Raw genomic sequence first — 56,506 nt, forward strand, 5'->3', positions numbered from 1 at the left:
TGGTCATCGCGCATGGTCATGACCACGGCCCTCTCTTGGGTAGTTAAATGTTTATAGCTGTTCGACATGCCGACACCTTACAGGACAAAGGTGTTGCACTTGGTTCTTGAGAACGCCAAGCGTTTAATCGAACACTTGATTGCCTTCTCCAATTGTCCGCATGGCGGCTATATGGTCTATGGCATCGCCGACGCTGGAGCCGCACTGACGGGAGTTGAGCAAACTCAAGTTGAAGAAACCATCTTGCAGCTGACCAATCTGGGCCGAGATGCAGTTGAGCCGCCTCTTATCCTTGACCATGCAGTAGTCGAATACGACGCCATTCCTTTGTTATTCATTTATATCCGCGAACAAGCAGACAAACCCGCACATCGTAGGGGAAAGAGTATTGAAGAAACATGGATAAGATCGGGTGGCACAAGCCGTAAGGCATCTCGATCAGAAGTTGGTGCACTCATGCTCAACAGCCATGCACCGCGCTGGGAGGAATTACGAACGACATCCCTGCTTTCTGCTAGTGAAGTCATCGAACATCTTGACCTAGCCACCATTTCCAAACTCTTGCAGCGCCCTATTCCTGACGACAGCTTTGAGCTGATGCGCTGGCTGGAAGAGGAAAATATGGTTATTCCCGATGGCAGTGGCTACTATATTACGCATTTCGGTGGTATCTCAGCAGCACGTGAGTTGGAACACTTCACGCACCTCAGTCGTAAACGTATTCGAGTCATCCGTTATAGCGGCACCAATAAAGTCGATACCATTGACGAAGTTCGCGGTAACAAAGGCTATGCGGTGGGTTTCGAAGGCTTGATCGGCTACCTACTGCGCGTCTTGCCACATTCGGAAGTGATCCAGCAATCCCTGCGGGAGCAAGTTAGCCTCTACCCTGAAATTGCACTACGCGAATTAATCGCGAATGCCTTGATCCACCAAGATTTTAACGTCACGGGTGCCGGGCCTACCATAGAAATCTACGACGATCGCATTACCTTCACCAATCCGGGAGCACTGCTTCCAAGCAAGCGCCTTGACCGCCTGATCGGTACGACACCCGAGTCACGCAATGAATTGCTGGCATCTAAATTTCGCCAATATCGAATCTGCGAGGAAAGGGGTACGGGATTCCAAAAAGTGGTTTCGGCCGTCGAGTTGTTCGGCATGCCACCCGTCGTCTTCACGCCACTGGAAAACGGTTTCCAAGTCACCTTGTACGCGCCAAGACAGTTCGCCGACATGGCGCAAGCCGAACGGGTGGAAGCTTGCTATCAACATGCCGTTCTGCAGTATTTTTCCAGTCAAACATTGACCAACACCACCTTGCGTACGCGCTTCAAGGTCAGCGAGCGCCAGCGTAATCAAATCACCAACTTGATCGCCGATGCCGTCGCGGCAGGACGCATCAAACGCAAAGACAGCACCAGCGGCAATAAATTCGCGGAATACGTTCCATACTGGACCTGAACCGAGACTAATCCACGCAGCGTCCCACCGTCGCCCCCGGCAACAGCACCGGTTGCCAGATTTCCTGCAGCCGTTCCGGCGGCGTGCCGGCCAGCAGGGATTGCAGCATTTCGACCATCTTGGCGCCGGCGCGGCGCAGGTCGGGCTGGGCTATGGTGGTGACGTTGATGCCGATCAAGGTATCTTCCACATTGCCCCAGACGATGACGGAGATTTCCTTGCCGATCTCGATGCCCGCATCCATCAGCGCGCGCACCACGCCCACGCCGGAGAGGTGATTGTCGACGATGACGGCCGTGGGACGGGGCGAACAAGCCAGCAATTGCTGCATGGCCTGGTAGCCGCTGCGGCGATCAAAAGTATTGTCGAGCAGATATTGGGGGTCCAGCGGCAAGCCCGCTTGCGCCATGCAGCGGATAAAACTTTCCTTGCGCTCGTAGGCAAAATGCAGCTCCAGCGGCGCGCTCAGCAGGGCGATGCGCTGGTGGCCATGCGCCGCCAGGAACGACACAGCCAGGTCAATGCCCGTATCGTTGTCGTAGTCAAAGTACGCGTAGGGCGCATCGATGCGCGTGCGGCCATTCGCGACAAAAGGAAAGCCCACCTTCGTCAGGTAGGCGATGCGCTCGTCGACGACCTTGGTGCGGCCCACCACCAGACCATCGACCTGACGCCCGCGCACCATGGTTTCATATGACGGCTGTTCGTTCTGCGGCGACACGGGGGCGATGATCAAACTCATCTTCGACGCTTCGACGGCGTCCGACATGCCATTGACCACGGAAAGAAAGACGCTGTCGCCCAGGTCGCTGGGCAGCAGGGGATAGATCATGCCCAGCACATTGGTGCGGCCGACGGCCAGGCTGCGCGCCAGCGGATTGGGCCGGTAACCGACTTTCTTGGCGGCGGCCAGGACGATTTCACGGGTGCGGGAATTGACTTCCGGATAGCCGTTCAACGCCCTGCTGACTGTCGTTTTCGACATGCCGAGGGCAATTGCGAGGCTCTTGAGATTCATGTTAACTACCTGTCTGTATGGCAAAAGAAACCAACTCTGACCGTCAATTATAGCCCAGAGCGCCAAACAGGCCGCGTATCACCGTGCGCAAACCCAGTAAAAAAACAACAACATATTGACTATTTAAAAAGCAACGTTTCAAATGTGAGCACTTCCTGCCTTTCCGCAGCGCGGCATCGGTGGTGGCAGACAAACCAGAGCTAAAAGCAACAGCGGGTACTCACTTTTTGAAGTGCTGCGCCAGCCTCCACATGCCGGCTCGGTAACGCAGGGAGCGCACGATAAAATTATCAAGAAAACATAATTGACTGGAAGTGTGCGAGAATTTGTCCTACTCTTGATTCAGGTAAAGCACCGCTTGGCATATTGCGCCTGACGCAGCGCATCGGCCGGGCTCCCTCCCTTTCCTGCACGCCTGGACATACTTTCAAAGGTGAACAATGTGCTCACGCTAACGTCCGTCAACAACTTGCAAGCCTCGCTGGCTACGGCGCAACGCCGGGTCGAGCAAGGCCAGAACCAGGTACAGCGCGACAGTGAACAGCTGGCGCAAAGCCGCCAATCGCTGGCGCGGGAACAGGAATCGCTGAACCAGACCCAACGCAGCAGCCAGCAAGCCCAGGCCGATGCCCCCACCGCCATCAAGGCGCCGCAGCTGGACCAGGCGATCAAGGTGGCCGTGCCGCAGCAAGCGGTCCCCGCCGCGCCAAAAAGCACGCCCCAGCTGAACAGCTATGGCCAGACCCTGGGACGCCTGATCGACGTCACGGCGTAAATTACCGAATCATTTCTTCTTCCAGCATCGCCAACCACCATTTTTCACCCTTCTTCGGCCGTGTCAGGTCGACCGCCTCGCCCATTTGCGGCGTGGCCAGGTTCACGCCCTGCTTGGCCGCCAGTCCCGTGATGCGCTCAAACGGTTCATGCCAGGCATGTAACCCCAGGTCAAAGGTGCCGTTGTGCACGGGCATCAGCCACTTGCCGCGCAAGTCCAGGTGGGCTTGCAAGGTCTGCTCCGGCTGCATGTGCACGTCCGGCCACAGCTGGTCATACGCGCCCGTCTCGATCATGGTCACGTCGAACGGCCCGTACTTGTCGCCGATCTGCTTGAAACCGTCGAAATAGCCGGAGTCGCCGCTGAAAAACACGCGTACCTCGGGCGCGTCGATGACCCACGAAGCCCACAGGGTTTGATTGCCATTAAACAAGCCGCGTCCCGAAAAATGTTGCGACGGTGTCGCGACGAGTTTCACGCCAGCAATTGTCGTGCCCTGCCACCAGTCGAACTGCTGCACCTTGTCTTTCGGCACGCCCCATTCGAGCAAAGTGTCGCCCACGCCCAGCGGCGCGACGAAGTGTTCCGTCTTGGCTGCCAGTTGCAGCACGGCAGCATGGTCGAGGTGGTCGTAATGGTCATGCGACAGGATCACGGCCTTAATCGGCGGCAAGTCGGCGATGCTGATGGGCGGCTGATGGAAACGTTTTGGCCCTGCCCACTGCACCGGCGAGGCACGTTCGGCAAACACGGGGTCGGTGAGGAAGAATTCATTGTTCAGCTTCAACAGCAGGGTCGAATGGCCGAGGCGAAACAGGCTGTTGTCGGGCGCGGCCAGCAGTTGCGCCCGGGTCAAGGCGTGCACGGGCACGGCAGCGGCAGGCACCGTGCTGTCCGGCTTGTCAAAGAAAAATGTCCACATCAACTTGAGCGTTGCTGCCGTGCCCAGCTTGTGCATCTGCACGGGATTGCGGAACTTGCCTTCGTGGCGTTGTGGTGACAAGGTTGAGGAAGAAGCGGGCGCGGCAGGTGCGGCGCGCAGGGTGCAAGAACTCATGATGATCAGGACTCCCAAGAATAAGATGCGGTGCAAGTGCATATGCGGCCCGGTAAATAAAATGCAAGGAATAAATTACACTACACAGTGTAGTTCCGATTTCTGGCAAAGTAAACCAGGAGGTGTAAAATATTGTTTTCAAAGGAGATTTTCAGCCATGGCCGCACCGCAACGCCTCACCGACCGCAAGCGCGTCGCCATCGTCGATGCCGCCATCGCCGAATTCCGCGAGCACGGTTTTGATGCGACCAGCATGGACAAGATCGCCGCCACGGCAGCCGTTTCCAAGCGTACCGTGTACAACCATTTCCCCAGCAAGGACGAGTTATTCGCGGAAATCCTGCAGCGCATGTGGGAAAACAGCATGGCCCAGCCTGCCGTGCCCTATGTGGCCGACCAGCCACTGCGCCCGCAAGTGCTGGCCCTGGTCGAGCAGAAAATGGCCTTGCTGTGCGACGCGGCCTTCATCGACCTGGCGCGCGTGATCTTTGGCGAAACCATCCACTCGCCCGAGCGGGCACAAGCCATGGTGGCGCGCCTGAATGAAAAAGAAACGGGCCTGAATATCTGGATCCGCGCGGCGCAGCAAGATGGGCGCATCAAGGCGGGCGAGACGCTGGAAGTGGCGCACCTGCTGATGTCGCCTTTAAAAACCTTTGCCTTCTGGCCGCAAATCACCCTCGGTGAGCCTCTGCTGGGCCCGGCGCGCCGACGCGAAGTGACGGAACTGGCCGTCGATATTTTCCTGTGCTACTACGGCGTGGCAAAACAGACGGCATAAACGGGCGGCAAATGGGCAGACAGCGTCTGCCAATGCTCGCCCTCGTCGCTGGAATACCAGGCGCCACCCGTCGTCGACGCCAAGCATAAACTGCGCCCATCATCGGCCAGTGCCAGCCCGTGGCGATACACGAGGTCGTAGCAATGCTGCTGCGGCAAGCCCGCACGCAACACCTCAAACGTTTTTCCGCCATCGCGCGTGCGCGTCACAGCCAGCGCACCATCGATGGGAATGCGCAGCACGTCCGCCTGCGCCGGCACGAACCAGGCCGTGTCGCCATCGCGCGGATGCACGGCCACGGCAAAGCCGAAATGCGACAGCGGCGCCGTCGTCACTTCCTGCCAGTGCCAGCCAGCATCGCGCGAACGCCAGATGCCGTTATGGTGCTGGCACCACAGCGCGTCCGGCGTGCCGGCGCTGCGCACGATGCGGTGCGGATCTTGCACGGCTTCGTTTTCATCGAGCTCGGGCGGCATGTAGTCGGCGCGCATGCCCGTCGCGCTCAAAGCCCAGCTGGCGCCGCCGTCGAGCGTTTGCCAGACGCCGCCGCAGGACACGCCGACCAGCACTTTATGGCTGTCGCGCGGGTCGACGCAAATGCTGTGGATGCCGGGCACGTCGTAGCCGCCGCCAAACCACTGCGCCCGCTGCGGCACATGCCACAAGGATTCCACCAGCTGCCAACTGCCGCCACGGTCGCTTGAGCGGAACAGGCCGCCAGGCAAGGTGCCCGCCCACAGCACGCCGGGCTGGTCCGCGCCGCCGGCCGCCAGCGACCAGATCTGCCGCAAGGTCCAGTCCACGCTATCGGTGCTGTCTTCCGGCTTGGCGGGATAGGCGGGCACGGCGACTTCCTGCCATGTGGAACTGCCCGCGTCGAGGCGGTGCAGCTTGGCGCCGAAATGCCCCAGGTTCAGGGCCGCGTACAGGGTGCCGTCGCGGCCATCGTGCAGCAGCATGGAGACGGGGTCGCCAGCAAACTGCACCAGCGCCAGCTGCCAGGCGCCGGCCGCATCGACATCGAACTGGAACAAGCCCTTGCGGGTACCGAGATACGCGCGCTGCGGGATTGCTGTCATGGCGTCAACCTCCGGAAAGTGCCTGCAAGATATACACCTGGCTGTCGGGCTGCAAGGCGTCGTCCAGCACGCGCCGCTCACGGCAACGGGCGCCATCGATGAAGATCACCACGTTGGGGCGCAAGGCGCCCTGCTCGTCAAGCACATAGCCGCGCAGGCGCGGCTGCCGGGCAAACGCGGCAGCGAGGGCGGCGCGCAGACGTGGTGCATCGACGTCCACCGTGGGGACGTCGAGGTAGCGTGCCAGTTGTTGCGTAAAATGCAGATGCGCCATGCTGCCCTTCGACGTCGTCGGCCTCGACTCATTCTAGTCCGCTTTGCGGCCAATACAATTAAAATAGCGGCAAGCACACAAGGAGGCCAGGCATGACGATTACCCCGGAAGAACTAGCGGTGCTGATGCAGGAAGTGGAGGTGGCCGACCCCATCGATTTTGCCGACCTGCCCTTCGACGAGCAGGAATTGCGCGGGCTGATCGCCAACCACCTGTGCGAGATGGCCGACGCGATGGAAAGTTTCAGCCCGGAAGACCGCAACCTGGCCCTGCTGGCCGTGGCGGCCAAGCTGGTGCTGGAAAACCTGGTCTTGCACGTGCAGTTGCTGCGCCGCCACGGCTTGCCCGTCAGCGACGGCGTGGACGCGCTGCTGCAGCGGCTCAAGGGCGGCAAGCCCTGACAGCCGGCCGCGGCAGCGCCCCTATTTACTGCAAGTTGATGGCCGTCACCCGCGACATGCCGTTGCCGTTGTCGCTCACCGAACGGATGTAGAGCACGCCATTGCGCGACAAGGCCAGCTTGCCGGCGAGGCGGAAAGACCAGACGGTTTTTTGACTGGCCAGGTCCAGCGCGTACGTACCCTTCTGGCCAGCAATAAACAGCAGCTTGTTGGTGACGATCAGGTCGCCTCCAAAGCGCTCTTCCTTGACCGCCGACAGGGGCCAGCTCCACAGTACGGCACCCGTCGCCAGACTGCGCGCTTCGAGCGACGCCGTGGCGTGATTGCCCACATACAGCACACCCTGCGCCACCACGGGCTGCGTGGTGAACTGGCCATTGACGCTCCAGCGCACCTGGCGGCTATCCGTGTCGACCAGGGTCAGGCTGTTGTCAACGGAAAAACCAGTGGCAAGACGCTGGTTCAACAGCAGTACGCTGTGCGCATCGGCCAGCACGGGTGCCTGATACAGGCTGGACCGCCTCAAGCCGGTCACCACTTGTCCCGGAACGGCCACGCTCCATTGTTGCGCGCCATCGGCACGATTGAACGCGCGCAAGGTACCCGCCGTATTGCTGTACACCGTGCTGGCATTCACGGCCGGGGTCCACTCGTCGACATTGCCCAAGCTCGATAATCCCAGGCTGGCGGACCACAGATTGCGCCCCGTCGTCGACTCCGCGCTGATCACGTCGTTATTGCCGCCGACATAGACGCTTGCGCCAGCCAGCGTAGGAGCGGTCAGCGGTGAGCTCGCCGTCAGGATGCCGTTCGTCTGCGGCTGCGTGGCAGTGGCCAATTTGACGCCGCTCACGGCGTCAAACGTGTGGACGCTGGCCAAGCCCGCCATCGCCAGGCGCGTGCCCGACACGCCAGGCGCGCTCAGTGCGTTATCGAGCGTCTGCGGCGTGCGCCACTGCTCACTGCTGTCGTGCTCCGACAGGGCCGTCAAGGTATTGGTATAGATGATACTCTTCGCATCCTGGCTATCGGCTGCAGATTGCTCAAGCGAGAAATACACGAGACCATTCGCGGCCACTGGCGGACTCATGCGATAAGTTTTTTCTCCGCCAGCGTATTCCCACGTCCAGCGGCGCGAAAATTTGCCCGCATCGAGATCGACGGGCACCAGGCCCGTGTGTGCCGCATTGCCATTCGTACCCTCCCAATCTCCCGCACCGGACAGCGCGGCCAGACGCGACAGATTGCCCTTCAAGGGCGCCACCGTTACCTTGTAGGGCATGCTTTCGGGCAAATTGTTGTACTTGAGCGCGATCAGGTTCAGCGGCGAAAGCGTGATCTTGCCTGCATAGCTGCCCGGAGGCAAACCTGGCACGGGCTTGAAGGTGAAACGCCAACTGTTCTCCGACAGTTTCTGCTGATCCGACAGCTGGAAAACCGTCACGCCATTCGAGGCCGTCGCTCCCCACAGAGGCCGCTCGCCAAGGTCGCTGCTGACCACCACATGGACATCCGTACAATTTTCCCCTGGCGCCATGTCGCAAGTGCTGCTCACTTCAGACAGTTGCAGCACGCGGCGGTCTTCCGGCCCGAAGAGTCCGCCCCCACCGCCGCAACCGGCGATGAATGGCAAGGCCAGCATCAGGGCAGGCAATGCGGCGGCACGGTACGATCCTTGCATCGTTATAGTCATGTCTCTTCCATGTTCGGGCTTTCCCATCCGCCACCATGGCAAGATTCAAAACCCATCAAATCTTTTAACATGAAAAGATGCAAAAAATATCACACATTCTCACCAGCGCAAGGCAAGGTCAAGTGCGGCGCACGGCCCGCGCCTGCACGGTGAGATCGCTTTCGGCCACGGCCACGCAAGGCAGGATGTAGCCATCGAGCCGCTCATCAGGGCTGATGCCGGGCCAGTCCACCGTGTAGCGTATTTTTCCTTCGGGCATGTGGCAGATGCACGTGCGGCAAGTGCCATTGCGGCAGGAGCTGAGCAGACGGATGCCGGCCAGTTCGGCAGCGGCCAGCACGGTAGTGCCGGCCGCTGCCGTGAATTGCCAGCCTTGCGGAAGGATGGTGATGGTAAAGGGCGCGTTCATGCGCCCAGTTTAACAGTCCGCCAGCGTGGTCCAGCGACCGCCATCCGCATGGCTGCGCAGCACGGCTTCCGCAAAGGCCAGGCCCGCCACGCCATCGGTGACAGTCGGCAACCAACTGGCTTCCCTGGGCACGGGCAAGCCCGCCTGCAAGGCGCGAATGCGCAAAGCCGCATCCAGGTACAGCTGGGCGAACGCTTCCAGATAACCTTCCGGATGGCCGGCCGGCACGCGCGTGGCATGGCGCGCGGCCGCGCTGTCGACCCGGCCCGGACGCAGCAGCTGCCGGTTGCCGCCCTGCGGCGTGATCCACAGCGCGCTCGGTTGTTCCTGATCAAAATCCAGCTGCGCCTTGCTGCCGAACAAACGCAGGCGCACCGTGTTTTCGCAACCCGTCGCCACCTGGCTGGCCCACAGCGTACCTTTTGCGCCGTTGGCGTAGCGCAACATCACCTGCACGTGGTCGTCCAGCGTGCGCTTGGGAACAAAGGTCGACAGTTCCGCCAGCACGGCGTACGGCGTCAATCCGCTGACGAACTGCGCCAGATGATAGGCGTGCAGCCCCACATCGAGCAGGGTGCCGCCAGGGCCGGCCTTGTGCGGGTCGTTATGCCAGTTGCCCTCGTTCATGCCGCCAGCCGCGATGGCGTCGGCCAGCCAGTCCTGCGAATATTCCACCTGCACGAGGCGCAGCTCGCCGATCTCGCCCGCCTCGACCATGGCTTTCGCATGGCGCAGCAGCGGATAACCGCTGTAGGTATGCGTGAGCGCAAACAGCAGATTCTGACGTTGCGCCAGCGCTGCCAGCGCCTGCCCCTCCGCCAGCGAGATGCCCAGCGGCTTGTCGCAAATCACGTGTATGCCCGCTTCCAGGAACGCCGTGGCGACGGGCGCATGTAAATGGTTGGGCGTGACGATGGCCACGGCCTCGATGCCGTCCGCGCGCGCGGCCTCCATCTGCGCCATGGCGCGGTAATCGCTGTAACAGCGTTCGGGCGCCAGGTGCAGCGCGGCACCGCTGTCGCGTGCACGCTCCGGGTCGGACGACAGGGCGCCCGCCACCAGTTCATACTGGTCGTCGATGCGCGAAGCGATGCGGTGCACGGCGCCGATGAACGCGCCCTGTCCGCCCCCTACCATGCCCAGCCGTAAGCGTCGCTGCATGTCGTCTCCTTATTTCAAGCCAAGCAAGTGATGAATTTGATCCTGGTCAACCGCACTGCCGGCGAAATCGTCGAACGCGTGCCCGGCCACGTGGATGATGTGCTCGCGGATGAAGCGCGCCCCTTCGGCCGCGCCATCCTCGGGATGCTTCAAACAGCATTCCCACTCCAGCACGGCCCAGCCGGGAAAGTCGTATTGCGCCATCTTCGAGAAAATCGCCTTGAAGTCGATCTGTCCGTCGCCCAGCGAGCGGAAGCGCCCGGCCCGGTCTTGCCAGTCGGCATAGCCGCCATACACGCCCTGGCGTCCGTTGGGCCGGAATTCCGCGTCCTTGACGTGGAAAGCCTTGATGCGCGCATGATAAATGTCAATGAAGGCCAGGTAATCGAGCTGCTGCAGCACGAAGTGGCTGGGGTCGTACAAAATGGAGGCACGCGGGTGATCGTTGACGGCGGCAAGAAAGCGCTCGAACGTCACGCCATCGTGCAAGTCCTCGCCCGGATGCAATTCATAGCAGAGGTCCACGCCGGCCACGTCAAACGCATCGAGGATGGGCAGCCAGCGCTTGGCCAGTTCCGCGAATGCCGTCTCCACCAGGCCGGCGGGACGCTGCGGCCACGGGTACAGATACGGCCAGGCCAGCGCGCCGGAAAACGTCACGTGCGCCTTCAGGCCCAGGCGCTGCGAGGCGGTTGCCGCCCACAGCAATTGCTGCGTGGCCCAGGCCGTGCGGGCCGCGCTGTCGCCACGCACCTGCTCGGGTGCAAAACCGTCGAACAGCGCGTCGTAGGCGGGATGCACGGCGATCAGCTGGCCCTGCAAATGCGTCGACAGTTCCGTCACCTGCAAGCCGTGGCGCGCCAGCAAGGCTTTCACGTCGTCGCAGTACTGCTGACTGGCCGCCGCTTGTTCCAGATCAAACAAGCGCGGCGCCGTGGGCAGCTGCAAGCCCTTGTAACCCAGGCCGGCGGCCCATTGCGCCAGGTGCTCTAGCGAGTCGAACGGCGGCTCATCGCCGAGAAACTGGGCCAGGAAAATGGCCGGGCCCTGGATGGTTTTCATGGGTAGTCCTTATCAACCCCAAGAGCAAAATCCGGGGTCAGACCCGGCGGGTCTGACCCCAGCACTTGCTGTTGGGTACATTGCGAAAATTAAAAAGGCGAGTTCGGAAAGTAGAACTGCTTGGCGTTCTCGCGCGTGATCAGCACCGATGGGATGATGGTGTTGGCCGGCAATTTATCACCTTTCAGGCGCGCTTCCGTCGTCAGCTTGATGGCGTCGTACATGAATTTCGGCGAATACGAGACGTCGGCCACGATCAGCGGATCGGAACCATCCATGATCTTTTTCACCGCGCCCTTCGCGCCCGCGCCGCCGAACACTTGCTTGATGTCCGTGCGCTTGGCTTGCGCGATAGCTTTTTGCACGCCGATGGCCATGTCGTCATCGGCGGCCCAGACGGCGTCGATGTGCTTGAAGCGCGTCAGATAATCCTGCATGACCTTGAAGGCATCGTCGCGATTCCAGTTGCCATACTTGGCGTCCAGCACCTTGATCTCGGGATGGCCTTTCATGACGGCACTGAACGCATCGTAGCGCTCGTTGTCCAGGGTGGTCGGCATGCCGCGCAGCACGACGATATTGCCCTTGCCATTCAGGCTCTTCGCCAGATATTCGGCCGGCAGCTTGCCAAACGCCGTATTGTCGCCGGCAATATACGCATCCTGCGACTGCGTATTCGTCAAGCCACGGTCCACCACGGTCACGTAGACGCCCTTGTTTTTCACTTGCGCCACGGGCTGCGTCAGGGACGCCGATTCGATGGGGAAGATCACCAGGGTGTTGATCTTGTTCACCGTCAACATGTCCTGCAACTGATTCGCCTGCTCTGGCGCCGTGGCGGCCGTCTTGACGATGATTTTCAGGCCCGGATGGGCTTTTTCCAGCTCCGCCTTGGCCTGGTTCGCCCACCACACGATGCCGGACGTAAAACTGTGCGTGGCCGTCGGAATGGCTACGCCCACCACCAGCTTATTTTCCACATTCGCGGCGGCCTGCGCACTCGGCAGCGCCCACGCCTGCATCACCAGCACTGCCATCCCTGCTACCCGTATAAAGCTCTTCATGCTGCTCTCCTCCAAGGTTGTGGGCGCCCGTTGGCCGCCCTTTCAGAACGCCGCTGTTTTTTTATTTGCGGCCTCGCTGCAGGAAGGCGACGGCGATGATCACCACGCCTTGCACTGCGGCATTCAGGTAGACACTGATGATGCTGGTCAAATTCAGGATATTGCTGATCACGGACAAGAGGATGGCGCCGATCACGGTGCCGACGATGCGCCCTTCTCCCCCCTTCAGGGCCGTGCCGCCCACGACAACGGCGGCGATCGCTTCGAGTTCCCACAGCAAGCCCGTGGTCGGCGTGGCCGAACCCAGGCGCGGCACGTACAGCACCGTGGCGATGCCCACGCACACGCCCAGCAACATGTAGGTGGCGATCTTGACCTTGTCGACATGGATGGCCGCATAGCGCGCCACTTGCTCGTTGGAACCAATCGCCTGCACATGGCGGCCAAACGTCGTGCGGTTGAGGATGATGGCGCCGGCCGCCGCAACGATCAGAAAAATCCAGATCGGTATTGGCGCGCCCAGCACGCTGGTGTAATACACGGGGCTGTACAGCTCGGACAGGGTCGCGTCCAGGGTCAGGGCGCCGCCGTCGGCCAGGTAGGTCAATACGGCGCGGAAGATGCCCAAGGTGCCCAGGGTGACGATGAACGGTTCGATATTGCCCTTGCTGATGAGCAAGCCGTGCATCAGCCCAAAGCCGGCGCCCAGGATCAATGCCATGGCGATGCCCAGCACCAGCATGGTGATCGGCGCCAGGTCGCCGCCTGCACCTTGCGCCAGCGCATTCATGAAATAAATCATGCAGCCGGCGATCAGGGCCGCCATGGAACCGACGGACAGGTCGATGCCGCCCGAGATAATCACGAAGGTCATGCCGACGGCGATGATGCCGATGAAGGCCGTGCGCGTGAACACGTTCATCAGATTGTCCAGGGTGGCGAAATCGCCATTGAGCAAGGTGCCCGCGATGCATAGGGCCAGCAGGCCAAGCACGGGGCCTAAGCCCTTGATGCGCGCGCCAAAGCTGGCAACGGCGGCGGCAAGCGGGGATACGGTGGTGTCAGTGCGTGCCGGTTGCATGGGCAATCAACTCCTCTTCGGTCAGGTGGTCAGCAGACAGGGTGGCTTGCAAGGTACCGGCGCGCATCACCGCGACGCGGTGGCACAAGCCGATCAATTCGATCAGTTCGGACGAGATCACGATCACGGCGCGCCCTTCGGCGGCCAGGCGGTGTATCAAAAAATAAATGTCGCGCTTGGCGCCCACGTCCACGCCACGGCTCGGCTCGTCGAGCACGACGACACGTGGATCCGAATGCAGGTATTTCGCCAGCGCCAGCTTTTGCTGGTTGCCGCCGGACAGCATGCGCGCGCGGCTGTCCAGGTCGCCCGTGCGGATATTGAAGTCAAGCACCGCCTTGGCCAGCGCCCCCTTTTCCGCTTTCAAGTTCAGCCAGGGCTGCGCATAGCGCTCCATCGTCATCATGGTGAGGTTTTCCCGCAAACCCAGATTCACGTGCAAGCCCTTGCCCTTGCGGTCTTCGCTCAGGTATGTCATGCCGTGCTGCATGGCTTCACGCGGCGTGCGGATGTCCACCGGCTGGCCATTGAGATGAATCACACCCGCGCTGCGCGGACGCAAGCCCAGCAAGGCTTCGAACGATTCCGTGCGCCCCGCGCCCACCAGGCCCGCAAAGCCCAGCACTTCACCGGCGCGCACCTCGAACGACAGGTCTTTCGACCAGCCGGGCACGCACAAACCCTCCACTTTCAGGAGCACGGGCGCGTCTGCGGCCAGCGCCGCTTTCGCGGGAAACATGTCAGACAGTTCGCGCCCCACCATCAGGTTCGCCATCTGCTGGCGCGTGAGGCTGGCCGTCGGCTCGCGCGTGACGAAACGCCCGTCGCGCATGACGATGACCTCATCCGTGTTGCGCTCGACTTCATCGAGCTTGTGCGAGATATACAAAATGGTGACGCCATCCGCTTTCAGCTGCGCCATGACGGCGAACAGGCGCTGGGTTTCCGACGACGTCAGGGTGGCGGTCGGCTCGTCCATGATCAAAAAGCGGGCACGGCGCGACAGGGCCTTGGCGATTTCCACAAGCTGCTTTTCAGCCACGATGAGGTCGCGGATTGTCGTGTCGGGCGAGACCTCCAGGCCCACCTGTTTCAAATAGCGCGACGCCTCTGCGCGCATGGCGGCCTCGTCGAGCAGCCAGCCGCGCGTCTTTTCGTGGCCCAGAAACATGTTCTGCGCCACCGTCAAGTGTTCAGCCAGGTTGAATTCCTGGTGGATCAGCACGATGCCGGCGCTCTCCGCCGCGCGCGAACTGGTGAAATGCCGGGGCTGGCCATCGATCAGCAGTTGCCCCTCGCTCACGCTCTCGTAGCCAGCGAGGATTTTCATCAGGGTCGACTTGCCGGCGCCGTTTTCGCCCAGCAAGCCATACACGCGCCCGGGCGACAAGGTAAAACTGACGCCATGCAAGACGCGCACGGGGCCGAAATCCTTGCAGACCCCCTCGAAACCGACGGCAACGCTCACTATGCACTCCCTCGCAGAATTAATCGGTGTTGCAGCAGCACGCCAGGCACACTGGCCGCCGGGTTGGCCAGGCGCTGCAGCAATAATCGCGCCGCCGTCTCGCCCAGCTCGCGCATCGGCTGCGCGATGGTGGTCAGGCCGGGAGCTATCTGCGCCGCGATGGCGATATCGTCGAAGCCGATGACGGCCACGTCTTCCGGCACGCGCTTGTTCAACTGGCGCAGTGCGCTCAGCACGCCTATGGCCAGGGTGTCGGAGACGGCAAAGATGGCCGTGGGCGCATCCGGTCCCGCCATCATCCGCAAAGTGGCGGCCGTGCCCGCTTCATAGTCGAGGCTTTGCACCGTATGCACCCATTGCGGCTGCACGGGCAGGCCGGCCCCCGCCAGGGTATCCAGATAGCCTTGCTGGCGTTGCCGCGCGTACAGATAGCGTTCATCCGAATTGATCAAGCCGATACGCGTATGGCCACGCGACAGCAGATGCGCGACGGCGTCGGAGGCGGCGCGGTGATTGTCGATGCCGACATAGGGCACGGCCACGGCGGGATCGAATTCGCAGCACGCCACCCATGGCAGGCTGACGGACTCATGCGACAGGGCATGCTGCACCGTGTCCGGGTCGAGGCAGATGGCGCCGTCGGCGCGGTGCATGCGCAGCAAGTCGAAGTACGAGCGTTCGCGGCCCGCGTCGGCGCCCGTGTCGCACAGCAGCACAAAGTAACCGTGTTCGCGCGCCACCGTGTCGATGCCGCGCACGATCTGCGCATAGAATGGGTTGCCCACGTCGGGCACCATGGTCAGCAGCATGCGGCTCTCGGCCGTGCGCAGGCTGCGCGCCAGGTGGTTCATGCGGTAGCCCAGCGCCGCCACGGACGCCAGCACCTTGTCGCGCGTGGGCGCCCGCACGCCTGCCTGCTCGTTCATCACGCGCGAGACGGTGGCCACCGACACGCCCGCATGCGCGGCGACGGCGCTGATGGAGACGGTTTCTGTCGGCAAAGGAGAAGGAACGGCTGGCTGCATGGGGTTTTCATATAAATGTAATCGATTACATTTATAAGCCAGCCGCGCGCCCGATGCAAACACTATCGATGCTGCGCTGCGCAAAAGAGGCAGGAAAGTGGCACAAAAGGGGCCCTGCACGGGCCCGCCGCAAGCGGCTATTTCTGTGGCGGCGAGGTATTCTGCTGCACGGCAAAACGCCGTGCAGCAGATCAGGGAGAACTTATTTCATCAGCGCACAAAACGTCTCGGGATTGCCGTCAAGAATGACGCCGCTGGGCCAGCGGTGGTTGCGCTGCTGGGCGCGCAGCAAGGATGCGGCCAGGGCCGAATCGCCATCGACGGCATACACGAAGACGGGCATGTTCAGACTGGCCGCGTCGCCCAGCAAATTCGGATTGGCGTCCAGGCTGCGCGCATCCACGTGCACGCCCGTGGGCATGCCAATCTGCTGCTGCACGCGCTGCAGCCACGGCTTGTCCAGCTTGGGCGGACGGGCATTTTTCGCGATATAGCGGCTGACCCGGTTGGCGCCGGCCGCCTGCGCATGGCGCGCGTCAAACACCAGCAAACCCAGATAACCCTGCGGATCGGCGCGGCGCGCGCACGCCAGGTTGTTCGGCACGCCCGAGGTCAAGAACCAGTTGCCATGCTTGATGTTCGCGCGCAACTGCCCCACCAGGGTGGCGATGGGCGCGCATGACGACACGACATCCTTGATTTCCGCATTCAGGGTTTTGGCCGGGAACGCCGTGGCCAGGTCGGCGACATCGCTGACGAACGGCGGCGTTTCCGGCGTGGCCACGCCACGGTTCTTCATGCTGGCGGCGCGCCAGTCGTCGGCCGTCAACTGCTTGACGGTGCGCGGCGATCCCGTGTCGACGACTCTCCCCGTCAGCAAATCGTGGTGCACCACCCAGCTGCCGTCGCCCAGCAGCTGCAAATCCGTCTCGACGCCGTCCCAAGTGCCGAAATACGTGTTGCGCAGCGCGCTCAGCGAGTTTTCCGGCGCATTGCCGGCGCCACGGTGGGCGTGCACCTTCATGCCCAGGCAGTCGGCCTGGACAGCCGTGCTGGCCATGCTGAGCAGCACGGCCAGCGCGGCCGCCTTATTTTTGTTGCGCGTGATAGCCATAATGAATTCCCTGCAAAACATGGATGCGGATCGCTTCGTTGACGGGGTAGCTGTAGCCCTGCCCCACCGCCACGACGTGCGTGATATTGGCCAGGATGGCCTTGCCGGCGAGATTCCAGCGCGTGCTGTCGGGCTCGCCCTGGCGCGTCCAGTCCAGCATTTGCCGGAACAGCTCGCTGCGCGTGACGTTGTTGTCGAGCACCGACAAGATACCCCAGGTACCCGCAAAGGCCGTCGCCAGCACGCCCGTGGCGATCCAGGCGGAACGGCGGCTCAGCTGTCCATCGGCGCCCGCCTGCTCGCCACGGCGCATGGCCAGCAGCAATAATACGACGGTGGCAATCAAATACAGCAATTTGGAAAAGTGACCGATGGCGCCCAGCAGCGAGAAGAACAGGGCCACGGGCGGCACGATGGCGGCGCGCGCCGCTTCCTTGCCCTCATGGAAGAACCTGCCACCCTGCTCGAAATCCGCGCGGCTGGCGCGGTATTCCACCAGTTTTTCCGCCGTCTGGCGATCCAGGAACTGCTCGAACAGGCGCCCGAACTCGGCGGGACTGGCATACGATGCCTGCACCGTGGCGCCAGCCGGCAGTTTCAAGGCTTCGCGCAATTGCGCCTGCACGCCGGGGCGCGCGACAAAGGCGGCAAACGGCAAGCCCGGCGGGATGCGCTCGCCGCGCACGGTAACGCCCTTGCTGGCAGCCTCGGCCGCATAGCGGCGCTTGACGGCGGCGCGGAAGCCCCGCTCGTCGTCGGTACGCCAGTTGGCGGGCACGGGCACTTTCTTGCGCACATTATTGACGACGGCCGCCTGGCGCCGCATCGGCACCGAATGCGGCTGCCAGCCACGGCGCGACAGGCTGCTCACATATTCCTGCCACGAGGATTGCTGCTTGGCCAGCAAACCGGCATCGCTGTCGGGGATGATGCCCGCATACAATTCCCACTTGCCGGCCAGCTCGCGCATGGCTTCCGGATATTTGTCATAGTAGCCGGACGGGCCGCCTGCCACCTGGCGCACGTTGGCGCGCACCAGCTGCTCCTTGGCCGGCCCCATGCGCTCGTCAAGATGGCGCACCGACACGGCCAGGAAGGGGAACAGGGCCAGGAAAGACTTGCCTTCCGGCTTGGCGAACAGGGTGGGATCGTCGACCAGGCCCTGCAGCTGCAAGCTGCCGCCTACCAGCGAGCGCTGCAGCAAGGTGGTGTTGAAGGCCATGCGGCGAAATTCCGCGTCGCGCGTGTTGACCAGCACATTCACCGTGGTTTTCAGCACGCCGAAGACGACGCCGGCCGTGACCAGGCAGCAAACGAGGATTTTTACCCAGCCAGGGCCGCTGCCATTGTTCTTCAGGCGGCGGCGCCACATCAGCTGCAGCACCACCAGCGCGGCAGCGATGCCGGACAGGCTGCGGCCATAGAATTCCACCCCTTCCACGTCTTCCGGCTTGACATTGCCGCCCACCACATCGAGCAAGCGGGCATTGAAGCCCAGCTCGAAGCACAGGTACATCATCGTCAGAACGATCAGGATCAGGGTCTGCCGGATTTGCAGACTGCGCAAACTCGCGGCCATTTTATTTCCTCAAATCGATGACGACGGGCTTGATCTCTTCAGCCTGGAAGATCATCGGCGCCGCGGGGGCAGGCGCCGCGCTGCGCGGTGCAGGCAGGCTGATGGCGGCGGGCGCCACCGCCCTGGCCGGCGTTTCCTGGCGGCGCGGCTTGGCGCTGGCGCGGCGGCCCGCTTTCGGCGCGGCGGCAGGCGCCGGGGCCGCAGCCGGCGGCGCCGGGATCACGCGCCCGTTGTTGTCGCCAGGCATGCTGGCGATGACGGGGCCCGTGGCGCGCAAGGCGTCATCGGCAAACGGCTGGGCGCGCGTATCGACGCCCGGCGGCACGGCCACGCTGGCGTTGAGCAGGCGATTGTCCGTGTAAATCATGCGCGACAAACGGTTGTAGTTGGGGAAGTCGATATTCAGCGATTTCGCGTCCGCCGCCAGTTCCACGCGGGGACGGTCCTTGCAATTGCCGACCGTCCACTGCAGCACGTCCGTGCCCTGGAAAGCCAGCACTTCATAGCGGTAGGCGCAGCCGCGCTCCTGGGTTTCCACGATCACGACGGTGCGCTCGCCCACGTTTTCCACGCGCGCCACGCGGGCCGTGATGGCGTTGGCCAGCGGCACGACGCGAAACGCCTGCGACAGCTTGATCGAATACTTGCCCTTCGGATCCTTGCGCAAGGTGCCTTCCGTGCCGTCGCGCAAGCGGAAGGTGGACATCGGCGTGCCGAACAGCTCGGCCGTATCCAGGCCCACCATCACGCCGCCACGGCCATTCGGCGTCATGGCGCAACCCGTCAACAGGACGCCAACTGCCACGCCGGCGATCAATTTGCGCCAGTGCGCAGATGCAAAATTCTTATACGTTGTCATGCTGGATAACTTTCTCTTATTTCGGGGTCAGGGATGGATCACGGCCAGCGGATTGCCCGGTCCTGGCGGCGGCAAGACTTTCTGGCGGTCGCGCGACAGCAGGGTAAAGGCGCCCAGGGTGTCCGGGCCGGCGACGATTTCCAGCTGCTCGCGCTGCAACCAGGTGCGGATTTCCGCCTCGGTCGCCTCGGCGCGGAACAACACGCGCGTGCGCACACCCGTCTCGACGCCGCTGCGTTGTGGAGCACCGTTGCGGAACTCCGCATTGCCGACGACAGCATTCTCTTTCGGCAGGAACAGCCACGCCGATTGCACCACCATCACGCCGGCGGCCACGGCCGTGACGAGCTTCAGCCAGCGGCTGGCATTGGCCGCCTGCACCGGCTTAGCTACCGGTGCCAGCGCATCGGCCGGTGCGATCTGCAACTGCTGCAGCCCCTGGCGCAGCAATTGGCGGTAGGCCACGCGGCCATCCTTGCCCAGCTCGCTCGACAGGGGCGTGCCCGTCAGCGCATAGTCGTCGCCGGGCAAGGCCACGCGGGCGATCACGCCCGGCGCCGCCGGGGCGGCATTGGCGCGGCCATGCGTTTCCAGCCAGCGCGCCGCCTGCAGGCGCTCCTGGCTGAACACGCCCAGGCAGGCGCCCAGGTCCGTCACGGCCAGATTCACGGGCATGTCGCACAGCACCAGGCCCGCGCGCGGATCGGCGGGCGCGTCGCGCTCCTCGACCACCAGGCCGCAGGCGTCCGCATACGCTGTGTCGGGCGTGACGAGCCAGCCGCGCCAGCGCTGCCGCGTACTGTCCCAGGCATCGAGCAGAACGGCGCCGAAGCCGGGATGGCGCGCCAGCAAGTGAATCTGTCCACCGGCGATGGGGCGGGCGGCCAGCGGCGCGGCATCGCTGCGGCGCGCAAAGCGGGCCAGTACGTGTTCCGGCACGGCAATGCCGCGCCAATCGGGGGTAGTGCCCTCCACCTCACCATCCAGCATGTCGATGGAAGTCGGGGGCGACGGCAGGCGCGCGGCAACGATGGCCAGTGTGGGCGTCAATGCAGTCATGCCGGTGGCCTTTCATCAGTATTCGGGTGGGTAGACATGGGGTCCATGTGCAGGGATAACGCGGCCACGCACAAAATATCCAAAACTATTTGCGCCGCCTGCATGTCGCGCGCGGCCAAGGCATCTCCCACGCGCAGCTTGAGCAGGCTCAAGACCCAGCTGCCCAGCAAGGTGGCGCGGTGGGCCGGTTCGACGATCTGGCGTCCCGCGCTATTGGCCTCGCCCTTCTGCTTGTGCACCAGGCCCAGCTTGCCGCCGTGGTAATGCGCGGAAGCGATCTGCTCGGCCAGTTCCTTGACGGGCATGCCGCCGCAGCCGCAATGGCGCAGCAGCAAAATCAAGTCGCGCGGCAAGGTGGCGATAAAAACGTCGGCCGCGTCACGCACCTGCTGTGGCGTCAGCTGGTAGTCGCGCAACGGTTCGGCATAGGCGTCGGGCGCGCGCAAGTCGCAGCCTTCCTGCGCATCGGCATCTTCGTCATCGCGCTGCTTGCGCAGCTGGTCGATGATGAAGCGCTTGAAGTACAGGAACAAAGCGCCGACGTGGTGGGGCGCGGCCTCGCTGTCGCTGTGCAGGACTTTTTCGATGAAAAACTGGTGGCGCAAGTCGGCCAGCGAGTCGCCCAGCGACGCCGCCTCGCGCGGGCGGCATGGCGTCAGCGCGGCGATGACGCGCTGGTAAAACTCGCCCAGTTCGCCTTGTGTCAGCTGCAGGCGGCGGGTCCAGAAAGCATGAATCCGTTCAAATTGTTCCGATTGCACAGCCGGTCCGATCGTGTGTTGGGCGGCACGCGCCATTGGCCGGGAGCAAGGCTGACCGGTAAAGAGGAATACGCTGGACAACAAGACAAACTTGTCAGTCAGGTAAAATGCATTCAGGCAATTTTCTCATACCGTACGGGAAATCGCTAACTTTTGTTACTTTCACGACAATTCCCGAGACCCCGATGCACCGCCTGATTCCCCTGTTTTTCAGCCTGTTCTTTTTACTGGGCAGCAACATGGCGCACGCCGCCGTGCCAGCGGCTGCCGGCAAGCGCATCGCCCTGGTGATCGGCAACGCGGCCTATCCGCAGCCGCTATTGAATCCCGTGAACGATGCGCGCGCCATGGCCGAACGCCTGCGCCGCCTGGGCTTTGACGTGCTGTTGCGCACGGACATCAATGCGCAACAGCTACAAAAGGCGTCGGCCGAGTTTTCCACGCAGGCGCGCGGCGCCGATATCGCCCTCGTGTTTTACGCGGGCCACGGCGCGCAGGCGGGCGAAGCCAACTATGTGTTGCCGCTGGGCGCCAACATGCAGGCGCTCAGCGCCGCCGCCATCGCCGCGCAGGGCGTGTCCGTCGCCAGCCTGGCGGGCGACTTGCAGCGCACGGGCGCGCGCGGCGCCGTGCTGATCCTTGATGCTTGCCGTCAGGAATATACGCGCGGCGGTGCAATGGTGCCCGTGCCCGGTGGCGGCAACGCGGCCAGCCACGGCTTTGCAGATACGGCCGCTCCACGCGGCGTGGTAATCGCCTATTCGGCGGGACCGGGCGCCCTGGCGCGCGATTTCTGGTCGCCCGATTCGCGCAACAGCCCCTACACGAGCGCCCTGCTCGACGCGCTCGATGCGCCGGGCTTGAGCATGAGCGATGTGTTTTCGCAAGTGGCGGCAAGAGTGGCCGCCATGACGCACGACGTGCAAAAAACCCGCGTGTCGTTTGGCGAAACGTCGGCGCGCCTGGTGCTGAACATGGGCAGCGGCAAGGGCGTCAGCCAGCCTCCAGCCAGCGTGCTGGCCGGTGCGCAGGGCGGCGTGCGCTCTCCTGCGCCAGCGGTGGAAAAGCCGGCCGCCCCCGGCGCCAAGGTGTGGCCTGGCAATGTACTGCAAGACATCAACTATGAAATCCGCATGCAGATCGCGGCACGGCCGTTTCCCCGCCTGCAGCTGGAAAAGCGCGCGCGCAGTGGCGACCTGGTGGCGCTGACGGCCCTCGGCTATGGCATCGGCGGTGGCGATGCCGGCATCAAACAGCCGAAAACGGGCATGCAGTGGCTGGAAAAGGCGGCCGCGAAAGACTTTCCCATCGCCCAGACCTATCTGGCCGAATTGCTGATGGTCAAGGGCGACCCCGCCTCATTGAAACGGGCCGGCGTGCTGCTGGACGCCGCCTCGCAAGCAGGCTACACGGCCGCCCATGCGTATAAATTTGACCTGGCCCGGCGCACGGGCGCGCCGCCGCAGGATGCTGCACGGCATTTGCAGGACGCCTTCATGGGCTTGATGAAGGATTACCAGGGCGCTGCCAAGGACTTGCTGCAGCCGCAAAAAAAATAATTCAAAATAATTTTAGATTTCCCTGAACTGCCCCCGTTATCCGTGGGTACATGCAATACAGCATGACAGTGACCAGGGAAATCCCATGCAAGCATCGAGCACGGCAGCAACCATTAGCACCGGCCAACGGGGCCGCATCCTCGCCTACCAACCGAGCGGACAAGGTTCCGTCAGCGTGGCCGGCATTCAACATGTTTTCGACGTCAGTACCCACTGGCGCTCGGACGTGGCGCCCGCCATCAACGCCGTCGTCGACGTGCGCTTCGATGACGCCGGCAGCCTCGCCAGCGTCAGCGCCGTGGCAACGCAGCAACTGGCGCAGGAAGAGATGGCCGGCGCGGCCAAGCTGGCGCGCGACAAGGGCCAGCAACTGTGGGGCCAGGCCGTGTCCTCCTTGGGCATCAAGGTGCTGGCCAGCCTGGGCGTCCTGATCGCCGGCGCCTTTATCTTCAACACCCTCGGCATCCGTTTGTTCACCTCCGTTTCGCGCACTTATTGGCAGCTGCTGGGCCTGTCCGCCGACAGCCTGGAAAGCTTTGCCCGCGATGGCGGCGGCGGTTTTACCTCCGCGCAATTCTTTTTCCTGCTGGCCATTGCCGCCTGCTGCGCCACCATGGCCAGCAAGCACCCGAAAGCGGCGCTGGGCAAGTGCGCACCGCTGCTGTTCGTCGTCATCCACAGCAGCTTGCTGTTGATCAAGATCAAAGGCGCCGTCAGCGATGCGGGCAACGCCATGGGCGGCATCATGGGTAGCCGCGCGGCCCGCATGGCCGAGCAGATGGCCAGCGAAATGCTGGGACAAGTGTGGCAAGGCTTGTCGTTTGGTATCGGCTTTTACCTGGTGCTGGCGTCTTCCATCGTCCTGGCCGCTTACGGCCTTGGCGAATACAAACGCAAGACCATCGGCTAAGCCCTGCATTCCCCCTACACACACTCATACTGAAGGAAATACCATGAACCGCACTCTCCCCGCCCTGCTCGCCATCGCCGTGATCCTGTCCGCCTGCGGCAAGACAGATAAGGCCACACCAGTCGCTTCTGCCCCCGTCGCAGCGAATGTCGCCGACCTGGCCGCCAAGGCGCAAGTGAAGGCGGCCGCCGCCAGCCTGCCGCAAGCGGACGCTGCCACGCCAACGTCCAGCTATGTCGACATCACCAGCGGCAACCAGTTGATGTACAGCTACATCGCCCTGTCCGGCGTGCCGCCCGACTATGCGGCCGTGGCGCAGCGCATCTCGCGCGACTATGCGGGCAGCAACGATACCTTTCGCAAGCAGGAAGTGCTCGACGCGCTGAAACCGCAGATCGACGCCAAGGTCAGCGAAGCGAAAACCAAACGCTACCTGCGCTACCAGATCAATGGCCAGGGCGCGCTGTCGCCGTACGCGATGGACAAGGCAGCCTTCCCCGCCAAGTTCGCCGAAGCGGGCACGTATTACTACATGTACGACAACGGCGACTACAAGCTGGCGTTCACGAATGGCGACGGTTATTCTTTGCTGAAAGTGGAGCAGGAGGCGGCGCGCAAGATCGAGGCGGCGCGCAGCGGCTACAAGGACTTCGCCATCATCGTGTATGCCTACGCCCAGGAAGCGGACATGGCCAGCAACCAGGTCAAGGCGCAGATCGTCAAGGTGGCGATCAAGCTGAACGGGGAAGAAATTCCTGTTCAACAAGCGATGTAAACCCCAGGTCAGGTACCGGGGTCGGTCGCTGCGCGATCGGAAAGTGCCCCATTGGGGCGCTTTCCCCCGCAGGGTCCGACCTCAGCCTGCGTTTTGGGTTCACGACCTCGTCACTTGCAGTTACACTATTCGCCAACAACATCGAGAGTGAGACATGGGCGAACCAACACAGGCGGAACAACAACTGGCAAACGGGCAACGGCTGCAGCAGCAAGGCAAGCTGATCGAGGCGATCAACGCCTACCAGGCCGCCTATAAACTGAACCCGGCCCTGGCCGAAGCACAGCATTTCCAGGGACTGACGATGCTGGAGCTGGGCCAGGGCGCCATCGGCCTGGGTTTACTAAAACTATCGCTCAAGCAGCAACCCGACAACGCCCTGTTCCACTACAACCTGGGCAACGTGCTGCGCGGCACGGACAGCGAAGCGGCGCTGGCCAGCTACGCCACGGCGGCGCGGCTGGCGCCGCACGAGCATGATTTCGCCATTCTTCACGCGGAATTGCTGCTGGGAAAACAGCGTCTGATGGAGACCATCGCCGAACTGGAACGGGCCCACGCCCTGCGCCCGCAGCGATGGCAAACCCTGCAGGGACTGGCCGAGCTGTATTACCGCACGGGACAGCAGGAACTGGCGCTGGCACGCTATGCGCAGGCCCTGGCGCTGCACCCGGCGCTGGCGCAAACGTGCCGCATCGGTTTTGCCAGTCCGCAAGCGGAACAGGCAGAGACTTTGACACCGATCAACGTCGCGCCATCGCTGCACGATTTCCTGCGTGAAACCGACCTGCACATCCTCGACGATTTCCTGCCTGATCCCACCGCCTGGCGCGCGCAGGCGCTGGCTCTGCCGTTCGAACAGCAGCGCTATGCGGGCCAAAACTATCCGGGCAGCCAGACGGCGGGCCAGCCTTGCCAAGCCATCATGGAACGCATCGCTTCGGCGCTGGGCCGTCCCATCCGTTTCATTTCTCCCGACAATGGCTCCTACCGCCTCAGCTATGCGGATGCGATGGCGCGCACGGATATCCATGTGGATAACGAGACGGGCAACAATTTCAATTTCTATGCGGGCGTGCTGTATCTGAACCCGCCCGAGCAATGCCAGGGCGGCACCACCTTCTGGCGCCACCAGCCCAGCGGCTGGTACCGGCGCTTGCCCGAGGCGGACGTGAAAGCGGGCGGCTACGCCAGCTTCAAGGATTTCCAGAAGCGCTGGCTGCCGAACAGCAAAGTGCAGAAATTCAACGACTTGCAGGAACAGCGCGACAGTTGGCAAGCGCTGCTGGAAGTGCCCATGCGCCACAACCGCCTGATCGTGTACAAGGGCCACTACTTTCACTCGATCAGCAATGTGTTTGGCGACACGCCGGAGAATGGGCGCCTGGTGCAGCTGTTCTTTTTTGAAGTGCCCGATTAAAACCCCAAAGCAGAATCCGGGGTCAGACCCTGAGGGGCTGACCCCAGCATTTGCCGTTGGGTTTAATACATATCCGCCGCCGTCGCCCGCACGGCTTTCAACAGCATATCCGCTCCCGGCGACAGCAAATGGTCCTGCTGCCGGATAATGCCGAACGCATCCATCTTGCACGGCAATTCGATGGGCAAGATGCTCAGCACGTTCAACGACTCGTAGTAATGCGCCACTTCCGTCGGCATCACGTGCAGCGAATCCGTCTGCTGCAGTAAGGACGTGATCAGGAGCAAGGCGGTGGTGTCGACCACGTCGACAGGCGGCTCCAGGCTCGCGCGGCGGAACATCATGTCGAAACGGTGGCGCAGGATGCTGCCTTGCGGCGGCAAGATCCACGGCTGGCGCGCCAAATCCTTCAATTGCAGATTCTTGCGCGACAGCAGCGGGTGGCCATTGCGCGCCACGGCGCTGGCCGGCTCTTCCGTCAATTCCTCGTAGATGAGGCCGGCGCTGCTTTCCTTTTCCAGGATGCGCCCGATCATGAAGTCCAGCGTGCCATGCTGCAACATGTCCATCAGTGTGTTGCTGTGCTCCAGGTGCACGCCGATGCGCATCAAAGGCGCCTGCTGCTTGATGCGGGCAATCGCGCGCGGCAGCAAGGCCATGGCCGGCGTCATGATGACGCCCACTTCCACCTGGCCCGTCAGGCCCGACTTCAGGGCGACGATGTCGTCATGCGCCAGCGACAGGCTCGTCAGGGCCATGCGCGCGTGGCGTATCATCGTCTCGCCGTAGATGGTCGGCTCCATGCCGCGCGGCAACCTGTCGAACAGGCGCACGTCCAGCATCTCTTCCAGGTCCTTGATTTGCTTGGACGCGGCCGGCTGCGTCATGTGCAATTCTTCCGCCGCGCGGTGGATGTTGCGCTGCTCGTCCAGGGCGATCAACAGCAGCAATTGCCGTGTCTTCAGGCGGGCTCGCAAGAACCAGTTGGGGTTGAGGGTATCCATGAATAAATCATATCATGATCGATATCAGTTTTAATTCAATATCGATACTACTGATATCGGTGTGTCTGCTGCATCGTCAGCAAGCGTTCAGGATGCCTTGCAGGCGGCGCCAGGATTGGCTGCCGGTCCATCCGTTTGCTGGATGAACTCGATGCCGCCGTCCGGCTTGTACGCAAGTCTGTGTTGCTTCAACATAAAGCTTAACTCCCCTTGGTATTTTTCTGGCCCATGGCCATCAGTCTTTGCACGACGCAAAAGACGAACAGCAGGCCGCCAATGACGATCTTGGTCCACCACGAGCTGAGCGTGCCGTCGAAGGCGATCAGGGTCTGGATGGTGCCCAGCACCAGCACGCCTGACAGGGCGCCCGCCACATAGCCGTAGCCGCCGCTGAGCAGGGTGCCGCCGATGACGACGGCGGCAATCGCATCGAGCTCCGTGCCTTGCGCATGCAAGCCATAGCCGGAGAGCATGTAAAACGAAAACAGCACGCCGCCCAGCGAGGCGCAAAAGCCGCTGAAGGCGTAAATCAGCACCTTGGTGCGGCCCACGGGCAAGCCCATCATCAGGGCCGACTGTTCATTGCCGCCGATGGCATACACGGCGCGGCCGAACGGCGTGGCGTGCGCCAGCCAGATGGCCAGCAGCAAAGTGATCACGGCAATCACCACGCCGGGCGAGACAAAGCCGCCCAAGAGCCCCAATTGCGTCTGCGACATGGCCACGAACAGCGGATCAGCTATGGTGATGGAATTGATGCTGATCAAATAGCACAGCCCGCGCGCCAGAAACATGCCAGCCAGGGTGACGATGAACGGCTGCAATTTGAAATAATGGATCAGCGCACCCATGCCGGCGCCAAACACGGTGCCCAGCGCCAGCACGGTGGCGATCACCAGCAGCGGCGGCCAGTGCGCCACGTGGAGCAGCCAGGCAGCGATCATGGTCGACAGGGCCAGCACGGAGCCGACGGACAAATCGATGCCGCCGGAAACAATCACGAAGGTCATGCCGACGGCAATCACTAGCAAAAAGGCGTTATCGATCAATAAGTTAAAAATGACCTGCGTCGACAGCAGGCCCGGATAGGCGGCGCCGCCCAGGCCCAGCATCACCAGCAGCAGCAAGACCGTGACGAGCGAGGTGAAATACGGGGTGTGCAGCAAGCCCTTCATGCTTTTCTCCGATGCAGCAATTGCTTGAATTGCGACGATTGCGACAGGCAGACGAGGAACACGACGACCGACTTGACGACCATGTTCACTTCCGGCGGCACGCCCAGCGAATAGATCGTATAGGTCAGGGTCTGGATGATGAGGGCGCCTATCATGCTGCCCACGAGGCTGAACTTGCCGCCGGCCAGGGACGTCCCGCCCAGGGTGACGGCCAGGATGGCGTCGAGTTCCAGCATCAGGCCAGCATTGTTCGCGTCCGCGCTCTTGATGTTCGAGCTGATCATCAGGCCCGACAGCCCTGCGCAGGCGGCGCAAAAGACGTAGACGAAGAAGATCAATGTCGCCGTCCTGATGCCGGCCAGGCGCGCGGCGACAGGATTGATGCCGACAGCCTGGATGAACAGCCCCAGGGCCGTCTTGCGCATCAGCACGGCCGTGATGATAAACACGGCAGCCACGAGAAACAGCGAGAACGGCAAGCCGAACAGGTAGCCGCTGCCGATGAAGAAGTACGGTTGATAGTAGACGGTGACGATTTGCCCATCCGTCAACAGCTGCGCCAGGCCCCGCCCGGCCACCATCAGAATCAGGGTCGCGACGATGGGTTGCAAGCCCAGGCCGGCCACCAGCACGCCATTCCAGGCGCCGCACAGCAAGGCCGCGCCCAGGGCCGCCGCCAGTGCCCAGCCCATGGGGATGTTGCTCACATACGTCGCCACGCCATTCTCCATCACCATGGTGCCGCCGATCAGCATGGCGGCCACGGTGCCGGACAGGGCCACGACGGCGCCCACGGAAATATCGATGCCGCGCGTGGCAATCACCAGGGTCATGCCCAGCGCGGCCAGCATCAAGGGTGCGGCGCGGTTGACGATGTCGATCACGCTGCCGTACAGGTGACCGTCGCGGATTTCCAATTGGAAAAAGCCAGGGATGGCGAAGAAGTCGACCAGCAGCAGCAACAGCAACGCGGCCAGGGGGCGGCTCAAAGGGTGGTGCAAGACACTCTGCAACATGGAAGCATTCGTAAGGGAAGCCGCACGCGCCAGTGGCGCGCTGGAGGGTGTGGATAAACTCATGTGGCATCTCCGGCGATCACTTGCAGCACGGAACTGTCGTCCAGATCGCCACGCGCATAGTCGCCGCAAGCCTTGCGATCGCGCATGACGACGATGCGGTCGCTGCAGCGCAGCACTTCGGGCAGCTCGGACGAAATGAACAGAATCGCCATGCCCTTACGGCACAGCTTGCTCACATAAGTCATGATTTCCTGCTTGGCGCGCACGTCGATGCCGCGCGTCGGTTCGTCTAAAATCAGCATGGCGGGCGAAGTCAGCAGCCAGCGCGCCAGCAAGGCCTTTTGTTGATTGCCGCCCGACAGGCTGCCGATGGGCGTCTCGATGCTGGCCGTCTTGATGCCCAGCGCCTTCACATATTCGTCGGCCAGCGCCTGCTGGCGTTTGAACGGGATGGCGCGCAGCAAACCTGTGCGGGCTTGCAAAGCCAGGATGATGTTTTCGCGCACGGACAGCGACAAAATCGCCCCCTCATGCTTGCGGTCTTCCGAGCAAAAGCCGATATCTTGGGCAATCGCGTCGCGCGGTACGCTGAACTGGCGCGGCTTGCCCTGCATGGTGATGGAGCCGGAATCGGCCTTGTCCGCGCCAAACAGCAAGCGCGCCAGTTCCGTGCGGCCCGACCCCAGCAAGCCGGCCAGGCCCAGCAATTCGCCCTGGCGGATGTGGAAATCCATGGGCAGCAAGGCGCCCTTTCGGCCCAGGCCCTGCGCTTCCAGCACGGTGGGGCCAAAGCTGGCGGTGCCCGCGTCTTGCGCCAGGTCCAGCGTATGTTCCTGCGTGTCGGCCGCCACGCCGATCATTTTATTCACCAGTGCCAGGCGCGACAGCTCGCTGCACGCGTATTCCCCTTCCCGCTCGCCATTGCGCATCACCGTGATGCGGTCGGAAATGGCGTAGGTCTGGTCCAGGAAATGCGTCACGAACAGGATCGCCATGCCCTGCTCGCGCAGGCGGCGCAGCACGGAAAACAGCAGAGTGACTTCCGCCTCATCCAGGCTGGACGTGGGTTCGTCGAGGATCAGCACGCGGGCCGAAATGTTCAGCGCGCGCGAAATGGCCACCATTTGCTGGATCGCCAGCGGGAAGCTGGACAATGGCGCCGTGACGTCGATATCGATCTGCAATTGCAGCAGCAAGGCACGCGCCTGTTGCTGCATGGCACGCCAATCGATGATGCCGATGCGGCGTGGATAACGGCCGATAAAAATGTTTTCCGCCACCGACAGGTTCGGGCACAGATTGACTTCCTGGTACACGGTGCTGATGCCCAGCGCCTGCGCATCCGACGTGGACGCTGGGGCGATGGCTTTGCCGTCGAGCAGGATCTGGCCGCTGTCGGGCGTGTAGACGCCCGTCAGCACCTTGATCAGGGTCGACTTTCCCGCGCCGTTTTGCCCCATCAAGGTATGCACTTCCCCCGGATACAGGCGCAGGGCAACATCGCTGAGGGCTTTGACACCGGGAAAGGCTTTACTGATGCCGCACAACTCCAGCAGGGGAGCTGGCGCGGCCTTGTGATGCGCTTGCGTCTTCATCATGCGGCAAGCTTAGTACTTACGGTTCGGAAATTCCTTGGCGGCCACCTCGGCAGGGAACACACCTTCGACCGTCGTGATGCGCGCTGGCACGGGCTTGCCGGCCACCACGTCGCGGGCGATGGACATCAGTTGCGGGCCCAGCAGCGGGCTGCATTCCACGGTGACATTCAGCTTGCCGGCGATCATGGCTTCGAATGCGCCTTTCACGCCATCGATGGAGATGATGATGATGTCCTTGCCCGGCTTCATGCCCGCTTCTTCGATGGCCTGGATGGCGCCGATGGCCATGTCGTCATTGTGCGCATACAGCACGTTGATCTTCTTGCCTTCGGCCTTCAGGAACGCCTCCATCACTTCCTTGCCCTTGGCGCGCGTAAAGTCGCCCGTTTGCGAACGGATGATCTTCAGCTTGGCATTCTTGCCGATGACTTCCTGGAAGCCTTCCTTGCGGTCGATGGCCGGCGCGGAACCCACCGTGCCCTGCAGTTCGACGATGTTCAAGGTGGCGTCCGGGGTTTTCTTGGCGTGCTCGAGCAGCCATTGTCCGGCGCGGCGGCCCTCTTCCACGAAGTCGGAACCGATGAAGGTCACGTACAGCGATTTGTCGGCCACATTGACGGCGCGGTCCGTCAAGATGACGGGAATCTTGGCGGCCTTGGCTTCGCGCAAGACGGTATCCCAGCCCGATTCAACGACAGGCGAGAAAGCGATCACGTCGACCTTTTGCGCAATGAAGGAGCGCAGCGCCTTGACCTGGTTTTCCTGCTTTTGCTGGGCATCGGCAAATTTCAGCGTGACACCGTCTTTCTTGGCTGCCTCCTTGATGGAGACGGTATTGGCGGTGCGCCACTCGCTCTCGGCGCCCACCTGCGAAAAGCCCATGACCAGGGGCTTGGCGGCGAAGGCGGACGCGGTAGCGAAGGTGGTGGCGGAAAAGGCCAGCAGCATGGCGCTGGCGAGGAGTGTGCGGCGTGTCAATGTCATTCTTGTCTCCAGTTTTTTTGGAATACCATCACAGCCGAATGCCGGATGGGCGGTTTTTTATGCACCCATGGTAGGAGAAAGCAACATAGCCATCCAATCAATTCTTTTTCGCTTGCGATACCGATTTGCGTATCAGCTGGCACACATCTCCTGGCCCCTTACCGTTTGGCGAGCGGTAATTGGCCGCTTTGATGGCGGTTCAAGTCGCGCGCATCGACTTGCGGCCGGCCCTTGGTATGCGGAATGGAAGAGTCCGGCCCCACCCACATGCCTTTGTAGATGCCCGTGCCCAGGTGCGCGGCGCACTGGCCGTAGTCATTCTTGTTGCTTGCGGGACCGGGCCTGGCTAGACAGTACGCTGGTACATCAGTACGATGACATCCGACCCTGCAACAACGCCCTGGACGTTTTGTCAGACCCAGCCGGCGTCGACGATGAACTCTTGACTGGAGCACATCGCTCCATCATCGGAAGCGAGGAACAGCACCATGGCGGCGATATCTTGTGGCATCAGCTTGCTTGGCAAGCACTGGCTTTTCTTGATTTCCACTTCGGCGGCGTCGTCGACCCACAGCTCGATCTGGCGCTGCGTCATGACCCAGCCAGGCGTGACCGTGTTGACGCGGATATTGTGGGCGCCATAATCGCGCGCCAGACCCCGCGTGAGGCCCACGACGGCCGCCTTGGTGGTGGCGTAGACGGGATAGCCGCCCGACTTCATGTGCCAGGAAATCGAGCTGACGTTGATGATGGAACCGCCGCCCTGGCGCTTCATGCCTTCCAGTACAGCCTGGCACGTGAAGAACATGGGACGTTGATTGATCGCAATACGCTCGTTCCAGTATTCCAGCGTAACGTCCTGCGCCTGGTGGCGCTGGTCATTGGCCGCGTTGTTGACGAGGATATCGAAGTCGCCCAGCTCGCCTGCCAGTTCGGCCATGGCGGCTTGCAGAGAGGCAATATCCGTGATGTCACAATGGCGGAACAAGGGCGCCGTCAAACCCGCTGCGGCCAGGCGGCGGCACAGGGCCTCGCTCGCTTCCACGGCGATATCGACAAACGCCACCAGCGCGCCCTGGGCGGCAAATTCCGCCACCAGGGACTCGCCGATGCCGCTGCCGCCCCCCGTGATGAACACGCGCTTGCCCTGCAAGCTGCCATATTTCGCCAATTGCTTCATCTTGTCTCCACCTGTTTATTTATATTTTTGTGATTAAAGTTTGCCCAGCACGCCATCGTGACGGCGCCATATGCCCAGCGGATTATCGTCGCGCAGCGATTCCGGCAGCAAGTCCTGCAGCAGGTTCTGGTAAGACACGGGGCGCAGGAAGCGGTTGATGGCCGCCGTGCCTACCGACGTGCTGCGGCCGTCCGAGGTGGCCGGGAACGGGCCGCCGTGCACCATGGCCGTCGACACTTCCACACCCGTCGGGAAACCGTTGGCCAGGATGCGGCCCACGCGGCGTTCCAGCACGGGCAGCAAACGGCGCGCATCAATCAGGTCGCCCGCATCCATTTGCAGGGTGGCCGTCAGCTGGCCTTCCAGGCTTTCCGTGATCGCCAGCAATTGTTGCATGTCGCGGTAAGCCACCAGCAGCGAGGCCGGGCCGAAGACTTCATCGCGCAAGTCGTGCCTGGCCAAAAACGCCTCGCCCGAAGTGACGAACAGGGCGGCGGCGCCCTTGCCTTCTTCGCCCGCGTTTTGCACCAGCGGCGTCACATCGGCGTGCTGCGCCAGGGCGGCCACGCCCTTGGCATAGCTGCTGGCGATGCCAGCCGTCAACATGGTCGCGGCAGGCGCCGGCGCCAGCGCTTCGGCCGCAGCGGCGGCAAAGGCCGTGAAGTCGGCTCCTTCCAAGCCCAGCACCAGACCGGGATTGGTGCAGAACTGGCCCACGCCCATCGTCAGCGAAGCGGCAAAACCGCTGGCAATGGCCGCGCCACGGGCGGCCAAGGCTTGCGGCAGCACAAACACGGGGTTGATGCTGCTCATCTCCGCATATACGGGTATCGGTTGCGCACGCTCCGCCGCCACCTTCATCAGGGCGATGCCGCCCGAACGCGACCCCGTAAAGCCCACGGCCTGGATGGCCGGATGGGCCACCAGCGCCTGGCCGATGCCATTCCCCGTGCCTGTCAGCAAGGCGAATACGCCGGCCGGCAGCTGGCACAGGGCAATCGCCTTGACGATGGCGCGCGCCACCAGTTCCGACGTGCCCGGGTGGGCCGAGTGGGCTTTCAAGACGACGGGGCAGCCGGCCGCCAGGGCCGAGGCCGTATCGCCACCGGCCACGGAGAAGGCCAGCGGGAAATTACTGGCCGCAAACACGGCGACGGGGCCCAGGCCGATCATGCGCAAGCGCAAATCTGGACGCGGCGGCGTGCGCTCAGGCAAAGCCGAATCGATGCGCGCATCGGTCCAGGAGCCTTCGCGCAGCAAGCCAGCAAACAATTTCAATTGACCCACCGTGCGGCCACGCTCGCCTTCCAGGCGCGCGCGCGGCAAGCCGCTTTCCGTCATGGCGCGCACGATCAGTTCGTCGCCCAGTTCGCCGATTTGCGCGGCGATGGTGTCCAGGAAATCGGCGCGTTGCGCATCCGTGGTGGCGCGGAACGGGTCGAACGCGGCTTGCGCCAGACGGCAGGCCGCGTCGATTTGCGCTGCGTCCACCATGTGGAAGGCGGGCGCGATGTGCGCGCGCGCAGCCGGGTCCCACGCTTCGAAGGAGCCGCCATTGCCCTTGACGGCGACGCCGCCGATCAATGCATCACCGGTGATGTTGAAACTCATAATGTGCTCACTTTCGCAAATGCGGTTGGAAAGACATCGAGCCGGTTGCGCAAAGCAGGGCCAAAGGCCGGCGCTTCGATTTCAAAGGTTTCGCCCGGCGCCACGCTCACGCCATCGGCAAAGCTCAAGGTGGCCGTACCGAAGAAGTGCACGTGCACGTCGCCAGGGCGCTGGAACAGCGGATACTTGAAGTGATGGTGTTCCAGGTTGGCAATCGTGTGCGACATATTGTCTTCGCCGCTGACAAACGCCTTTTCCCAGCGCACATTGCCGGCAGTGTCCAGCACGCGCGAATTGCCGGCGATGTGCGCAGGCAATTCCCCCACCAGCAGGGCCGGCCCGACGCTGCAGGCACGCAGCTTCGAGTGGGCCAGGTACAGATAGTTCTGGCGTTCCGTCACGTGGTCCGAGAATTCATTGCCGATGGCATAGCCGACACGGTAGGGCTGGCCATCGTCGCCGATCACGTACAGGCCGGCGATTTCCGGCTCTTCGCCGCCATCGAGGGCAAAGTCCGGCATGCGCAGCGGCTGGCCGCTGGCGCGCACGATGGAGCCGTCGCCTTTATAAAACCACTCGGGCTGGGCGCCAGCCGTGCCGTCAGCCGGCTTGCCGCCTTCCACGCCCAGGCGGAACATTTTCATCGAGTCGCTCAACGACTCCGCATCGCCGCCTATCTTCTTGTGCATGGCGTCGCGCGCGCCGGCGCTGCCCAGATGGGTCAAGCCCGTACCCGTCACGTAGCAGTGCGCCTCGTCCGCGTGGTCGAGCGGAGGCAATACACGCCCGGCAGCGGCCACGTCCGCATAGGAGTGCGTGGTGTTGCCGACAGTGGCATTGACCAGCTCCGCCAGGTTGACCTTTTTGCGGATGGCGTCTTGCGCCAGCGCATACGTGGTGTTGTAGCCTTCGATGAAGCGGATCTGGTCGTCTTGCAGCAGGCCGACGAGGCGCTCGCCGTGTTCATTCGTAAATTGCAGCAACAGCATGGAATTCTCCGCTTAATGTGAGTGGCGCGGCACGGCGGAACCGCGATTGCCGACCAGGAAGTCGAAATCGCAGCCTTCATCGGCTTGCAACACGTGTTCGATATACAACTGCTGGTAGCCGCTCTTCGGCCCGGGCGCGCTGCCCAGCTCGCGCTTCGCCAGGCGCTCGGCGATTTCCGCGTCGCTGATGTCGATGTTCAGGCTGCCATTGTGGCAATCGAGGGCGATCATGTCGCCATCCTTGACGATGCCCAGCGGGCCGCCCGCCATGGCTTCCGGCGCCACGTGCAGCACAACGGTGCCGTAGGCGGTGCCGCTCATGCGCGCGTCCGAGATGCGCACCATGTCGGTGATGCCTTGCGCCAGCAGCTTCGGCGGCAAGCCCATGTTGCCCACTTCGGCCATGCCGGGATAGCCTTTCGGGCCGCAATTTTTCATCACCAGCACTGAATTAGCATCCACATCAAGGTCCGGGTCGAGAATGCGCGATTTATAGTGCTCGAAATCCTCGAAAACGACAGCCTTGCCCCGGTGCTGCATCAAATGCGGCGAGGCGGCCGATGGTTTCAGGACGGCGCCGCGTGGGGCCAGGTTGCCGCGCAGCACGCAAATGCCGCCATCGGCAAGCAGCGGGTTGTCCAAGGTGCGCACCACTTCATCGTTGTAGATGGGCGCTTCGACGCAGTTGTCCCAGAGCGACTTGCCGTTGACGGTCAGCGCATTCTTGTGCGGCAGCAAATCGCCTTCGCCCAGGCGGCGTATCACGGCCGGCAAGCCGCCCGCGTAGTAAAACTCTTCCATCAGGAAACGGCCCGAGGGCAGCAAGTCGACGATGGTCGGCGTGCCACGGCCTACACGGGTCCAGTCTTCCAGCTCCAGGGGCACGCCGATGCGCCCGGCAATCGCTTTCAAATGGATCACGGCATTGGTGGAACCGCCGATGGCGGCGTTGACCTTGATGGCGTTCTCGAACGCCGCACGCGTCAGCACTTTCGACAGGCGCAGGTCTTCGTGCACCATTTCGACGATGCGAATGCCCGACATGTGCGCCAGCACGTAGCGGCGCGAATCGACGGCGGGAATGGCAGCGTTATGCGGCAAGGACGTGCCCAGCGCTTCCGCCATGCTGGCCATGGTCGAGGCCGTGCCCATGGTGTTGCAGGTACCGGCCGAGCGCGACATGCCCGATTCGGCCGACATGAACTGGTGCAAGGTGATCGATCCCGCCTTCATCTGCTCGTGCAACTGCCACACGGCCGTGCCGGAACCGATATCCTTGCCATTCAGTTTGCCGTTCAGCATGGGGCCGCCGCTGACGACGATGGTGGGAATGTCGACGCTGGCCGCGCCCATCAGCAGCGCCGGCGTGGTCTTGTCGCAGCCGACCAGCAGCACGACGGCGTCCATCGGGTTGCCACGGATCGATTCTTCCACGTCCATCGAGGCCAGGTTGCGCGTCAGCATGGCCGTGGGGCGCAGATTCGATTCGCCGTTCGAGAAGACGGGGAATTCCACGGGGAAACCGCCCGCTTCCAGGATGCCACGCTTGACGTGCTCGGCCAACTGGCGGAAATGCGCGTTGCAGGGGGTCAGTTCGGACCAGGTATTGCAGATGCCGATGATGGGCTTGCCATGGAATTCGTGGTCAGGTATGCCCTGGTTTTTCATCCAACTGCGGTACATGAAGCCATTCTTGTCTTGCGAGCCAAACCACTCGGCCGAGCGCAGGGCAAGCTTCTTTTTTGTCTCCGACATGCCATTCTCCTGGTTGTGCCAAGCCAGATCTAAGGTCGTCGGCCCGGGCAGCGATGTTGGAATACTAAAGAATCCAGCCATGCCTTTCCAATCATTTTTTAATGCGTTCCGATATCGAAAACGGTATCGGCATGTCCCAATGAAAACGCCCTGCGGGCGCGTGGCGGCAGGGCGTGGGCTGTTTTTGCTGGGGTGCTTACTCGGCGGAAAAGCGGTACACGGTTTGCGTCCGATACACCTGACCCGGGCGCAAAATGGTGCTGGGGAAGTGGGACTGGTTCGGCGCATCCGGGAAATGCTGGGTTTCCAGGCACAGCGCGCCACGGTAGCGGATGGGGCCCTGCTTGCCGTGCTGGCTGCCGTCGAGGAAATTGCCCGAATAAAACTGGATGCCCGGCTCCTGCGTGTACACCTGCATCAGCCGTCCCGAAACGGGCTCGCGCACGCTGGCGGCCAGATTCAGCAATTTCCCCGGCTTTTGATTCAGCACAAAGTTATGGTCATAGCCCCGGCCGATACGGATCTGCTCATGCGGCAAATCGATGCTGTCGCCGATGACGGTGCTCTGGCGCAAGTCGAACGGTGTGCCGGACACGTGCGCCAGTTCGCCCGTGGGGATCGACCCCGCATCGACGGGCAGGTAGCGGTCCGCGTTGATCGTCACCTCATGGCCGAGGATAGTGCCCTGCCCCGCCAAGTTGAAATAGCTGTGGTTGGTCAAGTTGACGGGCGTGGCCTGGTCCGTCACGGCGTGGTAGCGCAGGCTCAGGGCGTTGTCGTTGTCTAGTTCGTACACGACGGTGACGTCCAGCTTGCCTGGATAGCCGTCTTCGCCGTGCGGGCTACTGCGCGTGAACGTGATGCCGACGGTATCGTCCCTGGTGAACGGCTCGGCCTGCCACATGACCTGGTGAAAGCCCTGGTTGCCGCCATGCAAATGATTCGGCGCATTGTTGACGGCCAACTGGTAATCCTTGCCGTCCAGACTGAAACGTCCCTCGGCGATGCGGTTGCCGAAGCGCCCGATGACGGCGCCCAGGAAAGCGCTGTTGGCCAGGTAGGGTTCGATGCGCTCGAAACCCAGCACCACATCGGCAAAGTTACCGTCGCGGTCGGGCACGTGGATTGCGCTGATGATGGTGCCAAAGTCGAGCACTTTCACCTGCATGCCCTGGCGGTTCGTCAGGGTAAATGCGCTGACGTGTTGGCCATCGGGCAAGATGCCAAATGGTGCTTGCGTCACTGAAACAGAATCAACTGGGGTCATGGCGTCGGCTCCGGAGCGTTGCAGGGTAGATGAGCGGCCAAACACGGGCATGCCTTGCGCATCCCGGCGTAGCGGCTTGAAAAACATGTGGCGGTCTGGGTTCCACAGGCGGGCGCCGACGATGTCCGGGTAGCTGCGGGCATGGTATTGCGGATCGCATACATACGGTGCTGGAACAATTTATCTTTGATTTCGCGGCTCGGTGCGGCGGCCAGCCCGGCGATGCTGTCGGCGCGGCGCACCCCGCTGACGGTCACGACCGACACTTCCGCCGCAGACTCGCCACTGGCGTCCGCCACCACCGCGTCCTGTGCCCATACCGAAGCCGTGCTCAGCAAGCCGATACAGGCCAATGCCGCAACGGTTGCCTTCAAGATGAATGGACGAGGAGAAGTGGCCGCGAGCGGGCCGGTGGTGTTGCGCATCATGCATCTCCAGATACTGTATTGATATCGTTGTGCTGCTTGCATGTCGTTCGCATGCTCGGCGTTTATCTTAAGGGCTGGACGACAATCCCTCCAATCAATTTTTCCGCAGTTTCGATATCAATTTTGATATTGGAGCCAGGAGAACTTTGACGCATGCAAAACGACAACGTCAAGCGCGTCAGGAGCGTTTTCGGGTGGGCAACGCACAAGAAAGTGGCATCCCTGGTAAGCAGCGACAGACCTTGTCAGGCTCGCGGAAGTCATAGTGGGATTGGGGATGCGGCATGCAGCCAGCGTGGCAATGCCGGCTGGATAAAACGGGGGTCTTGATTTGTCTGGTGCGGCTGGCGGGGATCGAACCCACGACCCTTGGCTTCGGAGGCTCGTTAGACGACTACGAAAACTGGCTTATTTTACTGTAACTCCTTGAATTTACATCATATTCCCACGTGCAAAATTAGGCAAGCAAAGGAAAGGTTGGGAAGAAAATCGGGGGTAATTTTTCCCAAATTTTTCCCAAGTTGTGGAACAGGGGTGATGAAGGTGATCGCAAAGCAGACTCCATCCAGCAGCTATCGCAACCTGCAGACCCCTGCTACAAACCAAATGTGAACAATGGTCACCCAGCCAACCATGCAGACAAATTCTCTGGGCGAACATAGACGACAATTGTGGCTCGCGTCGGATCAAGGCAAGATGACGAAGAACCGCTTAAGACTACTTTCAGGATCGCTGACGTAGATATGAAGGTGGTCATCAATGTCATCAGCCACGACAGGATAGGATCGGCCTAAGTCAACGGTGCGGTCACAACCGAACTTAGGCTTAACGGCTTAGAATCCTAGCGGCGGGCCCTAAGCCAACAATCACAGAAGCATCCCTATCCAAACATTACTCCGATCTGATGCGACTACACTCGGCGTTTCCTCAATGATGGCATTTACTTGGAACTAGCACCTTCTTCGGCCGAAATACTGGAAAGACTTTTTTGAGGTTCGATAGATGCACTATCTGGCTCTGCTGGCGAACTGAACTCAAAAAAATCTAAACCGATTCTGGAAAAATTTGTACCCATTTTCTGAAGTAAATTTAGTGCATATTCATAACGAAGCTGCGCAACTACTTTTCCCTCAAAAGGACGCGTCACAAGAGAATCGGCCGTCTCAAAAGCCCTAACTAAATTTAGCTTTCGCTCACTTCCATTCAGTAAAAAATTTCCGTGATCTATCGCAAACATCTGTTCCCACTTCGGATTCGGAACTCTGCCGTCATCGTTTTCTTTTATGGCCATAGGCACGAAGGAAAAATAATTCAATTTTCCATCAATATTTAAAAACAAACAATTGCTACCGTAAGCATTATCTAATGCTTTTTTTCGAGTAATTGGAAAAAGCTCTACCGCAATAAATGGCAAATGTTTTCCTAATCTCTTCGGCCATCCGGCACTTTTTTGTCCAGGCACCAAATCACAAGCAGGAGAGAGACAAATCCAAAACTCTTTCACTTGTGGCACCGCAGTAGGTATCTCAATTACATGGCCTGTGTTGAGGTGATTTCCTTCTACCGACTTGCTACACGCATACCAGTTTAATTGACTGTGTACATCTTCGGGAGAAACAGAACCATACCAACGTCTCATCGCAGCGTCGGAACCTATATTCATCAAATAGTCAGTAAGCTTTCGTGCAAATTCCATGACATCGGCACGAACCGCCCCCCCCATACCATCCCAATGCTTACTTATTGTCCCATCAACCTTCGAGTGCCTCTGAGCAGAATCTGCAATGATATATTCTTTTAACCAACCTGCTTGAAGATGTTGATTACGCAGAACCTCATCCTCGGCAATGCTTCCAATCCGGCCTAACGTAGCGCGCATTTTCGACATTAAAAGCCTATGTGGTTCAGGATTCCAAGCATCCAAAGCTTCTGATAATTTTTGTGGAAGAACGGATGGCTCATTATTCTTGCCTACTACTGTTACGAATAATTGATCCGTACGTATCCAATTAAGCTGCTTGTCCCGGCTTATTCCAAAATGTACATCGCCTATCTTCATCTCTTTAGTAGCCAGGCGCAACTTCAAGCCTTCTTGAATCCTATGCAAAATTAATTTTACAAAAAGGCGATTATTTAATTTTTTTCTATCGACACCATCAGGGGATTTTTCATAAAGCTCCATTAAACCGCCAAACTCAGGAAATTTGCAAATTTCCGGCCACTTTAAATCCCCAGGAATTCGTCGAACCAACAAGTAAACGTTTTCATCAAGAAATTCGTCTATTTTTCGATTAATATTATTATCATAGTCTTCCCAATTATCCATCTGCTCTTTGGCGACTTCAATTGCTTCAGCGCTTAATACCAATCTGGTATCTATTGTGCTTAAGCTGACCGCGATTTCGTGGACAACTTTATCGATTTGATTTCCTACACCATCGTATCCATTCGTATAAACAATAACCAAATTAAAATGATGATTCGTTGCCAGGTTACGTAAAATACGAATAGCCTCCGTACCTTCAGTTGGGCGGCTTTGATCAAGATGGAAATCTAGAATCATAAGATCAGATTGATGTACACTTCCAGCATGCTCTTCAGGTACTGAATCATGAACCTCAACCATCCAACGACGTTTCACATCTCCGCAAAAATTAATAATGTCTAAAACTTTATTTTGAATTACCTTATCGTAATTCGTATGTTTTCCGGAATTAAAATTTGAAATTATTTTTTTCAATGTCGGAAATTCATCATCAACTACAATTACGCTTCGAATCGGATCGATAAACGCTTCTTGAATGAGTTCGCCATAATTAGGCGTTACCGCTTCAGCCATTTCTAGCACCTTTAAATTCGATAACAAAATTTGCCCCCAGCAATACATCTTTTATTTCATCACTATTCGCATACCGGATTGTATGACCTCCAGCCGCCAAGTTTGCTCGTGATAAATACAATCCTACACCACGCCCGCCTCTTATTTTTCTAGTGAAAAAAAGCGAAAATAAATGTTTTTGATCATTCTCATCTACACCTGGTCCAGAGTCACTAATAATTACGCTATTTCCACGTGCATCCAACAAAATTTCATTAGTTCCACCTGAAACCTGACGTACCCAATATAGCGCGTTATTTATCAAATTCAAAAATACTGGAAAAATACGTGAAGGCTGTTCATATATTGAGAATTCTTCAAATTTAGACGTCGCACTTAAAACTACACCATTTTCCTCCAGATGCCCGCCAAAAAAACGACGAATATATTTAATAATATCTGTACCGCGTAAATCAGTCTTAAATTTAGGCCCAGAAAGTTTAAGAGGTGATAAAAAATGAAGTCGATCTGAAAGAGCATCGTGCGCAGCTCTTATCGTACCAAATGCTTCGGTCTTTTGAACATCTCTTGGTAGCTCATCCAAACCAGATCGAATCGACAAATCCAGCCCTTCTATTTCATGTCCGATTATTTCAACAGTAATTCCGAGTTGAGCTAAAGAATGCAGACGTTCAATTTCTTCCCGAAGCTCATCTACTTTGTCAAGACTATAAGCAGCCAAAGCATCTAAATCAATATTTTCGTTCAAACTACGAAGAGCACCAATATAAGGTTCAAAGATATCTGAATTTTCCAAATCAGCTTCTTCTCGTTCGTCTTCTAATTTCTTCAGCGCTATAGAAAGACTAACACGCTCAAATTCAACGTCATCAAGGAGTGCTAAAGTCCGAGAGTGATATCGTTTACTCTGTTCTTCGTAGATAGAAGCAATGCGACGCTCTTCAGACTCTAATAACGAACGGGCCTCTTTTTGCCATTTCCGCAACCTACTTTGAAGATATGCGGCATGACTGGATAGGTCAGAGAAAGCGATATCTCTTGGTGCTTTTGGTACCGCAGCTTGAAGAGAAAATGCTAATCGCTGTTCAATGTTTTGAATAGCCTCAGAAATTTTCTTCTGCCGACTACGATACTCAAAATATTCGTCCTCCATCCCAGACATATTTTTAGGAGCTTCCCCCAAAGAAAAATCTTTTGTTTGGTTTTTTAAACCACGAAGTTCATCCCGAAATTCCAGTATATCCTGCTCTACAGAAAGTTCAGATTGACTAATACGTGACTCAAGTTCATCAACATCGTCAAACAAAGTTACAAGTTCAGGGCCAAGACGTCGAAGTTTCGTTCGAAAATGTTTACGCTTCGTGGCTCTTTGCTTACTTCTTGTAGCTTCAGCCTTTTCGCGAGCACGAAGCTCTTTGATGTCTGGGAGATATTGTGCTTGCAGATCAGAATTGGAACCAAAATAATCAAAAGCGCTTTTTATCAAAATATTTTCGACAAGGTCTCGAAATATCTTAGCTGCTTTATTGTCAATCAATCCCTCTCGGCCAGCCTTATCTTTCAAATTAAAATTATTCTCTCGACTGATCGATACACGACCAAAAGTACGCCGATTTGACCAAAAATAACGACCAGCATGTAATGTTCTACGTTTTTCTATTTCAAAGAAATCATTATCCTCACGACCATAAGGCATTACTCGCAAACTATCTCGGTATACCATTAGACCAGCATATTTCCCAGCCTGCTCCAAGAGCCGCTTATGTATAGCAGGTGGATGAGACGACGAGGAGCCGTCTTGCTGAAATGTTCCTAAGTGAATTTGAAACTTCCCTACCTTTGAGTTATCGCGGTTTGACACTTGCCCTTTAGGTGGAATTGTCACAACTCCATCAAGCCAGATACCAAATGCCTTAACTCTTCCTCTAAAACATCCACTCTCATCTACTTCACCTTCAACGACGTGCTCCAAATCCTCTAAGTCTCTATAATCAAACTCCCGAGACCCCGAAATTATTGGGGTGCGAATTCCTTTTTCCCACGCTATCACTGAATATGAAAATTCAATAGGGTTGTTTTTTTCATATTCCTCATTAATAAACGGATCAGTAAAATTTGAGAGCGTTTGAAACAATCTATCCTTTGACTGTTTTGCCGCATCAGCGTCTTCTGGATGAATCCTGGTCGAAAGCTGAGCCTCCAAATCGAACGTTATATCGGATACCAGCAAAAGCGTTCCGGTTGGTCGTGTACCTTTCCAAACATCCCATTGCTCCAAAAAACGAGGTTCAAGAACAAACTCAGCAATGCATTTTTTGATAGCAGCGCTAGTCAACGGCCGATTAGATTCTCGTTCAAGCTTATCGAAGCTCGACCATGCAGCCTGAACCCTCAGTTGATGTCCTTCGTCATCAGCCTTACCGACTAAATTTACGCGCAATCTTTCCAGCATCCCCGGAAATTGAGCGAAAATTTCTTCCTTACTTTCAAATTCAACGAGAGGTACCTCAATGTCATGTAAGTAAAGGAAGGGATTCTCAAAAAGACGCCAATCGACAAGTGCAGCAGTCCACTGCGTGTCTCGACGTTTAGAGACAACCAACAATAAGGGCCCGAGAAATGCCGACGATAACCGACCAATCCCTTTCTGACCTTGCTTCGGACGAGACCTTAACCCATTTCTATCAATTTCTTCAGTTACTTTATTTGCGGTTTTTGATTCTGTTCCAACTACAAGCCATTTCTCGACAAAATCATGCTTACTCATTCCATGGCCGTCGTCCATAATAGCTGCGACCGGTGATATAGCATCAAAAATATGAAGACTCACATTAGAAGCATATGCATCATATGCATTCTTCCAAAGTTCAGATATTGCTGTTGGACAATCAGCGATCTGCTCTCGACCAAGGTGATCAATAGTGCGTGCACGCGTTCGGAACGATACTGACTCAACCATTGCCATTTCCTTCTGATTTAATGTTTTCTCGCTCTAACCCTAGGGTAATTGAACGTAATAATATTTCTCCGAGCTTCACAGGTACAGCGTTCCCAATCTGCCTTCCTGCTGCCGTTATTCCCCCCTTAAATACATAGTCTTCAGGGAATGTCTGAAATCTGGCCGCATGGCGAGCTGTAATTCCGTGGTGTTCAATCGGATGCACAAACCGCCCCTTAGATGGGTTAATGCACGCCGTCGTCATGGTAGGTCCTGGTACTGTTGGATCGATTCGACCGTACACATCAGTATGACCATCGTGCCCCTCATGGCAGGTAAGAATACGTCCTGAATCACGACGGCTTCCACCGTTTATCGGTGTCGCCTTAAACACCTCAATTAGCTCCTGGGTGTGGTTCATATGCACATTATTTTCATCCGTGGCCAGCAACGGTTTAATAAACACTGTCGCAGCAGGAACCCATGGTTTTACACCCAATATACCTTTTTCCTGTGCTTTTTTTTCTTCATGTGTAGGTTTCGGTGGCCACACAGAATCGTCGAACTTTGCACCGTCCCGCACGCCAAGTATAAATACACGCTTCCTTCGCTGAGGAATTCCATAATTACGTGCGTCTAATGATATTGGGCCAATGATGCGATAACCAGCTTTCTTACTTTCTTGCATAAACTCCTTCAAGAATTCCTCGTGACGAGGCCATAATATTCCTGGCACGTTCTCCATAAGAAAAACTTTGGGCTTCAAACATTTTACATATTCAAAATATCGTAAAATTAGCGTATTTCGTGGATCATCAACTCCAGCACCATTAATTCGATGAACAGAAAATCCTTGGCATGGTGGCCCTCCAAGAACCACATCACACGAAAGACCATTTGAAAAATTCTCATTAAGAATTAATTCCGGATCGAGTTTAAGTATATCTTTTGAATATAACTTAGGGCGCTTTAATTTATGCTTTTTATATACAAGATTAGCAATGTACGTCGCACATGCATGCTCGTCAATTTCGACTGCAGCGGCCACATGAAGGCCAGCACGTTTTGCCGCAAGGGAGAACCCTCCAGCGCCAGCAAACAAATCGATACAAACCAATGGTGAGATCGCGTCATTGCTTTCGACCACATGAATATTTTTAGGTTTTCTGACACTATATTCGGCTGTATCACGTAAGATTTCGTTGGTAGATGAGTACATTTAGATACAATAATGAATTTTAATAAACTTGCAAATAATTAACGCTTATATTTGAGAAAAAGTCTCACATTGTTGTTTTTTATTTTCATAGTGATATTTCGTGTCGTCGTAGCAGCATCGCTCAGAACGAATTTTACGGTGTTCATCGAAGTGCCGCAGTAGTTCTTTCAACAAACACCAAAGTAGTCTTTCCTGCCCAACGCCTCATCCTAGAATCTTCTCGTTAGTTCATGAAACATGAGCTCAACCATGAACAGAAGCATGACCTCTGCACACGAACTTCACAGTCACCATAGGTAAAAAGCTTGTGTCTTGGGTGCAGGGGGAGAGGCTTAGGGCGCCCCCTCTCCCCCCGCGAGAATGTTGACTATGGCCTCCCACGAACTCACCCTGCAGTTGAGTACGCGGCAATATGTTTCCTCATGTTCAGTATAGGGTGATACGACCTATTTGAGAGCTTTTACACATTTCATAAATCCTGCTAATGACACAAGCCTTTTTTCGACTTACCAACTGTGCTTAGAGGCTCTCCATCCCGGGGACATTTGCGAAGAAAATGCCCCGGAACACTCTTGGATGGGGTATCCACAAGCTCAAAACGAAGCAGTTTGGCAAGCGTAGCCCGCACCCGAAAGGGGCGCGAAGGCCATACGGCCGGAGCGACTGTCCCACGCCCACGCGGGACAGTGCCACCGGGGGAGCCGGTGGAAGGGCAATAGACCGTCCAGGTCAAATTGAAGCGCCCCAAGCGCTGACCGCCCACTGGGGGGTGAAACCCCCGGCCCCGACTGCGGTCGGGTTACCTGGTTTCAAGGGCGACCGCGTTCCGAAGGAACAAGGTCGAGTCCCTCGGGACCGTCCACAGCGTAAGCTTTGGGCGCCGCAGAAAGCGGGTAACCCGAGCGTAGCGCGGGGCCGCAGGGCATCGGGCGCCAGCCCGAAGTATTTGGTAGGGCGTCCAGCCCGTGAAGCCAAATACGCTGCCCCCGCAAGGAGTTTTCAACTCCGCGCAGCCCAACGGGCGGAGAAAAGGCGCTTACCAACACTATCGAACACCGTAGATATGATGTTTCCACCTGAAGAGCTATCAGCAGAAACAACGAAAGAGAGCGTCCTGAACGACAAGGTTCCAGAAGTTGAATGTACCTGACTGCCACCTCCACCAAATACGCTATACAAGATAACAACGTGGAGGATTTTTTGAATGAAAAGCAAACAACAGATCGGGCACGAGTATCGTGCGAAGACCCTTAAATTCTTGGCTCGCGTGGGATATGCAACTACCCGGCAAATCGCAAGGGCCGTTCTTGGCGTGTGCGACATTAGCAGCCGAAAAATGGCCGGCCGTACAATTCGCAGCCTGTTGGCTCTTGGCTATTTGGTGCAAAAACGCGATGGAGACTCTATTGCCGGGGAGATGATGTTGGCATTGAATCGTGCTGGGGTGGCCGCGCTTGCGGAGCTTGTCGAGATGCCAAACGGACGCGCGCACGCACGTGACTGGATTCGTCATGCACACAAACACCGTACTGTATGCAATTCCGTTTTTGCCGCTGTAACCAGGGGACTCGACGAGCACATTGGCTGGTCAGAATTGGAAATTCGGGCAGGCAGCGCACCGGCCAAGCTGTCAGCCTACAGCTATAAAGACGACGAGGGCACCAGTCTTCAAAAGATTCCCGACTTGCTGTTACATGGCGCCTCAGGTCCGATTTGGGTCGAGGTAGAGAACGGTTGGCGCGGAGCACGAGACATGCAGAAACTTGTCTGGTTCTTAAGGCGTATCTTTGAGCATCCTGCACCCGTGGTGGATAAAGTATGGTTTGTGGTTACCGCCCCCGGCGCCAAGACTATCGGTAAGCGTCTGCACGCAGCATTAACGCATCAGCCAGACAGCGGATATCCGCGCCAAATCCGTGAACTCGATGCCCGGATTTTGAACGAGCGCCTTGCTATTTTTCAACTGGACGCAGACCGTTTGGAGCTTACACGCCTCCCTTGGCTGCAGGATTGCACGGCAGACTAGCCAAGTGATACGTCGAGTAGATCGCTGCTCGATAAAGTGCGTAGAACACCTGCAGCAAGATTCAATTCAACAGCTGATTATCGCTCGTAACTGTGTCGGTACTTTCTTGTACTTGAACCGTAGCTTGCGGCTTGCCGTTACGACCAGGCAGAACTGTGGCCAGTTCTGACGCGCTTGTAGCAAGGAATGCCTTAGCCGCTTCATCTTGCTCACTGAGGCGCTCCAGACGCTCGACAATTTGAGGGAACCAGGGTTGTATTTTCTCAGCAGGGGTCTCGAGCATATCTCCGGCTGGAAAAAAAGTATGCTTGTCCACCTGCGGACCGCGGCTACCGAAAAGCAGTGTCCGGGTACGAACAACACCAGCTCTTAAAATGAGTTCAGCCTCTTTATCTTTGCACGTCTTGCGGTTGATTATCGCAACGTAACCTGCGATTTTTCCAGGTTCAGGGGGCAGAATTACTCGCTCGCCACCACGGTCTACTTCTTCCGGCCAGGTACGGTCAAAAGGAACCACCATACCAGTGTACGAGCACTTGCCATCACCATCATCGCGCCACCATTCGCGCACGAATCGCAGCTCCACAGCACCACCCAGTTGAATCGGCACGGCGGTTTCGCCTACCGGATACATGGTGATGCTGGAAAACAGAATGGCTGCCAAATAGACGGCATTCAAAAAATCGAACATGCTTCTGCCTCATATTGAACGTACATGAAGACGCACCGCCATCGTGCCGCCTGCGTCGTCTTACCCAGAGCCTCATGCGCTTGTGCGCTTCCAGAAAGCCGCTCCCCGCTCTGCTACTGCATCATCGACTTAGGTATGCCTTTGAATTGAATCGCATACTGGAGCGTCGCCTTAGTGCGGAAGGCTTCCGCCTCAGCTCCACTCAGACGCTGCTCTTTAATCATTCTCTCAATCCCCGCCAGCACCTCCGGAGACAAGGACTCCCGGGCTACGGCAAGCGCTTGTGCAGGGTCTGCGGCTGGATTGTTCGGTTCCTTGGCCGCTGCCTGAGGGTTAGCAGCGGCAAACTGCTTGATCGCTTCCCAAGCGGCCGATGCACTCGATTCCAGCGCCGCTTGCTCCGGAGTCTTGCCATTGGCGTCTTTGGTGAGTATTTTCATGGAACCAGCAGCCAAGAAGAGCTGAACTGCCACTTCATCGTCACGGCGAATTGCTGCGAAAAACTGTTCGGTCGAGTGATACGTCAACCCCATTCCTGCAAGGTTTTTGCGCGCTTCCACTTTACTGTTGCCCTGTGATTCCACGCCGCCCGTCCCAGATACCGATGGCGAACCAACGAGCGATGCTGCCACAGACGGCTGGGTAGCTATCTCGCTCCTGGCCGGCATCAACTTGGCAACTGCATCCTTATCCGGTTCCTCAAGCATAGCGCCAGGAACATCGATTTTCTCAATCAGCAACTGGGGCAGATTCTTGCGAATGGCCGCAATCTCTTCTTTTAAGCGCTTGACGTTGTAGTCTTCGTCTTTGCCTCGGATAGCGCTGGTAATGCCATTGAATAATCCTGATGTAAGCGATTCGGTCTTCTTGACGGAAGCAAAGATCAGGTAAATCTTCACGCCACCCTGGAACGGGTACAGACACGCTTGCACGCGTTCAGCGGCAAACATGAATGGATTTTTGATCGGTGCCGGGGTCTTGGTGACTTCTGCGTATCCGTTGCGACACTGGTACTCACTAACAGGCTGCCCCTGGACCAGGAAATCCTGGAGCGCCGGCTCCAGAGGGCGAGCAGGCAACGCCGCCGGAAGACTATGCACGTTATATGACGAAGGAATAGCGAACTGTGACAAGGCATCCTTGACTTGCGCAGCCACATCTTGAGCGCGTGCATTTGGCACCACTAGCTCAGCTTTTGAGGTTTGCACATTGAACTGGTCACGAATATCCGCAGCGACAGCCCCATGCACGCCGGAGATGAGTAAGCCGGCCATTATGGTTTTCAACAATACTTCCTTGCCCATATTTCATCCTAAATATTTAATAATTGATATCGCTCAACCGATTTCCGCTGAAGCCAGAAAAGTTAAGCGATCAGTGATTGTTGAAGCTGTCATGCCCCATGTCCACATCGTGATAAGACTGATGACTGTCAGTGCCAAAAGCGTTACCCATCACGTCCACACTGCCTAGCCCGGCAATCATGGGGAGACCGTTGGCAGGGTTGAAGTCCATTAGCGGATGATTTGCGATGTCGTCGTGACTCTCGCTTGAAGTAGCGCGTAATGCGTCGTAAGCCGCACGGACACGTTGATCAATGATGGCGTCATTCCCAAGCTCGTAAGCGGTGAACAGAGGAATCCCGGCTGCCATTGCCGCGCCACCGCAACGGAAACGCGGTGACGACACAAAAATCGCCTCATTGCCTGGCGCAAAATTCTTCACGCCCTCGCTGCCAAACTCAATGATGGGTGTGCCCTGCGATGTTACCCAGCCTTTATATTTTGTACGTAGCAGGCGATTATGGATGTGTGCGAATATGGCCAGTACAGGAGCCGCGATGGGAGATGCAAACGCACGCAGGAGCAAGGAAGCCAGATGAATCAATAGCGTCAGGAACACCAGTCCGATGGTAACCACGATCCACGTCACACAAAATCCCCCAGCGCCAGCCGCGAGAACGACCAACGGCTCCTTCTTGGTAAGGAGCGTGGCAGCAAGACCGAAAAACAAAGCAAGAACCGCGAGCACCATGGCAATACGCGAGCTGTTTCTTTCCGCCCAGCGCATTACATTGTTGTCAAGAAAGGTAACTAGCAGCATCACGGCGCCGACAACTGCTGCAACCGGCAATGCTTTAGTCCCCAGACCGGCAACGTAAGCCAACAACAAATAAGCAAGGATCGTCGCCGCCAGCGGTCGAATGAGTTTGGGAAGCAAAATGGCTCTCTTTACCAAAGCGAGCACTGCATCATGATGCGGGCGATCAACGCGGGAAAGATAGCCGATGAGTTGTGCGGGGGGCGGTGGCATGCTTGATGTTTCCTATGTGGCAATTTCGTTCAGCGGGGATTTGACTCTACTCATTCATTAAAATATTGCCATAGAGAATTCTACGAATTTCGTAGAGACGGCGCAAGCATATTCTACGAATATCGAAGTATGCCTCCCCGCTCTAAACCTCCCTCATCTCTATTTGGACTGCGCTTACGCGAAGCAAGACTTCTCGCCGGCATCCCGCAGGATAGGTTAGGCACAGCAATCGGCCTGGACGAAACCACAGCCAGTGCGCGAATCAGCAGATACGAGACTGGAGTGCATGCGCCACCAGTGGAAACCGCAGCTCGATTAGCAACGGTACTTAATGTGCCCACACCATTTTTCTACTGCGAAGATGATGAATTAGCTGAGGTTATCCAGGCGTGGTATCACCTTTCAAACAGTGAACGACATCGCCTTCTAACGCTCCTCCGTACGAAACCGGACTTTTCCTGAAATCTAAATCTGCCTAGGCTCAGTTAGTTACCAAAGATATCATGTTTCATTGTGGAAATAATAACACATTGTCACGTTTTGTAGTCAGATACGACAACCAAGGCGGACAGTGTCCGCGCTCCCTCCGGTCTGAGGTACTGCAATACCCTAACGCTTACTCAAAAGCAGCGGACCCTGTCCGCCCTGGTCGGGGGTTTCACTGCCGAAGGCAGCTTTGACGCTGTTCTACTTGCTTGCAAGCGGGCTGATACATAGGCGTTCCAGCTTTCAAGGATGACTCCGTGGACGATGCGTGAGCATCGTCTACTGGTTGGTTGAGACCACGAGGGCTTGGAGACCAGCATTCGGGTGTCAACTTGGTCACAAAATCCGCTTTGCCCGTCCATAATTTTTCAAGTGACCACTATGACCGGGGTTCAGATACAACTTTCTTTTAACCCACTCAGCGCACGCGTAAGTGAGGTGAAGTAATGTGGCGTTGATGCTATGATTTTGAAGTAGAACTTGGTCAATCTGGTCACGAAGAAAAGCAGCCGATTTTAGCGGCTGCTTTTCAGACCAGCATAGTTGACCAAGTGGTCAGGGTAGAAGAATATTGCAGGTTCGAATACGTCCGGCTCCCGTGGTTGCCCGGCTTTCGACAATCTCTCCTACAGAGTCGGGCAAACGTTTCCAGAACTTCGGCGATGCAACAGGCAACATGCCGTTTTCTTTGCACCAAATAGCATAAGCCGTGTAAACCGCTGACTTGGATGTATCCGTGGTCGTCGTGCGTTCAATCGATGCTTCGTTCACCCAAGCGTGCACTGAATTCGTCTCTGTTCGAGCAGCCTGTGTAGCAGCTGTCATCGCAGGCGGTAGTGTAGCTTCGAATCGGCCACGCTCCAGCAGGCGTTGGAGGCCCTCCAGCGCCCAGTTCAGCACCCCCGTCAACTCGTGCTTGATGATGTGATCGGCCAACATCGGATCGCGTTCACTGGCTGGAATCTCCACGCTGAATGGGACTACGTCGAACCGCCGCCAGAAGCCATTTGACTGATCTTTCACTGATGGAACATGGTTCGCAAGAATGAGCCACTTGCCAGCAATGCGTGTCGTAATAGGAGACAAGTACTTACGGTCGATCAGTACAGCTTCGCCAGCAATCATCGATTTGATGGTCTGTTCACACCAGTTCTGCGGAGGCGCCTCATCGCAATAAATGAGTGACGCACCGAGTGTGACGGCTGCATGGAATCCGTCTAACTTACTGGGAGAGGCTGCGACAGCCCGGCCATGAAGGGCTTGCACAATGTTCGCCAGCGTGCCCTTGCCGTTCGCGCCAGTACCAAGCCAAATCTGGGCGAGTTGGAAACGTGCGTCGGGCAGCAAGGTGTAACCAATGTATTCCTGGACCCTCTTCCTCACTGCTGGATCGGGAAGCACACGCGTCAGCAGATTCTCAAACATCTTTGGTCTTGGCGCGCTGGGTAAATAATCACACCCGAGAGCATGACGGAGTCCAAGGTCCTTGTCATGTGGCTTCAGCACTGGACGGCCGTCGAGATGCAGATAGCCATTACCCACGGGGATGATGCTAACGTGAGTGGCCTCTTGGAGGGCCGGAAGCCGGATCAGTGCAGTTTGATGTGCTGACTTTGCATTGGCTGCGCTAGCGTTGCTAGGATCGCCGTCCTCAATCCAGCTCAACGCCATCCGCATGGCATTAATGTCGCTGACGATTTCCCAATGTTTGCCGTTCCACTCGAAAAAAAGGTTGTCCAAGGTAGCGTAATTGCCAGAATTCGACAACTTCAACGCATAGCCAATGGGTTCAAAAGGAGGACGGCGGCTCATGCGAGGTCACTTTCAGTGATACTCGCGCCAGGATGGTTGAAATTCCACAGCTTCACCCGGCGCTCGTAGCAACAGGCATCGTACGTCAGGATGTGGAGGCCGGCTTTGTCGATGGGGTGTTTCGAGCAGGCATGGACACGGCTGACTTCAAATTTCTTCATTTTTTAGCTCCTTGTAGGCTACTACCACTGCCTCGACACGAGGAAGTGTTGCAGTGCCCTGATGAGGTATACAGTCGGGCTGGAAGCTAAAAAGAGACGAGAGAAAAGGCAAGAGCCAAAGTTTGCGAAAACTCCCTGTCAAATAAGGTACTTAAATGAGGTACTTTTTTTATGCCTCCCGAACGTTGACGGCTGATTTACATATGCCGCAAGCGCCCCCAGCCTCCAGCAACGTTTAGTTGCAGGAGGGCATGGCGTGTTTTTCCACTACCAGGATCGAGTTGGCGCACCGGGGCTTCATCAGCATGCAGGTAAGCGTATTGCCGCAGCAGTTCTGTCAGCCGGTCGGCAAGCGGCTGCAGGCACACACCGACGCGCCCGATCCTGTCAGCCAGGGTCGAGCGTGCCAGCGGTATCTGACCAACTGCTCCCAGTATTATGCAAACCGCACTTTTCGTGGGCGACCACGCTTGACACACTCTGGCTCGACTGCACAGGGAGAGGCATGCTTGATACGTCGGTGCAGTTCCTCCTCCTCCCAGAGCAAAATCCCCCCAATCTTTTTCGGATTGGGGATCGCACCTTGCTGCATGTAGGTGGTGATAGTACGAACGGAAACGCGCAGCACTTCGGCGACTTCCTTCTTGGTCAGGTACATATTTTCTCCCCAAATTGCAGTATAGGAAGAAAACTCGTGATGTACGTTACAGGGAAGGTGCCATGTTGATCGCATCCGGGTTCTCTGCCAGCCGCGCCGCCATCCGCCCTGAGTCCAAACGCAGGTAATGCTTTGCTAACGTACGCATGTCAGAATGTCCGGAAAACAAAACGACTTCATGCATCCTCAACTGGCATGTCTCAACAAGCCGACTAATCGCTTCGCGCCGGCAATCATGGAGCCGGGCATCATAAATTTCCGCCTTGTCCGCAGCATTGCGCCAGCCATGACTAAGGTCAGTTGCGGGCATGGGGAAGATAGGACCACTTTTTTTAGGGTCCAGGGCTTGCAGAAGCTTGATAGCGCCAGGCAGCAACGGAACCTCTCTCTCGTGGACCTTCGTCTTGGTGAGAAATCCCGGTTTTCTCAGGCGTACCACCCTCCTCTGGAAGTCGACATCTTCCCACTGCAACGAAACGATTTCACCACGACGCAATGAAGTCAATATCGCAAACAGAATGGCCGACTTCAAGGTCATGTCCTTGATACTGTTGAACACTGCCAGCAGTTCATTATCCGATACGCGCCGATTGCGGGGCTCTGCAGCGCCTGGAAGCTGCATCCGCATCAGGGAATGGGCTTGCCACCAAGCCCCATAAGTTGGCCAACGATTTTCTCTACTGAAGTATTTCGTTACCGACCGACGTAGCAGGTTCAGTTCATGCCGGGCAGTTTGGGTGCTGACAGGATAGATTGGTAGGCTCGGTACTTCCTTCGCCGCCTTTTTGCGCGTGTAACGCTGATGCTTTGTAAGCGGCTTTACACCATCGGAAGCGGACAGGGTAGCCGCACGATTGGGATCGCGTCCGGAACCCAATTTGCCGGCAAGGCGGTTCTCCTTCCATTCGTCGATGAGGGTCTCATCCAATTGATCGACAGTACGCTCGCCAAACCATTTGCGCAACCTTTCCAGACGCGATGCCTCTGCATCCTTGCCTGTAAGCTTTGGAAGGTCATTCTTTTGATAAGAGTCGAACACATTCGACAGTTTGATGGGAAGCGGGGCCTTGGGGGCATGTGGGAAACCGGAAGATGCCGACACAGCATGGAGCAGTTCCGGCGAGGCCAGGTTGGAGGCTTTGCTCTCCAAGAGTTCCACGCGCCGGCGACGAGCCCAACGCGCGCCTTCATCCATGGTTGAGAAGGTTGCAGAATCTTGGAACGGAGGGACAACCACCTTGAAGCGGAGCGAGCCGCTCCGCTCTTCAACGTAGATATGCTTTTCCAGGCGACCGTTTTGCTTTTTTGACATGGCGTAACTCCAGAGTTGTGGAGTTACGTATAGGAAAAAATTGGCTGTCTCCGCGTACGCAAAATCAGGAAGGTTTCTACGGGATTTTTCCCAAAACTTTTCCCAAAAACGATTCGAAGCTAAGTTCCATTACGCTAATCTTCTTGAAAGGCGCATGAATGCTGGTGCGGCTGGCGGGGATCGAACCCACGACCCTTGGCTTCGGAGGCCAATACTCTATCCACTGAGCTACAGCCGCGTAGGGGGAATTTCTGAAGTGATGCGAAGGATACCGTTTTTCTTTACCTACGTCTACGGAAACTGTCGTATCGCCGGCAATTGCATGTCGCTGCTCAATTTTTGTGCCTATAATTGTGGGTTTCATAAAGGTTTACATCCAAGCATGTAAAAATGCTACCTTACACGGCCATCAGTTTCAAATCTGGACTAAGGACATCATGAGCGACGCACATAACGAACAACAATCAGCGATCAAAACGCCTAAACAATTGCTTGCCGCCGTAGCTGGCTTCTTCCTCATCACCGTCATCGGCATCATCTTGCTGGTGCAGTTCGTCACGGCGCAAAAACTGACGGGTGCGGGTACGGACAGCCAGTCGCCGGAAGCCATTGCCGAGCGCTTGAGTCCGGTTGCCAACGCCGGCTTTACCTTCAAGGATGCCAGCGGTCCGAAAGTGCTGCAAAGCGGCGAAGCTGTCTACACGGCAACCTGCGTGGCTTGCCATGGCGCCGGCGTGGCTGGTGCACCCAAATTTGGCGATGCGGGCGGCTGGTCGGCCCGTCTGGCCCAGGGCTACGATACGGTCCTGAAACACGCCATCGAAGGCTTGCGCGGGATGCCGGCCAAGGGCGGCAATCCCGACCTCGACGATGTGGAAGTGGCGCGCGCCGTCGTCTACCTTGCCAACGCATCGGGCGGCAAGTTCAAGGAACCGGAAGTGCCGGCGCCGGCCGCTGCCGCTGAAGGCGCTGGCGCACCAGCCGCAGAGCCTGCCAAGTAAGCAGCACAGTACCAGTCTCCAGGAACCGCCCTCAAGGGCGGTTTTTTTTCGCCCGTAGTTTGCGCCAGATCACTCGAATCGAGTAGGGGGCTGAGTTACCTCAGCCGCCCTCTCACACCACCGTACGTGCGGTTCCGCATACGGCGGTTCATTTCACAAGCTGGAAGCGCTGCTGGGTGTCCAGCAGCGAAA

49 protein-coding genes, 1 tRNA gene and 1 pseudogene are annotated in these 56,506 nt (G+C 58.3%); 11 read left to right on the top strand and 40 right to left on the bottom strand.

Features of this window, described 5'->3' with window-relative positions:
• The first annotated feature begins 66 nt into the window (after positions 1 to 66).
• Positions 67 to 1,464 (top strand): ATP-binding protein, encoded by a 1,398-nt coding sequence (locus tag ACQ4WS_RS21685; protein ID WP_436479083.1) that lies wholly within the window; start codon positions 67 to 69, stop codon positions 1,462 to 1,464.
• A 7-nt stretch (positions 1,465 to 1,471) separates the two neighbouring features.
• On the opposite strand, the gene ACQ4WS_RS21690 is transcribed toward ACQ4WS_RS21685, so the two are convergent.
• Positions 1,472 to 2,482, bottom strand: coding sequence for a substrate-binding domain-containing protein (locus ACQ4WS_RS21690; RefSeq protein ID WP_436479084.1), 1,011 nt, complete (start codon positions 2,480 to 2,482; stop codon positions 1,472 to 1,474).
• A 442-nt stretch (positions 2,483 to 2,924) separates the two neighbouring features.
• Between ACQ4WS_RS21690 and ACQ4WS_RS21695 the strand changes: the two genes are divergently transcribed.
• Entirely contained in the window at positions 2,925 to 3,257 is a 333-nt protein-coding gene (locus ACQ4WS_RS21695; protein ID WP_436479085.1) for a hypothetical protein, read from the top strand.
• Between the two features lies 1 nt (position 3,258).
• On the opposite strand, the gene ACQ4WS_RS21700 is transcribed toward ACQ4WS_RS21695, so the two are convergent.
• Positions 3,259 to 4,314, bottom strand: a complete 1,056-nt coding sequence (locus ACQ4WS_RS21700) for an MBL fold metallo-hydrolase (RefSeq protein WP_436479086.1) — start codon at positions 4,312 to 4,314, stop codon at positions 3,259 to 3,261.
• Between the two features lie 157 nt (positions 4,315 to 4,471).
• On the opposite strand from ACQ4WS_RS21700, the gene ACQ4WS_RS21705 reads away from it, so the two are divergent.
• The gene (locus ACQ4WS_RS21705; RefSeq protein WP_436479087.1) at positions 4,472 to 5,095 is read left to right on the top strand and encodes a TetR/AcrR family transcriptional regulator; all 624 of its coding nucleotides are present in this window, start codon (positions 4,472 to 4,474) and stop codon (positions 5,093 to 5,095) included.
• Here the strand turns inward: ACQ4WS_RS21705 and ACQ4WS_RS21710 are convergent.
• A complete protein-coding gene (locus ACQ4WS_RS21710) occupies positions 5,068 to 6,174 on the bottom strand; it encodes a WD40/YVTN/BNR-like repeat-containing protein (RefSeq protein ID WP_436479088.1) in 1,107 nt (368 codons plus the stop codon). The two genes, ACQ4WS_RS21705 and ACQ4WS_RS21710, sit on opposite strands and share 28 nt — an antisense overlap.
• 4 nt (positions 6,175 to 6,178) lie before the next feature.
• Entirely contained in the window at positions 6,179 to 6,448 is a 270-nt protein-coding gene (locus ACQ4WS_RS21715; RefSeq protein ID WP_436479089.1) for a ubiquitin family protein, read from the bottom strand.
• Positions 6,449 to 6,540: 92 nt separating this feature from the next.
• Here ACQ4WS_RS21715 and ACQ4WS_RS21720 point away from each other — a divergent pair, with 92 nt between their 5' ends.
• Positions 6,541 to 6,849, top strand: coding sequence for a hypothetical protein (locus tag ACQ4WS_RS21720; RefSeq protein WP_436479090.1), 309 nt, complete (start codon positions 6,541 to 6,543; stop codon positions 6,847 to 6,849).
• A 25-nt stretch (positions 6,850 to 6,874) separates the two neighbouring features.
• Here the strand turns inward: ACQ4WS_RS21720 and ACQ4WS_RS21725 are convergent, their stop codons facing one another.
• The 13 genes from ACQ4WS_RS21725 to ACQ4WS_RS21785 form a co-directional block, all read right to left on the bottom strand.
• Positions 6,875 to 8,542, bottom strand: a complete 1,668-nt coding sequence (locus tag ACQ4WS_RS21725) for an outer membrane protein assembly factor BamB family protein (protein WP_436479091.1) — start codon at positions 8,540 to 8,542, stop codon at positions 6,875 to 6,877.
• 118 nt (positions 8,543 to 8,660) lie between these two features.
• Positions 8,661 to 8,951 carry a 2Fe-2S iron-sulfur cluster-binding protein gene (locus tag ACQ4WS_RS21730; protein WP_436479092.1) on the bottom strand — a complete coding sequence of 97 codons (291 nt, stop codon included), beginning with the start codon at positions 8,949 to 8,951 and terminating at the stop codon, positions 8,661 to 8,663.
• A 9-nt stretch (positions 8,952 to 8,960) separates the two neighbouring features.
• Positions 8,961 to 10,112, bottom strand: a complete 1,152-nt coding sequence (locus ACQ4WS_RS21735; protein ID WP_436479093.1) for a Gfo/Idh/MocA family protein — start codon at positions 10,110 to 10,112, stop codon at positions 8,961 to 8,963.
• Positions 10,113 to 10,121: 9 nt separating this feature from the next.
• Entirely contained in the window at positions 10,122 to 11,174 is a 1,053-nt protein-coding gene (locus tag ACQ4WS_RS21740; RefSeq protein ID WP_436479094.1) for a sugar phosphate isomerase/epimerase family protein, read from the bottom strand.
• Positions 11,175 to 11,263: 89 nt separating this feature from the next.
• Positions 11,264 to 12,196 (bottom strand): substrate-binding domain-containing protein, encoded by a 933-nt coding sequence (locus ACQ4WS_RS21745; RefSeq protein ID WP_436479131.1) that lies wholly within the window; start codon positions 12,194 to 12,196, stop codon positions 11,264 to 11,266.
• 103 nt (positions 12,197 to 12,299) lie between these two features.
• Entirely contained in the window at positions 12,300 to 13,319 is a 1,020-nt protein-coding gene (locus tag ACQ4WS_RS21750; RefSeq protein WP_436479095.1) for an ABC transporter permease, read from the bottom strand.
• Complete coding sequence (locus tag ACQ4WS_RS21755; protein ID WP_436479096.1) at positions 13,300 to 14,787, bottom strand: sugar ABC transporter ATP-binding protein; 1,488 nt, start codon at positions 14,785 to 14,787, stop codon at positions 13,300 to 13,302. Before ACQ4WS_RS21755 ends, ACQ4WS_RS21750 begins: the two co-directional genes overlap by 20 nt.
• Entirely contained in the window at positions 14,787 to 15,812 is a 1,026-nt protein-coding gene (locus ACQ4WS_RS21760) for a LacI family DNA-binding transcriptional regulator (RefSeq protein ID WP_436479097.1), read from the bottom strand. The genes ACQ4WS_RS21755 and ACQ4WS_RS21760 overlap by 1 nt, the downstream gene beginning before the upstream one ends.
• 202 nt (positions 15,813 to 16,014) lie before the next feature.
• The gene (locus ACQ4WS_RS21765; RefSeq protein WP_436479098.1) at positions 16,015 to 16,926 is read right to left on the bottom strand and encodes a glycerophosphodiester phosphodiesterase; all 912 of its coding nucleotides are present in this window, start codon (positions 16,924 to 16,926) and stop codon (positions 16,015 to 16,017) included.
• Positions 16,901 to 18,505, bottom strand: a complete 1,605-nt coding sequence (locus ACQ4WS_RS21770; RefSeq protein ID WP_436479099.1) for a hypothetical protein — start codon at positions 18,503 to 18,505, stop codon at positions 16,901 to 16,903. Before ACQ4WS_RS21770 ends, ACQ4WS_RS21765 begins: the two co-directional genes overlap by 26 nt.
• A gap of 1 nt (position 18,506) precedes the next feature.
• Positions 18,507 to 19,364 (bottom strand): hypothetical protein, encoded by an 858-nt coding sequence (locus tag ACQ4WS_RS21775; RefSeq protein WP_436479100.1) that lies wholly within the window; start codon positions 19,362 to 19,364, stop codon positions 18,507 to 18,509.
• A gap of 27 nt (positions 19,365 to 19,391) precedes the next feature.
• Positions 19,392 to 20,423: a hypothetical protein gene (locus ACQ4WS_RS21780; protein ID WP_436479101.1), complete on the bottom strand. Its 1,032-nt coding sequence runs from the start codon at positions 20,421 to 20,423 to the stop codon at positions 19,392 to 19,394.
• Complete coding sequence (locus ACQ4WS_RS21785) at positions 20,420 to 21,184, bottom strand: hypothetical protein (RefSeq protein WP_436479102.1); 765 nt, start codon at positions 21,182 to 21,184, stop codon at positions 20,420 to 20,422. The genes ACQ4WS_RS21780 and ACQ4WS_RS21785 overlap by 4 nt, the downstream gene beginning before the upstream one ends.
• 185 nt (positions 21,185 to 21,369) lie before the next feature.
• Between ACQ4WS_RS21785 and ACQ4WS_RS21790 the strand changes: the two genes are divergently transcribed.
• The 4 genes from ACQ4WS_RS21790 (at position 21,370) to ACQ4WS_RS21805 (ending at position 25,848) form a co-directional block, all read left to right on the top strand.
• The gene (locus ACQ4WS_RS21790) at positions 21,370 to 22,743 is read left to right on the top strand and encodes a caspase family protein (protein ID WP_436479103.1); all 1,374 of its coding nucleotides are present in this window, start codon (positions 21,370 to 21,372) and stop codon (positions 22,741 to 22,743) included.
• 85 nt (positions 22,744 to 22,828) lie between these two features.
• The gene (locus ACQ4WS_RS21795; RefSeq protein ID WP_436479104.1) at positions 22,829 to 23,653 is read left to right on the top strand and encodes a hypothetical protein; all 825 of its coding nucleotides are present in this window, start codon (positions 22,829 to 22,831) and stop codon (positions 23,651 to 23,653) included.
• A gap of 43 nt (positions 23,654 to 23,696) precedes the next feature.
• The gene (locus tag ACQ4WS_RS21800; RefSeq protein WP_436479105.1) at positions 23,697 to 24,428 is read left to right on the top strand and encodes a hypothetical protein; all 732 of its coding nucleotides are present in this window, start codon (positions 23,697 to 23,699) and stop codon (positions 24,426 to 24,428) included.
• Positions 24,429 to 24,582: 154 nt separating this feature from the next.
• Complete coding sequence (locus ACQ4WS_RS21805; RefSeq protein ID WP_436479106.1) at positions 24,583 to 25,848, top strand: DUF6445 family protein; 1,266 nt, start codon at positions 24,583 to 24,585, stop codon at positions 25,846 to 25,848.
• A gap of 62 nt (positions 25,849 to 25,910) precedes the next feature.
• On the opposite strand, the gene ACQ4WS_RS21810 is transcribed toward ACQ4WS_RS21805, so the two are convergent.
• The 14 genes from ACQ4WS_RS21810 to ACQ4WS_RS21875 all read right to left on the bottom strand — a co-directional run bounded on the left by ACQ4WS_RS21810 (position 25,911) and on the right by ACQ4WS_RS21875 (position 45,854).
• Positions 25,911 to 26,852, bottom strand: a complete 942-nt coding sequence (locus tag ACQ4WS_RS21810) for a LysR family transcriptional regulator (protein ID WP_436479107.1) — start codon at positions 26,850 to 26,852, stop codon at positions 25,911 to 25,913.
• 200 nt (positions 26,853 to 27,052) lie between these two features.
• Positions 27,053 to 28,027 carry a galactofuranose ABC transporter, permease protein YjfF gene (yjfF, locus tag ACQ4WS_RS21815; protein WP_436479108.1) on the bottom strand — a complete coding sequence of 325 codons (975 nt, stop codon included), beginning with the start codon at positions 28,025 to 28,027 and terminating at the stop codon, positions 27,053 to 27,055.
• A complete protein-coding gene (locus ACQ4WS_RS21820; RefSeq protein WP_436479109.1) occupies positions 28,024 to 29,106 on the bottom strand; it encodes an ABC transporter permease in 1,083 nt (360 codons plus the stop codon). The genes yjfF and ACQ4WS_RS21820 overlap by 4 nt, the downstream gene beginning before the upstream one ends.
• Positions 29,103 to 30,644: a sugar ABC transporter ATP-binding protein gene (locus tag ACQ4WS_RS21825; RefSeq protein ID WP_436479110.1), complete on the bottom strand. Its 1,542-nt coding sequence runs from the start codon at positions 30,642 to 30,644 to the stop codon at positions 29,103 to 29,105. Before ACQ4WS_RS21825 ends, ACQ4WS_RS21820 begins: the two co-directional genes overlap by 4 nt.
• A gap of 9 nt (positions 30,645 to 30,653) precedes the next feature.
• Positions 30,654 to 31,628, bottom strand: coding sequence for an ABC transporter substrate-binding protein (locus ACQ4WS_RS21830; protein ID WP_436479111.1), 975 nt, complete (start codon positions 31,626 to 31,628; stop codon positions 30,654 to 30,656).
• 412 nt (positions 31,629 to 32,040) lie between these two features.
• Complete coding sequence (locus tag ACQ4WS_RS21835) at positions 32,041 to 32,808, bottom strand: SDR family NAD(P)-dependent oxidoreductase (RefSeq protein WP_436479112.1); 768 nt, start codon at positions 32,806 to 32,808, stop codon at positions 32,041 to 32,043.
• A gap of 33 nt (positions 32,809 to 32,841) precedes the next feature.
• Complete coding sequence (locus ACQ4WS_RS21840; protein WP_436479113.1) at positions 32,842 to 34,419, bottom strand: aldehyde dehydrogenase (NADP(+)); 1,578 nt, start codon at positions 34,417 to 34,419, stop codon at positions 32,842 to 32,844.
• Positions 34,416 to 35,408: an AraD1 family protein gene (gene araD1 / locus ACQ4WS_RS21845; protein ID WP_436479114.1), complete on the bottom strand. Its 993-nt coding sequence runs from the start codon at positions 35,406 to 35,408 to the stop codon at positions 34,416 to 34,418. The genes ACQ4WS_RS21840 and araD1 overlap by 4 nt, the downstream gene beginning before the upstream one ends.
• Before the next feature lie 12 nt (positions 35,409 to 35,420).
• Complete coding sequence (locus ACQ4WS_RS21850; RefSeq protein WP_436479115.1) at positions 35,421 to 37,163, bottom strand: IlvD/Edd family dehydratase; 1,743 nt, start codon at positions 37,161 to 37,163, stop codon at positions 35,421 to 35,423.
• A 196-nt stretch (positions 37,164 to 37,359) separates the two neighbouring features.
• Positions 37,360 to 38,430, bottom strand: a complete 1,071-nt coding sequence (locus ACQ4WS_RS21855; RefSeq protein ID WP_436479116.1) for an aldose epimerase family protein — start codon at positions 38,428 to 38,430, stop codon at positions 37,360 to 37,362.
• Entirely contained in the window at positions 38,427 to 38,858 is a 432-nt protein-coding gene (locus tag ACQ4WS_RS21860) for a hypothetical protein (protein WP_436479117.1), read from the bottom strand. Before ACQ4WS_RS21860 ends, ACQ4WS_RS21855 begins: the two co-directional genes overlap by 4 nt.
• 940 nt (positions 38,859 to 39,798) lie before the next feature.
• Complete coding sequence (locus tag ACQ4WS_RS21865) at positions 39,799 to 41,697, bottom strand: response regulator receiver domain (protein ID WP_436479118.1); 1,899 nt, start codon at positions 41,695 to 41,697, stop codon at positions 39,799 to 39,801.
• Positions 41,690 to 44,656: an ATP-binding protein gene (locus tag ACQ4WS_RS21870; protein WP_436479119.1), complete on the bottom strand. Its 2,967-nt coding sequence runs from the start codon at positions 44,654 to 44,656 to the stop codon at positions 41,690 to 41,692. Before ACQ4WS_RS21870 ends, ACQ4WS_RS21865 begins: the two co-directional genes overlap by 8 nt.
• The gene (locus ACQ4WS_RS21875) at positions 44,649 to 45,854 is read right to left on the bottom strand and encodes a DNA cytosine methyltransferase (protein ID WP_436479120.1); all 1,206 of its coding nucleotides are present in this window, start codon (positions 45,852 to 45,854) and stop codon (positions 44,649 to 44,651) included. The genes ACQ4WS_RS21870 and ACQ4WS_RS21875 overlap by 8 nt, the downstream gene beginning before the upstream one ends.
• A gap of 1,204 nt (positions 45,855 to 47,058) precedes the next feature.
• Between ACQ4WS_RS21875 and ACQ4WS_RS21880 the strand changes: the two genes are divergently transcribed.
• Positions 47,059 to 47,880 carry a hypothetical protein gene (locus ACQ4WS_RS21880; RefSeq protein ID WP_436479121.1) on the top strand — a complete coding sequence of 274 codons (822 nt, stop codon included), beginning with the start codon at positions 47,059 to 47,061 and terminating at the stop codon, positions 47,878 to 47,880.
• 61 nt (positions 47,881 to 47,941) lie between these two features.
• On the opposite strand, the gene ACQ4WS_RS21885 is transcribed toward ACQ4WS_RS21880, so the two are convergent.
• From ACQ4WS_RS21885 to ACQ4WS_RS21895, 3 genes are all read right to left on the bottom strand, one after another.
• Complete coding sequence (locus tag ACQ4WS_RS21885) at positions 47,942 to 48,571, bottom strand: hypothetical protein (protein ID WP_436479122.1); 630 nt, start codon at positions 48,569 to 48,571, stop codon at positions 47,942 to 47,944.
• A 113-nt stretch (positions 48,572 to 48,684) separates the two neighbouring features.
• Complete coding sequence (locus ACQ4WS_RS21890; protein WP_436479123.1) at positions 48,685 to 49,875, bottom strand: hypothetical protein; 1,191 nt, start codon at positions 49,873 to 49,875, stop codon at positions 48,685 to 48,687.
• A 70-nt stretch (positions 49,876 to 49,945) separates the two neighbouring features.
• On the bottom strand, positions 49,946 to 50,884 hold the full coding sequence (locus ACQ4WS_RS21895) for a hypothetical protein (RefSeq protein WP_436479124.1): 939 nt from the start codon (positions 50,882 to 50,884) through the stop codon (positions 49,946 to 49,948).
• A 129-nt stretch (positions 50,885 to 51,013) separates the two neighbouring features.
• On the opposite strand from ACQ4WS_RS21895, the gene ACQ4WS_RS21900 reads away from it, so the two are divergent.
• A complete protein-coding gene (locus ACQ4WS_RS21900; protein WP_436479125.1) occupies positions 51,014 to 51,346 on the top strand; it encodes a helix-turn-helix domain-containing protein in 333 nt (110 codons plus the stop codon).
• Positions 51,347 to 51,925: 579 nt separating this feature from the next.
• Here ACQ4WS_RS21900 and ACQ4WS_RS21905 read toward each other — a convergent pair.
• From ACQ4WS_RS21905 to ACQ4WS_RS21930, 6 genes and pseudogenes are all read right to left on the bottom strand, one after another.
• Positions 51,926 to 53,182, bottom strand: a complete 1,257-nt coding sequence (locus ACQ4WS_RS21905) for a DNA primase family protein (protein ID WP_436479126.1) — start codon at positions 53,180 to 53,182, stop codon at positions 51,926 to 51,928.
• Positions 53,179 to 53,343, bottom strand: coding sequence for a hypothetical protein (locus ACQ4WS_RS21910; RefSeq protein WP_436479127.1), 165 nt, complete (start codon positions 53,341 to 53,343; stop codon positions 53,179 to 53,181). Before ACQ4WS_RS21910 ends, ACQ4WS_RS21905 begins: the two co-directional genes overlap by 4 nt.
• Before the next feature lie 242 nt (positions 53,344 to 53,585).
• Positions 53,586 to 53,756: pseudogene (locus ACQ4WS_RS21915) on the bottom strand (IS66 family transposase); the annotation flags it as partial.
• Positions 53,757 to 53,779: 23 nt separating this feature from the next.
• Positions 53,780 to 54,001 (bottom strand): helix-turn-helix transcriptional regulator, encoded by a 222-nt coding sequence (locus tag ACQ4WS_RS21920; protein WP_436479128.1) that lies wholly within the window; start codon positions 53,999 to 54,001, stop codon positions 53,780 to 53,782.
• A gap of 46 nt (positions 54,002 to 54,047) precedes the next feature.
• Positions 54,048 to 55,313: a site-specific integrase gene (locus tag ACQ4WS_RS21925; protein ID WP_436479129.1), complete on the bottom strand. Its 1,266-nt coding sequence runs from the start codon at positions 55,311 to 55,313 to the stop codon at positions 54,048 to 54,050.
• A 162-nt stretch (positions 55,314 to 55,475) separates the two neighbouring features.
• A tRNA-Arg gene (locus ACQ4WS_RS21930) sits at positions 55,476 to 55,551 on the bottom strand.
• Positions 55,552 to 55,750: 199 nt separating this feature from the next.
• Between ACQ4WS_RS21930 and ACQ4WS_RS21935 the strand changes: the two genes are divergently transcribed.
• The gene (locus ACQ4WS_RS21935) at positions 55,751 to 56,314 is read left to right on the top strand and encodes a c-type cytochrome (RefSeq protein ID WP_436479130.1); all 564 of its coding nucleotides are present in this window, start codon (positions 55,751 to 55,753) and stop codon (positions 56,312 to 56,314) included.
• Positions 56,315 to 56,506: the final 192 nt, after the last annotated feature.

The organism is Janthinobacterium leeuwenhoeki (assembly GCF_051380795.1).
Taxonomy (GTDB): domain Bacteria; phylum Pseudomonadota; class Gammaproteobacteria; order Burkholderiales; family Burkholderiaceae_D; genus Janthinobacterium.

Excerpts from the sequence above, each read along its gene's own strand:
- ACQ4WS_RS21685 (WP_436479083.1), top strand. The coding sequence starts at position 67 with ATGCCGACACCTTACAGGACAAAGGTGTTGCACTTGGTTCTTGAGAAC.
- ACQ4WS_RS21690 (WP_436479084.1), bottom strand. The coding sequence starts at position 2,482 with ATGAATCTCAAGAGCCTCGCAATTGCCCTCGGCATGTCGAAAACGACA.
- ACQ4WS_RS21700 (WP_436479086.1), bottom strand. The coding sequence starts at position 4,314 with ATGAGTTCTTGCACCCTGCGCGCCGCACCTGCCGCGCCCGCTTCTTCC.
- ACQ4WS_RS21705 (WP_436479087.1), top strand. The coding sequence starts at position 4,472 with ATGGCCGCACCGCAACGCCTCACCGACCGCAAGCGCGTCGCCATCGTC.
- ACQ4WS_RS21710 (WP_436479088.1), bottom strand. The coding sequence starts at position 6,174 with ATGACAGCAATCCCGCAGCGCGCGTATCTCGGTACCCGCAAGGGCTTG.
- ACQ4WS_RS21715 (WP_436479089.1), bottom strand. The coding sequence starts at position 6,448 with ATGGCGCATCTGCATTTTACGCAACAACTGGCACGCTACCTCGACGTC.
- ACQ4WS_RS21720 (WP_436479090.1), top strand. The coding sequence starts at position 6,541 with ATGACGATTACCCCGGAAGAACTAGCGGTGCTGATGCAGGAAGTGGAG.
- ACQ4WS_RS21725 (WP_436479091.1), bottom strand. The coding sequence starts at position 8,542 with ATGACTATAACGATGCAAGGATCGTACCGTGCCGCCGCATTGCCTGCC.
- ACQ4WS_RS21730 (WP_436479092.1), bottom strand. The coding sequence starts at position 8,951 with ATGAACGCGCCCTTTACCATCACCATCCTTCCGCAAGGCTGGCAATTC.
- ACQ4WS_RS21735 (WP_436479093.1), bottom strand. The coding sequence starts at position 10,112 with ATGCAGCGACGCTTACGGCTGGGCATGGTAGGGGGCGGACAGGGCGCG.
- ACQ4WS_RS21740 (WP_436479094.1), bottom strand. The coding sequence starts at position 11,174 with ATGAAAACCATCCAGGGCCCGGCCATTTTCCTGGCCCAGTTTCTCGGC.
- ACQ4WS_RS21745 (WP_436479131.1), bottom strand. The coding sequence starts at position 12,196 with ATGCAGGCGTGGGCGCTGCCGAGTGCGCAGGCCGCCGCGAATGTGGAA.
- ACQ4WS_RS21750 (WP_436479095.1), bottom strand. The coding sequence starts at position 13,319 with ATGCAACCGGCACGCACTGACACCACCGTATCCCCGCTTGCCGCCGCC.
- ACQ4WS_RS21760 (WP_436479097.1), bottom strand. The coding sequence starts at position 15,812 with ATGCAGCCAGCCGTTCCTTCTCCTTTGCCGACAGAAACCGTCTCCATC.
- ACQ4WS_RS21765 (WP_436479098.1), bottom strand. The coding sequence starts at position 16,926 with ATGGCTATCACGCGCAACAAAAATAAGGCGGCCGCGCTGGCCGTGCTG.
- ACQ4WS_RS21770 (WP_436479099.1), bottom strand. The coding sequence starts at position 18,505 with ATGGCCGCGAGTTTGCGCAGTCTGCAAATCCGGCAGACCCTGATCCTG.
- ACQ4WS_RS21775 (WP_436479100.1), bottom strand. The coding sequence starts at position 19,364 with ATGACAACGTATAAGAATTTTGCATCTGCGCACTGGCGCAAATTGATC.
- ACQ4WS_RS21780 (WP_436479101.1), bottom strand. The coding sequence starts at position 20,423 with ATGACTGCATTGACGCCCACACTGGCCATCGTTGCCGCGCGCCTGCCG.
- ACQ4WS_RS21790 (WP_436479103.1), top strand. The coding sequence starts at position 21,370 with ATGCACCGCCTGATTCCCCTGTTTTTCAGCCTGTTCTTTTTACTGGGC.
- ACQ4WS_RS21795 (WP_436479104.1), top strand. The coding sequence starts at position 22,829 with ATGCAAGCATCGAGCACGGCAGCAACCATTAGCACCGGCCAACGGGGC.
- ACQ4WS_RS21800 (WP_436479105.1), top strand. The coding sequence starts at position 23,697 with ATGAACCGCACTCTCCCCGCCCTGCTCGCCATCGCCGTGATCCTGTCC.
- ACQ4WS_RS21805 (WP_436479106.1), top strand. The coding sequence starts at position 24,583 with ATGGGCGAACCAACACAGGCGGAACAACAACTGGCAAACGGGCAACGG.
- ACQ4WS_RS21810 (WP_436479107.1), bottom strand. The coding sequence starts at position 26,852 with ATGGATACCCTCAACCCCAACTGGTTCTTGCGAGCCCGCCTGAAGACA.
- yjfF (WP_436479108.1), bottom strand. The coding sequence starts at position 28,027 with ATGAAGGGCTTGCTGCACACCCCGTATTTCACCTCGCTCGTCACGGTC.
- ACQ4WS_RS21820 (WP_436479109.1), bottom strand. The coding sequence starts at position 29,106 with ATGAGTTTATCCACACCCTCCAGCGCGCCACTGGCGCGTGCGGCTTCC.
- ACQ4WS_RS21825 (WP_436479110.1), bottom strand. The coding sequence starts at position 30,644 with ATGATGAAGACGCAAGCGCATCACAAGGCCGCGCCAGCTCCCCTGCTG.
- ACQ4WS_RS21830 (WP_436479111.1), bottom strand. The coding sequence starts at position 31,628 with ATGACATTGACACGCCGCACACTCCTCGCCAGCGCCATGCTGCTGGCC.
- ACQ4WS_RS21835 (WP_436479112.1), bottom strand. The coding sequence starts at position 32,808 with ATGAAGCAATTGGCGAAATATGGCAGCTTGCAGGGCAAGCGCGTGTTC.
- ACQ4WS_RS21840 (WP_436479113.1), bottom strand. The coding sequence starts at position 34,419 with ATGAGTTTCAACATCACCGGTGATGCATTGATCGGCGGCGTCGCCGTC.
- araD1 (WP_436479114.1), bottom strand. The coding sequence starts at position 35,408 with ATGCTGTTGCTGCAATTTACGAATGAACACGGCGAGCGCCTCGTCGGC.
- ACQ4WS_RS21850 (WP_436479115.1), bottom strand. The coding sequence starts at position 37,163 with ATGTCGGAGACAAAAAAGAAGCTTGCCCTGCGCTCGGCCGAGTGGTTT.
- ACQ4WS_RS21855 (WP_436479116.1), bottom strand. The coding sequence starts at position 38,430 with ATGACCCCAGTTGATTCTGTTTCAGTGACGCAAGCACCATTTGGCATC.
- ACQ4WS_RS21860 (WP_436479117.1), bottom strand. The coding sequence starts at position 38,858 with ATGATGCGCAACACCACCGGCCCGCTCGCGGCCACTTCTCCTCGTCCA.
- ACQ4WS_RS21865 (WP_436479118.1), bottom strand. The coding sequence starts at position 41,697 with ATGGCTGAAGCGGTAACGCCTAATTATGGCGAACTCATTCAAGAAGCG.
- ACQ4WS_RS21870 (WP_436479119.1), bottom strand. The coding sequence starts at position 44,656 with ATGGTTGAGTCAGTATCGTTCCGAACGCGTGCACGCACTATTGATCAC.
- ACQ4WS_RS21875 (WP_436479120.1), bottom strand. The coding sequence starts at position 45,854 with ATGTACTCATCTACCAACGAAATCTTACGTGATACAGCCGAATATAGT.
- ACQ4WS_RS21880 (WP_436479121.1), top strand. The coding sequence starts at position 47,059 with ATGAAAAGCAAACAACAGATCGGGCACGAGTATCGTGCGAAGACCCTT.
- ACQ4WS_RS21885 (WP_436479122.1), bottom strand. The coding sequence starts at position 48,571 with ATGTTCGATTTTTTGAATGCCGTCTATTTGGCAGCCATTCTGTTTTCC.
- ACQ4WS_RS21890 (WP_436479123.1), bottom strand. The coding sequence starts at position 49,875 with ATGGGCAAGGAAGTATTGTTGAAAACCATAATGGCCGGCTTACTCATC.
- ACQ4WS_RS21895 (WP_436479124.1), bottom strand. The coding sequence starts at position 50,884 with ATGCCACCGCCCCCCGCACAACTCATCGGCTATCTTTCCCGCGTTGAT.
- ACQ4WS_RS21900 (WP_436479125.1), top strand. The coding sequence starts at position 51,014 with ATGCCTCCCCGCTCTAAACCTCCCTCATCTCTATTTGGACTGCGCTTA.
- ACQ4WS_RS21905 (WP_436479126.1), bottom strand. The coding sequence starts at position 53,182 with ATGAGCCGCCGTCCTCCTTTTGAACCCATTGGCTATGCGTTGAAGTTG.
- ACQ4WS_RS21910 (WP_436479127.1), bottom strand. The coding sequence starts at position 53,343 with ATGAAGAAATTTGAAGTCAGCCGTGTCCATGCCTGCTCGAAACACCCC.
- ACQ4WS_RS21920 (WP_436479128.1), bottom strand. The coding sequence starts at position 54,001 with ATGTACCTGACCAAGAAGGAAGTCGCCGAAGTGCTGCGCGTTTCCGTT.
- ACQ4WS_RS21925 (WP_436479129.1), bottom strand. The coding sequence starts at position 55,313 with ATGTCAAAAAAGCAAAACGGTCGCCTGGAAAAGCATATCTACGTTGAA.
- ACQ4WS_RS21935 (WP_436479130.1), top strand. The coding sequence starts at position 55,751 with ATGAGCGACGCACATAACGAACAACAATCAGCGATCAAAACGCCTAAA.